This window comes from Paracoccus aeridis (assembly GCF_004923205.2).
Lineage (GTDB): Bacteria > Pseudomonadota > Alphaproteobacteria > Rhodobacterales > Rhodobacteraceae > Paracoccus > Paracoccus aeridis.
Genome location: NZ_SELD02000001.1, coordinates 54,217 through 109,781, shown reverse-complemented (window position 1 = coordinate 109,781; position 55,565 = coordinate 54,217). Strand labels below are relative to the sequence as shown.

Sequence of the window (55,565 nt, the reverse complement as noted above, 5' to 3'; positions counted from 1 at the left end):
CCGGAACGGACCGAGCGCCTGCTCGCCGCCGTCCGCGGCCGCGGCATCGGGGTGTCGGCGCCCGAACCCTGCGGGCTGGACCCGATCCACGCGGTCCACGCGCCGCACTTCGTCGCGTTCCTGCAATCGGCCTGGGACGAATGGCAGGCCCTGCCCGCCGAGCGCGGCCCCGAGGCATGGCCCTCGACCTTCCCCTACTGGAGCGGCCGCCCCGACGAGGACGCCCGCCCGCCCTGCCCGTCCACCGGGTTCCTGGGCAGGCTGGGCTGGTACCTGGGCGACCTGTCGGTCCCGGTCGGCCCGAACTGCTGGACCTCGACCCTCCGCTCGGCCGAGACGGCGGTCGCGGGGGCTGACGCGCTGATCCGGGGCGAGCGGCTGGCCTATGCGCTTTGCCGCCCGTCGGGCCACCACGCCCGGGCCGATCGCGCGTCGGGCTTCTGCTATCTCAACAACAGCGCCATCGCCGCGCAGCGGATCGCGGCAACGGGCGCGCGGGTGGCGATCCTCGACGTGGACGCCCACCACGGCGACGGCACGCAGCAGATCTTCTATCGCCGCGGCGACGTTCTGACGGTCTCGATTCACGCGGATCCGGACAGCTACTATCCGTTCTACACCGGCTACGCGCATGAAACCGGCCACGGTCCGGGCACGGGCGCGAACCTGAACCTGCCCCTGCCCCACGGCAGCGGGATCGAGGCGATGGAACGGGCGCTGGACATCGCCCTGGCCCGCATCCGCGATTTCGGCGCCGAGGTGCTGGTGGTGGCGCTCGGCTTCGACGCCCACGAGGAAGACCCCATCGGCGTGCTGAAGCTGACCTCGGCCGACTTCGCCCGCGTCGGCGCCGCCATCGCGGCGATCGGCCTGCCGACGCTGGCAGTGCAGGAGGGCGGCTACGCGGTCGACGCAATCGGCAGCAGCCTGGATGCGTTCCTGCAGGGCATGGGCGCCTGACGAACCGCGCGGCAGGGCGCCGCCCGCGCAGCCATGTCCGTCATTTCGGAAGGGAAGTGGTGGAGCCGAGGGGAATCGAACCCCTGACCTCATCATTGCGAACGATGCGCTCTACCAACTGAGCTACGGCCCCACTGGCGGCGGTTTTCCATCGGCGCGCGGGTATTGTCAAGCGCCGGCGGCGCGCGGCGCGATCGGACGCGATGCGCCTCAGGAAACAGCCTGCCGCACCCAGTCCGCGAGCTGCGCGGCGGGGCGGGCTCCGGCTAACCGGGCGACCTCGCGGCCGTTCCGGAACACCACGAATGCCGGGATGCCGCGGATGTTCCAGCGCGCGGACGCCTCGGGCGAGCGTTCGGTGTCGATCTTGGCAAGCCGCGCCTCGCCCTGCAGCAGCGCGGCCGCCTTTTCGAACTCGGGCGCCATCGCGCGGCAGGGCCCGCACCACGGCGCCCAGAAGTCCACCAGCAGCGGCAGCTGGTCGGTGGTGCTGGCCTTGCGAAGCGTGGAAAGGTCAACCTCGACGGGCTTCAAAGGCAAGAGGGCGGCGCCACAGGTGCCGCACTTGGGCCGCTGCGCCAGCCGGTCGGCGGGAACCCGGTTGGCCTGCGCGCAGGCGAGGCAGGTGATGACGCTCGTCTCAGCCATGTCGGACCCGCCGGGCCGCCTTCTCGGTCAGAAGATCCCGGTCACGTAAAGAAGGATGATGACGACGATCGGCACGCCCAGAAACCAAGCGACAAGGCCCTTCATGACGGAAACTCCTGCATTTTCTTTCCTCACGCCGAACGCGCGGCCGGGGCCGGGGTTCCGCTGCTCGCAGGCGACGCCATGATTGTCGCGACCGAGCCTGGGCCACGGCCGGGGTCGCCATTGCACAGAGGGGCGCCGCCTCACGGTGCGGTGTGATCCCGGACAGGAAGCGCATCGACAAGGAAGATGGGCTGCGCCGCCGGGCCAGCCACCCGGGCCGGTAGCGGTATTATCGCAGCGCCTACGGTTGCCATGGCAACCGCTCGCGTCGAGCCCGCGGGTGTGCGCCGCCGCCGTTTCCGGCAGCGGCGCGGGCGCGGCCAGGGAAGCCGCGAGAACTGATCTGTTGACCCGAGACCTCGTTAACGATCCCTAACAGAAGGTTAACGCGGCACGCGGCGCTGGTGAAGCCCTATTCGGCGGCTTCCGCGTAGGCTTCGACCGGCGGGCAGGTGCAGATCAGGTTGCGGTCGCCGTGGACGTTGTCCACTCGGCCCACCGGCGGCCAGTACTTGTCCACCCGGAACGACCCCGGCGGGAAGCAGCCCTGCTCGCGCGAATAGCTGCGGTCCCAGTCGGCGACCAGATCCTCGACCGTGTGAGGCGCGTGGCGCAGCGGGCTTTCCCCGGCCGTGATGCGACCCTCGGCCACGTCGCCGATCTCGGCCCGGATCGACAGCATCGCGGTGATGAAGCGGTCGAGCTCGGCCTTGGTTTCCGACTCCGTCGGCTCCACCATCAGCGTGCCGGCGACCGGCCAGCTCATCGTGGGGGCGTGGAAGCCGTTGTCGATCAGGCGCTTGGCGATGTCGTCCACGGTCACGCCGTGTTCCGCGAAGACGCGGGTGTCCACGATGCATTCATGCGCGACCCGGCCGCGGTTTCCCATGAACAGGATCGGATAGGCGCCGGCCAGCCTGCTCGCGATGTAGTTCGCGTTCAGGATCGCGACGCGGGTCGCCTGCGTCAGCCCCTCGCCGCCCATCATGCGGATATAGGCCCACGAGATCAGCAGGATCGAGGCCGACCCCCACGGCGCCGCGCTGACCGCGCCGCCGACGAAGCCCTGCCCGGTCCGCGGGTCCGCTGGCAGGTGCGGCGCAAGATGCGCCTTGACCCCGATCGGCCCCATGCCCGGTCCGCCGCCGCCATGCGGGATGGCGAAGGTCTTGTGCAGGTTCAGGTGGCTCACGTCGCCGCCGATCTCGCCCGGCTTCACGAGGCCGACCAGCGCGTTCATGTTCGCGCCGTCGATATAGACCTGCCCGCCATGTTCGTGGGTGATGCGGCAGACGTCGCGGACGGTATCCTCGAAGACGCCATGGGTGGACGGATAGGTGATCATCACCGCCGCCAGCCTGTCCCCCGCCTTCGCCGCCTTGTCGGTGAAATCCTCGAGGTCGATGTCGCCGTTCGGGGCCGACTTCACGACCACGACCTTCATCCCGCACATCTGCGCGCTTGCCGGGTTGGTCCCGTGCGCCGACACCGGGATCAGGCAGACGTCGCGGTCCTCGCCGCGCGACTTGTGATAGGCGGCGATGGTCAGGAGGCCGGCATATTCGCCCTGCGCGCCGCTGTTGGGCTGCAGCGAAAAGGCGTCGTAGCCGGTGATCTCGCACAGGCGCGCGGTCAGGTCGTCGAAGACGTGGTGATAGCCCGCGGCCTGGTTTTCCGGCGCGAAGGGGTGCAGCGCGCCGAACTCGGGCCAGGTGATCGGCATCATCTCGGCCGCGGCGTTCAGCTTCATCGTGCAGGACCCCAGCGGGATCATCGCGCGGTCGAGCGCGAGGTCGCGGTCCGACAGCCGGCGCATGTAGCGCATCATCTCGGATTCGGCCCGGTTCATGTGGAACACCGGGTGGGTCAGGTAGTCGCTGCCGCGCAGCAGGTCGTCGGGTATCGCGGGCAGGGTCGCGGGCGTGACCGGGTCCGAGATCCCGAACGCGTCGAGCACCCGCGCGATCACCCCGGCGTCGGTCGTCTCGTCCACGCTGATGCCCACGCGGTCGCGGCCCACGCGGCGCAGGTTGATGCCACGGTGGCGGGCGGCGGCCATGATGCCCTGCTGGCCCACCCCCACGCGGACGGTCACGGTGTCGAAGAACGCGTCGGGCTGGACGTCCGCCCCCGCCTCGCGCAGCGCCGCGGCAAGGGTGGCCGCGTGCAGGTGCACCCGCTGAGCGATCGCGCGCAGGCCCATCGGCCCGTGGAAGACGGCATAGAACGACGCCATCACCGCCAGCAGCGCCTGCGCGGTGCAGACGTTCGAGGTCGCCTTCTCGCGCCGGATATGCTGCTCGCGCGTCTGCAGCGACAGCCGGTAGGCCTGCCGTCCGGCGGCGTCGATGCTGACGCCGACGATCCGGCCGGGCATGGACCGCTTGAGGTCGTCGCGGCAGGACATGAAGCCCGCATGCGGCCCGCCATAGCCCATCGGCACGCCGAACCGCTGCGCGGAGCCCACGCAGATGTCGGCCCCCATCGCGCCGGGTTCCTTGAGCAGGCACAGCGCCAGCAGGTCGGTCGCGACGACGGCGACGCCGCCCGCCGCGTGCAGCGCCTCGCACTCGGCCGACAGGTCGCGGACATGGCCGAAGGTGCCGGGATACTGGAAGATCGCGCCGAAGACGCTGGCCGGGTCGCACTCACCGGCCGCACCCCTGACGATCTCGATCCCCAGCGGCGCGGCGCGGGTCTCGATCACGGCGATGGTCTGCGGGTGCAGGTCGTCGCTGACGAAGAACGCGCGCGCTTTGGATTTCGCCGACCGCTGCGCCATCGCCATCGCCTCGGCGGCGGCTGTCGCCTCGTCCAGAAGGCTCGCGTTCGCGACCGGCAGCCCGGTCAGGTCCGCGACCATGGTCTGGAAGTTCAGCAGCGCCTCGAGCCGCCCCTGCGCGATCTCGGGCTGGTAGGGGGTGTAGGCGGTGTACCACGCCGGGTTTTCCAGGATGTTCCGCTGGATCGCGGGCGGCGTCACGGTGCCGTAATAGCCCTGCCCGATCAGGCTGGTCATGACCGTGTTCTGGCTCGCCACGTCACGCATGAGGCTCAGAAGCTCATGCTCCGACAGCGCCGGCCAGTCGAGCGCGCGGTCCTGGCGGATCGAGCCGGGGATGGTCTGCCCGATCAGCTCGTCGAGGCTGTCGCAGCCGACGACCTTCAGCATCTCGGCCATCTCCGACGGGGACGGGCCGATATGGCGGCGGTTGGCGAAGTCGTCGGGGTTGTAGTCGGTGGGGGTCCAGCGGGTCATGGGCTCACTCGCGCGGTTCGATCACCGCGGGCGCGCGTGATTGCCGCGCCCGCCTCGTCTTCTGTCCGAAATATCCCGGGGTCCGGGGCAGCGCCCCGGTCCGGCCGGGCCGATGGATCAGCCGATCAGCTCGTTATACGCGGCCTCGTCCATGAAGCCGTCAAGGCTCACGCCGTCCGCGGGCCTGATGCGGAAGAACCAGGCGGCCATGGGATCGTCGTTGACGCCGCCCGGCGCGTCGGCCAGCGCCGCGTTCACCGCCGTCACCGTCCCCGAAACCGGGGCCACGATGTCGGAGGCGGCCTTGACGGACTCGATCACCACGATCTCCTCGCCCGCCTCGACCTCCCGGCCCTCCTCGGGCAGTTCGACGAACACGACATCGCCCAGCTGCTCGCTGGCGTGGCGGGTGATGCCGACGACGATCTCGTCACCCTCGGCGCGCAGCCATTCGTGGTCTTCGGTGTATTTCAGCATGGGCTGGCCTCAGCGTTTGTAGGTTGGCTTGACGAAGGGGGTGGGCACGACCGTCACGGGGATGCGGCGGCCGCGAAGTTCGGCATGGACGGTGGCGCCGTCGGGGATTTCGGCGGGGATGATCGCCATCGCCATCGGCCCGCCCAGCGAGGGGCCGAACCCGCCCGAGGTGACGGTGCCGATCTCGTTGCCGCCTTCGGCTGCGTCGAACAGCGCCACGCCCTCGCGGATCGGGGCGCGGCCGGTGGGGCGCAGGCCGCGGCGGGTGCGGGTCGCGGCGCCGAGTTCGGGCAGGATCCGGTCCGCGCCCGGAAAACCGCCCTCGCGCGCGCCGCCGGTCCGGCGGACCTTCTGGATCGACCAGCCGAGGCCGGCCTGCGCGGGGGTCACGTCCGCGCTCATGTCGTGGCCGTAAAGCGGCAGCCCGGCTTCCAGCCGCAGGCTGTCGCGGGCGCCAAGGCCGATCGGGGCCACGCCGTCCTGTGCCAGCAGCGCGCGGGCGAGGTCCTCGGCGCGGGCGGCGGGGACCGAGATCTCGAACCCGTCCTCGCCGGTATAGCCAGAGCGGCTGACCCACAGGGTGGTGCCTTCCCAGTCGAGGTCGGCCACGTCCATGAACCGCATGCCGGCCCCGCCGGGAACCAGCGCCGCCAGCGCCGTCTCGGCCCCCGGCCCCTGCAGCGCCAGCAGCGCGCGGTCGGTCACGGGCTCGACGGAAATCCCCAGCGCCTCCAGCTTGCGCAGATGTTCGATGTCCTGGTCGGCGCAGGCGGCGTTCACGACCAGGAACAGGTGGTCGCCGCCCGCGCCCGTCTTGCTGGCGATCATCAGGTCGTCGAGGATCCCGCCCTGCTCGTTCGTGAACAGCCCGTAGCGCTGGCGCCCGGGCGAAAGCCCCTCGATGTCGGCGGGAACCAGCGTCTCCAGCGCCCGCGCCGCGTTCTCGCCGCGCAGGATCACCTGCCCCATGTGGCTCACGTCGAAGAGCCCGGCCGCGGCGCGGGTGTGCAGGTGCTCGTTCAGCACGCCCATCGGGTATTGCACCGGCATGTCCCAGCCGGCAAAGGGCACCATCTTCGCGCCAAGCGAAGCGTGCAGGTCGTGAAGCGGCGTGCGGCGCAGGTCTTCCATCGGCATCCCCCTTGGCAGCGCGGCGCGCTGCGAACCAGATGCCCCCTCTGTCCCTGCCCCGCCTTGCGGCAAGGGGCGCCTGAGATCGTTATCCTTCGGCGGGCGGCCCCGAAAGGCAACCTCTCTTCAGAGTGTCGTGCGGACCCGGTCCTTTTGCCTGAGAGTTTGCCGGGGCGGCTGCTCCTTCGGCCCTGGGAAGCGCCAGCGTCTCCCGGTATCCGGCTTCCCGATAGCCGGGCCGGGGGTTCGCTGGCAAGGGTTTTGTCTCGCCCGGACCCGGCGCGCCGCGCCTTTTCAGGCGGCCATCCGGCGGCATTCCCGGGCGCAGGCGCGGCAGGCGCTGACGCAATCCTCCATCCCGTCCAGCCGCTCGCAGTCGGCCGCGCAGGCCTCGCAGATCTCGGCGCAGGCGCGGCAGCTGTGGCGGTGAAGGTCCGATCCGGTCAGCATGACATGGGCGGCGGCCCGGCACATTTCCGCGCAGGCGGCCATGGTGCGGACATGGTCAGGCGCGACATGGTCGCCGCCCGTCTCGACGCAATGGCCCATCAGCATGGAATGGCAGGTGCGGTAGCAGGTCAGGCAGGCGTCGATGCAGGCCTGCATGTCGTGGCTCTGGTGCTGCATCGGCGTTTCCTCCGGCGCTCAGGCGTTCCCGTTCCTGCGTCGCGTTTCCCAGCCCTTCTTCGCCGCCGCGGACTTTTCCGCGGCGGATCGTCCGGCGCTGGCCTTGCCGCCGCGCGCGCCGCCTATCCTTGCCGATTCGTGGTTGTCGGGCTTGCCGCGGCCCGAGCCCGACCTGTTTCCGCCGCCGTCTTCCTTGTTCACCGTGGCCCAGGCGATCTGCTCGGCGCGCTCCTCGCCCATGCCGCGCTCCTCGTAGCCCTCGGCGATGTGCCGGGCCTTGCGCTTCTGCTTGTCGGTATAGGCATCCTTGTCGCCGCGCGGCATGGCAGACCTCCTCCGGAGCGGTTGCCTGTGTCCAACACGCCGCCCGCGAAGGGGTTCCGGGCTTGCGTCAGATCGACGAGTTCCACGCGCCGCCGTCCAGCAGCACGTTCTGGCCGACGATGAAGCGCGCGTGCTGGGAACACAGGAACGCGCAGGCGGCGCCGAAGTCCTCGGGCAGGCCATAGCAGCCGGCGGGAATGCCGGCCTGGCGGCGGGCGCGCGCCTCGTCGATGCTGATGCCCTGCGCCTTCGAGATGCCGGTATCCAGCGCTACCGCACGGTCGGTCGCGTGCAGCCCCGGCAGCAGGTTGTTGACGCAGACCCCCCTGGCCGCGACCTGCCGCGACATGCCCGCGACGAACCCGGTCAGCCCCGACCGGGCGCTGTTCGACAGCCCCAGCTCGGCGATGGGCGACCGGACCGCGGCGGACGTGATGTTGACGACCCGGCCCCAGCCCCGGTCCATCATGCCGGGCACCAGCGCCTGCATCAGCGCGATCGCGCTCAGCATGTTGCCGTCGAGCGCGCGGATGAAGTCGTCGCGGTTCCAGTCGGTCCAGACGCCGGGCGGCGGGCCGCCCGCGTTGTTGACGAGGATGTCGGCCTGCCCGCCCAGCGCGTCGAGCACCCTGGCGCGGCCGTCCCCTGTGGTGATGTCGGCGGCGACCGGGGTCACGGTCACGCCGTGCCTGTCCGCGATCTCGGTCGCGGTACGCTCCAGCGTCTCGGGCGTGCGGGCGTTGATGACGAGGTCCACCCCTTCGGCCGCCAGCGCCTCGGCGCAGCCGCGCCCCAGACCCTTCGACGAGGCGCAGACGAGCGCCTTCTTGCCCCTGATCCCCAGATCCATGCCGTTCCCCCTTGCGTTGGTGTCAGCGGAAGGGACCTGCCCGTGCGCGCGAAGTCAATGGCAGCGCGGACAGCGCAGAGGTCAGCCCCAGCCGGGACGTCCGGGCCGGGGCCGATGGCGAGGGGCTTACCAGTGATAGCCGCTCAGCGTCGGATCGGGCCGGTCGTTGACCACGAAGGTGCGGCCGCCGTTGACGAAGCGCGCGGCGGGCAGGCCTTCGTCCAGCCCCACGTCGCGGCGCAGATGCGGGGGCAGTTCCCTCAACCGGCGGCGGACCGCGGCCTGCGCCCGGCGGCAGCGGGCACGGGCGCTGCGGTCCGCGTACCAGCGGCGCAGGACGGTGGCGAGACTGTCGGCGCGCGCGCAATCCATGTCGCGAAGGAAGACGGGCGCGGCGCCGGAAAGCTGGACGACGGTCGGTGACATAGCGAAGCTCCTTTCAGGGCAGGCTTGCGGGATGGGTCCACATTGCTACCTTCGGGCCCGCACGACCAATCAACCGCCGGCACGCCGGCATAAGGACGACTTGTGGAAGCGATCCCTCCCCTCGCCGCCATCCGCGTGTTCGAGGCGGTGGCGCGGCACCTGTCCTTCACCGCCGCCGCGGCGGAACTGGGGATGACGCAGGCCGGCGTCAGCTACCAGATCCGCCTGCTGGAGGAACGGCTGGGCGGGGCGCTGTTCCTGCGCCAGCCGCGGGGCGTCGCGCTGACCGAAGCCGGGCACCGCCTTGCCGCGCCCACGCGGGCGGCGTTCGGCCAGCTTCGCACGGCCTGGGCGCAGGCCCCCGCGCAGCAGACGCTGTCGATCACGACGCTGCCGACCTTCGCGACCAACTGGCTGGTCCAGCGGCTGGGGCTGTTCCAGCTGGACAACCCCGAGGTCGCGGTGCGGCTGGACAGCTCGGAACGCGTGGTGGACTTCGCTCGCGAGGATTTCGACGTGGCGATCCGCTACGGCGACGGCAACTGGCCGGGGACCGACGCGCACCACCTGTTCGACATCACGCTGACGCCCATGCTGTCGCCGTCGCTGCTGGGCAAGTGGGGGCCGCTCCGGTCGCCCGCCGACGTCGTCCCGCTGCCGTGGCTTGACCCGATGGACCCGTGCTGGGCCGAATGGCTGGCCGCGGCCGGGATCGACCATCCCCCCTGCCTTCCCCGCCCGGGCCTTTCGCTCGGCAACCAGGTGCACGAGGCGAAGGCCGCGATCGCGGGCGCGGGGGTCGTCCTGCTGACGCCGCGCTTCTTCCGGGCCGAACTCGCCAGCGGCGCGCTGGTCCAGCCCTTCGACATCGAGGCGCGCAACGGCAAGGCCTACTGGCTGGTCTACCCGACGGCCCGCCGCAACCGCCCCGTCATCAGGCGTCTGCGCCGGTTCCTGACCGATCAGGCGGCGGCGGACAACTGAGCCGCCGCAGGGTCGTCAGAGCGCGGTCCAGCCACCGTCCACGCTGATCGTCGTCCCGGTGATCTGGTCGGCCGCGGGCGAGCACAGGAACACCGCCGTGCCGCCGATCTGGTCCACCGTCGCGAACGCGCCCGACGGCTGGCGTTGCAGCATGACCTTCGCGATCACGTCCTCGCGGCTCATGCCGTGGGTCTTCATCTGGTCGGGGATCTGCGCCTCGATGATCGGCGTGAGCACGTAGCCGGGGCAGATGGCGTTGCAGGTGATCGGGTCGGTCGCGGTTTCCAGCGCCGTGACCTTGGACAGCCCGACGACCCCGTGCTTGGCCGCGACATAGGCCGACTTGAAGGGCGAGGCGGTCAGCCCGTGGGCTGAGGCGATGTTGACGACCCTGCCCCAGCCCGCCGCCCGCATCACGGGCAGCGCCGCGGCCGTGGTGTGGAACGCCGAGGACAGGTTGATCGCGATGATCTGGTCCCATTTCTCGGCCGGGAAGTCGGGAATGGGCGCGACGTGCTGGATGCCCGCGTTGTTCACGAGAATGTCGCAGCGCCCCGCCTTCTCGATCAGCGCGCGGCAGTCGGCAGCGCGGGACATGTCGGCCTGGATGTAGCGGGCCGTGACGCCATGCTCGGCGGCAAGCCGTTCGGCCAGCGCGTGATCCTCGGCCGCGTCGGTGAAGCTGTTGATGACCAGGTCCGCGCCCGCCTGCGCCAGCGCGGCGGCGACCCCCAGCCCGATGCCGCTGTTCGATCCGGTGACGACCGCCGTCTTGCCGGCAAGGATCCGTTCAGTCATCTGCCACCCCGCTGCGCGCTTGTCCTGCCCGGACCATAGACGCCGGCGGCCCGGATCCGCCAGTCCCCGCGTCATGGGCGGCGTGCGACCGGAACCGTCCCGCAGCCGCCAAGGTTGGGATGAACGACAAACCGGCGGAGTTTGACGATCATGGCACATCGCGGCAGCGACGATGACGATTACAATGACAATGAGGACGATTTCGGCGGCGCCCTTCTGAAGGGCGCCGTCGGGGCGGTCGCGGCCACGGTCGCGCTGGACCGGCTGGACTGGTACATGTGGAACCATCTCGATCCCGAAACGCGCGAACGGACCCGCAGCGTCAGGCCCGGCAGGCTGGACCCCGGCCATGTGATCGCGCGCAAGATCGCGCGCGCGATGGGGACCGACATCGAACCGAAGGGGCCCGACAATCAGCACCCGGCGGGCGTCGCGGTCCACCTGGCGCTTGGCATGGGACCGGCGCTCGCCTATGCGGCGATGCGGGACCGGGCGCCGGCACTGACCGCGGGCGGCGGCACGCTGTTCGGCCTGGGGCTGTTCCTCGTTCACGACGAAGGGCTGAACACGATCACCGGCGCGGGTGCGAAGCCGCAGGACTATCCGTGGCAGGCCCACGCGCGCGGGCTGATCGCGCACTTGGTCTATGGCCTGGTGCTGGAAGGAACGATGCGGATGATCGACGGCCCGCCTGGCCGCCGCCGCCCCCGCCGTAGGCGCTGAGCCGCGCGATCGGCGCCCTTCGCGCAAGGCCCGCCAGCCAGGCGGGCCTTTTCCGTGCCGGACACGCCTGCCGTCACGGGCCGCGACCAGCGGACAACGGCCAAAAAAAAGACGCCCGCACAAGGCGGGCGTCAAGTCATGAGGCAGGTTTCATACAGGCAAGAAACCTATCGAGCAGTGAGTTCGATATACGCCCTCCGGCCCGTGAGTCCAAGGCTCAAGTTTGCCAGCCCGCCGCCGGTTCGTTACGGTTGTCTGCAAAGAACCGGGACGCACCGGACGGCGAGCGAGCAGGCGATGACGCGAATCTTCAAAATTGCTGACGAATCCGCGATCCTGCGTGTGCTTCGCGTGATGGTTCTCGCCTGTGCGACTGTTGCAGCGATGCCGCTGGCAAGCGTCGCCGAGCCCCGACATGCCATTGCAATGGTTGGAGAACCTGCCCTGCCTGACGGCTTCACCGCGCTGCCTTATGTTAACCCGGACGCGCCGAAGGGCGGGACGATTCGCCTCGCCGAGCCGGGCAGCTTCGATTCGCTGAAGCCGTGGGTGCTCAAGGGAAACGCCGTCTGGGCGGTGGGCAACCTCGTCGCCGAGACGCTGATGTTCCGGTCCATCGACGAGCCGTTCAGCCTGTACGGCCTTCTTGCCGAGAGCGTGGAAACCGACCCCGATCGCACCTGGGTCGAGTTCACGCTGCGCCCGGAGGCGACGTTCTCGGACGGCTCGCCCGTCACGGTCGAGGACGTGATGTGGTCCTACGAGACGCTGGGGACCAGGGGCCACCCCCGCTACGCCGGCACCTGGGGCAAGGTCGGGAAGATGGAGCAGACCGGCCCCCGCAGCGTGCGCTTCACCTTCGACACCCCCGACCGCGAGCTTGCGATGCTGATGGGGATGCGGCCGGTGCTGAAGAAGGCGCAGTGGGAGGGGAAGGATTTTGCTGACTCGTCGCTCGAGCCGCCGATCGGGTCCGGCCCCTACGTCATCGGCCGGGTCGATCCGGGCCGGTCCGTGACCTTCACGCGCGATCCCGACTGGTGGGGGCGCGACCTGCCCGTGAACCGCGGGCTGCACAACCTCGACACGATCCGCTACGACTACTTCGCCGACACCAACGCCATGTTCCAGGCCTTCAAGGCCGGAGAGATCGACGCCTGGCGCGAGCTGGACCCGGCCAAATGGGCCGGCGAATACAACTTCCCGCTGCTGGCCGCGGGGCGCGTGCTGCAGGCCGAGATCCCGCACAAGCGCCCGTCCGGGATCATGGGGCTGGTCATGAACACCCGCAATCCGGTCTTCGCCGACTGGCGGGTGCGGCAGGCGATGATCGAGGCGTTCAACTACCAGTTCATCAATATGACCCTGACCGGCGGCACCGACCCGCGGATCACGAGCTACTTCGCGAACTCGGACCTCGCCATGCGCCCCGGCGCGGCGGGTCCCGATGTCGCGGCGCTGCTGTCCCCCTTTGCGGCGGACCTGCCGCCGGGGGCGATGGACGGCTACGTCCTGCCGCCCGGGGCCGCGCAGGCGCTGGACCGCAAGGGGCTGCGGGCGGCGCTGACGCTGCTGAAGGACGCCGGCTGGACCATCCACGACGACGGCGCGCTGCGGCGCGAGGACGGCACCCCCTTCGCCTTCGACATCGTGCTGAACCAGTCCGGCACCGCCATGCGGTCCGGGTCCGAGGTGCAGCGCATCGTCGATGTCTACACCGAGGCGCTGAAGCACATCGGCATCCGCCCGCGCGTGACGCTGCTGGACAGCGCCCAGTTCATCGAGCGCACCAACCGCTTCGACTTCGGCATGGCCTGGTACGAGCGCGGCCTGTCACTGTCGCCGGGGAACGAGCAGGCGCTCTACTGGGGATCGGCCAGCGCCACGCAGGACGGCAGCAAGAACTGGATGGGCGTGGCTTCGCCCGCCGTCGACGCGATGATCGACCGGATGGTGAACGCGACCTCCGCCGAGGACTACGCCGCCGCCGTCCAGGCGCTGGACCGGCTGCTGACGACGGGGCGCTACGTGATCCCGGTTTCCTACTCGCCGGTCAGCCGGATCGCCTACTCATCGGCCCTGCACTACCCCGAGCGGCTGCCGGTCTACGGCGACTGGCCGGGCTTCATGCCCGACACCTGGTGGTCGGACGCGGGCCGGGCGCCCGCGAACTGACGAAAGCCGGGAACCGGCGCCCCGTTTCATGGTTCGGTGACGACAGCGGCGAGCATCGCCCAAGAAAAGGATCACGCCATGAAATGGTCGCATGTTCAGGAAAACTGGCCCGCCTTCTACGAGGCGATCCTGGAGAAATGGCCCGACGCCGACGAGTCCGACCTGGACGAGATCGACGGCGACCAGCGCGCCTTCGTAGCCTATGTCGCCCGCATCACGGAATCCGAGCCGTCCGAGGCGCGCGACGAGATCCGCGACTGGATCGCGGGCGAGCTGCCGGCCGACGTGGTCATGGACCCGCTCCACGACAACCATTCGATCCGGCTGTCGGCCAAGTACGTGGGCGAAGGCGAGGACGAGCTGTCGGACGACGCCCGCTTCGGTGACGACGACGACTACCCCGACGACGGCGACAACGACGACCGCCGCTAAGCGCCGGCGGGGACGTGCGAGAGGGGCGCCGCGTGGGCGCCCCTTTCATCACTGCCCCCGCGGTTCACTTCTGACCGCTGTCCGTCGCGGCAGGGGCGCTTGGGTTGCCAACAGTACACCGGCTTGTTTGCGGGCGCCCCTCCGCCGGCCCTTCGCTTGCGCTTCGGGCGTTCGGGGCTGCAAACAGTCCAATAAAATGTTTGCGGGCGCCCCTCTTCCGGCCCTTCGCTTGCGCTACGGGCGTTCGGGGCTGCAAACAGTCCACTGGACTGTTTGCGGGCGCCCCTCACCCTTCTATCTTCGTGAGGTCCGCGATCAGCCGCCCGGCCTCGCGGATGCGCGAGAGCAGGTTCAGCCGGTTGCGGCGCACCACCTGGTTGTCGGTGTTGACCTGCACCGCCTCGAAGAACGCGTCGATCGGCCCGCGCAGGGCGGCGATGGCGGACATGGCGGCGGGGAAGTCCTCGGCCTTCATGGCGGCGGCGATCCTTGGCTCGGCCGCGTCGAGGGCGGCGAAGAGCCTGCGCTCCTCGTCCGTCTCGGCGAACTTCGGGTCGGCGCCGAGGGAATACTCGACCCCGTCCTTCTCCTCGGCCTGCGAAAGGATGTTCGCCGCCCGCTTGATCCCCTGCAGGAGGTTCGTCCCGTCCTCGGTTTTCAACATGTCGTTGAGCGCGGTGGCCCGCGCCACGACAAGGGTAAGGTCGTCGCTGCCCGGCATCGCCAGCACCGCGTCGATCACGTCGTGGCGGATGCCCTGCTCGCGCAGGTGGACCTTGAGGCGGTCGTGGAGGAAGGCGAGAAGGTCCGGAGCCTCGGCCTCGGCCGCTTCTGCGAGGCGGATGCGGGCACTTTCGTTTGCAAGCCGTGTCCGATGCAGCCCTCTTGCAAACTGCATCCCATGCCCCAGCTCATCTGCAATTTTTGCTCGTTCCTCGTCGCTCGTTGCAGCACCTTGCAATACTTCCAATTGCGCTTGCCGTTCAGCTAGCTCGTTGAAGCGAGACTGATTTTCTACACGTTCTTGATCAAGGATCGAATACTCCGGCGTATTCTCCATTGCAAACTTGACGAGAGGTTGGAGTGCTAGATTGCACCTATTCTCGAGGATCAGTCTTATTGTTCCAATCGCAGACCGACGGAGAGCGAACGGATCCTTACTTCCCGTCGGCTTCTCGGACAGAAGCCAGAACCAAGCAAGAGTTCCTAGCTTGTCGGCCAGCGCCACCGCCACCGAAATCGGCTCCGACGGCACGCCGTCGCTTTCGCCCCTGGGCCGCCAGTGGTCGCGCGCAGCGTCGGCCACCCGCTCGGGCAGGCCCGCGGCCTGCGCGTAGTAGCGGCCCATCGTGCCCTGCAGTTCCGGGAACTCGCCCACCATGGCCGAGCGCAGGTCCAGCTTCGCGACCCGCGCGGCCTTCTCGGCCATGCCCGCGTCCGCGCCGACATGCGGGGCGATCTCGCGGGCCAGCGCCGCGATCCGCTCCACCCGGTCCCACTGGGTCCCGAGCCGGGCGTGGAACGTCACCGACTTCAGCCCCTCGGCCCACTCGGCCATGCCCGCCTTCGCGACCCGCAGGTCGTTGTCCCAGAAGAACGCCGCGTCCGACAGGCGGGCGGCCAGCACGCGCTGGTTGCCCTTCAGGATCGTCGCGCCGTCGTCGGGGGCCTCGATGTTGGCGACGGTGACGAAGCCCTCGATCCGGCCCGTCGCCGGGTTCCGGGCGGACAGGAACTTCTGGTGTTCCTTCATCGAGGTCTGCAGCACCTCGGGCGGCAGCGACAGGAACCGGTCCTCGATCACCCCCATCAGCGGCACCGGCCATTCGACGAGGCCCGCGATCTCGGCCAGCAGCGCGTCGTCCGGCACGATCTCCCACCCCCGCGCGAAGGCGAGGTTCGCCGCGTCCTGCCGGATCGCCGCCTCGCGTTCGTCGTGGTCCAGCATCACCCGCGCGCGGCGCAGCTTGGCGGCATAGTCGTCAAAGCCCGTCACGCGGAACGCGTCCGGGGCCATGAAGCGGTGGCCGCGGGTGGTGTCGCCCGCCGTGATCCCCTCGACCGTCAGCGGCACGACCTGCGTCCCGCCCTCGTCCGACAGGATCGCGGCGATGGAATGGAGCGGCCGCACCCAGCGCAGGTTCCCCGACCCCCAGCGCATCGACTTCGGCCAGGGGAAATCGCGGATCGCGGCCTCCAGCACCTCGGCCACGATCTCGGGCGCGCGGCGGCCGGGCTTCTCGATGACGGCGAAGAACACCTCGGCCTTCTTGTCGGCGCGGCGTTCAAGCTGGTCCAGCGTCAGGCCGGTGGACCGCAGGAAGCCCTCGATCGCCTTTTCCGGCGCGTCGGTGCGGGGGCCCTTGCGTTCCTCGCGCACCGGCTTCGATTCCGCCGTCAGCCCCTCGATCGCGAGCGCGAGCCGCCGCGGGGTCGAGAACGCGCCGGCCGAGGCGTAGGTCAGCCCCGCCTCGACCAGCCCGCCGGTGATCAGGCGCTTGAGGTCCTCGCGCGCGCGGGCCTGCATCCGGGCGGGGATTTCCTCGCTGAGAAGCTCGATCAGCAGGTCCATCAGTCCATCACTCCGCGTTCCGGGGTCTTGTCGTTGATCTGTTGCCAGCCGAAGGCGCGCCCGTCGGGATAGACCGCGATCACCCGGTCCACGTCGGGGCGGATCTCGGGCTGGACCAGCCGCGCGGTGGCACGCCCGGCGGCGAGGTCGTCGGTCAGTCGGCCGGGGTCGAAGCAGTCGAACCAGTTCGGCGGGTTCAAGGGCGTCGCGCCCGCGAACGGCGCGAGGCGGCCGGCCTCGGCCGGATCGACGGTCATGCAGCCGCGCCACCTGATGGGGGACGAGGTGCCGTCGATCCCCTCGAAGTCGCGCACGGCCAGCGTCATCGGCGCGCCGGACGCATCCACCGCCGCCAGTTCCGTGATCGGGGGCAGCGCGTCGTAGTACAGGTATTCCTGCGTGTACCAGACGCCCGCGCCCGCCGCGATCCCGGACAGGACCAGCACGGATGCCGCCAGCTTCCCGGCGGTGACGCTCACGCCCCGGCCCCCGGGGCGGTCCCGGCTGCCGCGTTGGCACCCGTCGCGGCCTCGGTGGTGACGAACAGGTCGGCGCAGCGCTTCGCCAGCGCCCGGACCCGGCCGATATAGGCCTGCCGTTCGGTGACCGAGATGACGCCGCGCGCGTCCAGCAGGTTGAACAGGTGGCTTGCCTTGATCGCCTGGTCATAGGCCGGGTGCGCCATCGGGATCCGCCGCCCGGCCCCGTCCCGGTCTGGCGCATCGAGGATCCGGGCGCATTCGGCCTCGGCATCCTTGAAGTGCTGGAGCAGCATCGCGGTGTCCGCCGTTTCGAAGTTCCAGCGGCTGTATTCGCGTTCCGTCTGCAGGAAGATGTCGCCGTAGGTCAGCGCGATGGGCGAGCCCGGTGCGTTGAACGGCATGTCCATCACGTGCTCGACGCCCAGCACGTACATGGCCAGCCGCTCCAGCCCGTAGGTCAGCTCGCCCGACACCGGGCGGCAGTCGTGGCCGCCGACCTGCTGGAAGTAGGTGAACTGGCTCACCTCCATCCCGTCGCACCAGACCTCCCAGCCAAGGCCCCACGCGCCGAGCGTCGGGGATTCCCAGTCGTCCTCGACGAAGCGGACGTCGTGGACCATCGGGTCCAGCCCGATCGCCCGCAGGCTGCCCAGATACAGGTCCTGAAGGTTCGGCGGCGAGGGTTTGATGATGACCTGGTACTGGTAGTAGTGCTGGAGCCGGTTCGGGTTCTCGCCGTAGCGCCCGTCGGTCGGGCGGCGCGAGGGCTGGACATAGGCCGCGGCCCACGGGCGGGTGCCCAGGCTGCGGAGCGTGGTGGCCGGGTGGAACGTGCCCGCCCCCACCTCCATGTCATAGGGTTGCAGGATCGCGCAGCCGGTCGCGGCCCAGTAGGTCTGCAGGCGCAGGATCACGTCCTGGAAGCAGGTCGGCCGGTCCGGCGCGGGTCGGGGAACCGCGACGGCCGGGGGCCGGGCCTGCGGGTCGGTCCCGGGTGTGACGTGGGGCTGGGGGCTGGTCATCCCGGCGTCCTTTTGCATAACTGGCGCGATGTCGGGGCCGCGCGGGCAGCCTGCGAGGTCGGGGCCTTCTTTGGGGGCACCTTCTATTCAGCGGACCTGACAGGGTCAATGAAGGGCGGCAAGGCGGCCCTCGAACAAGAAGAAACGGACGGGGCATCATGCGCAACAAGGTGCAGGGCGGGCTGAAGATCATCGTGCTGGCGCTGGCGGGCATGGCCGCGCCGCTGACCGCGCTCGCCGAGTCGGTGACGATCCGGGTCGAGGCGCGCCGCGGGGCCGAGGCGCAGGCCGCCGCGCAGGCCTGGGCCGCGCAGTTCCCCGAGGTCGTGACCTTCCCTCTTCCCGGCGGCTGGACCGGGATCGCGCTGGGACCGATGGAGCGGGACGCGGCAGACGACCTCATGGCGCAGCTGAAGGCCGAGCGCCGCATTCCGCCCGACAGCTTCATCGCCGTTCCCGAAGCCGCGCTGACGCCGGTTGCGCCGGGCGGCGCGGCCCCAGCGGGCGCGGACGCGGCTGGCGGGGATGCGGCAATCGCCGGGGCCGCCGATGCTGCCGCGACCGATCCGGCCACCCCCGCGCCTGTCCCCGGGACTTCCCCCGAGACTACCTCCCCGACTGCCGACGTGGCCCCCGACACCGCGCCCACGGGTCCAGCCGCCGAGCCCGCGCCCGCGCCGGAACACTTCATCCGCCTCCAGTCCCTCCGCACGCGCGAGGAGGCCGACGCCGCCCTCGCCGACTGGCGCGAGACCTTCCCCGAGGCGGGTCTGTCCCGGCGTTCCGACGACTGGTTCGCCGTGACGCTGGGCCCGATGGAGGAACCCGTCGCCGCAGCCTGGCTGACCGCGTTCCGCAACGCGGGCCGCGTGCCGAAGGACGCCTTCGTGACCACGGCCGCGGAGCTGGGCACCGTCGTCGATGCGGGCACCGCGCCCGACCTGCCCGGCCCGGGCACCGCCGAGATGCCGCCCCTGGACGATGTCCAGCGGGCGCTCCGCTGGGCGGGCCGCTACGACGGAGAGATCGACGGCAAGGACGGCCCCAAAACGCGCGAGGCGATCGCCGCGCAGGTGGTGGCCGACCGCGCCGCGCCCGACGCGGGCACCGCGATGCGGCGGCTGATGGAACGGCGCGAAGCGTGGCGGGTGCAGATGGGCCTGTCGGAACTGCGCGACGACCACACCGGGCTGCAGGCCATCGCGCCGATGGACCGGCTGGAATTCGACCGCACCCAGCGGGCGCTGTCGATCTATCGCCCCAAGGGCGATTCCGGCGCGGCGCTGATCCTGTTCTCGCAGCCGGGCGGCCAGCAGGAGATGCTGGACCTCGCCGGCCTCGTCACCGCGCTGGGCTGGGTGCCGCGCCCCGAACGCGACGTGAGCCAGGGGCGGATCACGCTCGACGGCCGCAACGCCACCCATATCGGCCATGCCGAGGGCCGGGTCGCGGACGGCCGGGCTGAGGGGTTCGTCCTGATCTGGCCGGTCGAGGACGGCGAGAACCAGCCCCGCGTCGCGGCCGAGATCGCGGACAGCCTGACCCGCTTCGCGCCCGGCGCGACCGACGCCGGCGAGGACGCGGCGGCGCTGCCGGGGACGGAAGCCGACACCGGCGAGACGCCCGGCCCTGCCCCCGCGAACTGACGACCTGCTGCCGCCCTACTGCCGCCAGAACCGCGGCAGGAACAGGACGTAGACGGCCAGAAGCTCCAGCCGGCCGACATACATCCCCGCGATCATCAGCCACTTGGCGCTGGCCGGAAACTCGGCCACCGACCCATTGGCGGTGACCTCCGGCCCCCAGGCGGGGCCGACGTTCGTGATGGCGGTCCAGGCGGCGGTCAGCGCGGTCCGGGCGTGCAGGCCCGTGAGCGCGAGCGCCACGATCAGCACGCCGAAGGTCAGCATGAACAGCGTGAAGAACGCCGTTACGGACGTCACCACGTCGGGGTCGAGCCTGCGGCCTTCCAGCCGCGGGTGCGCGACGCGGTGGGGCGACTGCATCCGCACGATCTGCGCCTCGACCGACCGGACCAGCACCTGGTAGCGGAAGATCTTGACCGAGCACGCGGTCGATCCCGTGCAGCCGCCGATCAGCCCGCCCACGATCAGGAGCGCCAGCGCCAGTTCCCCCCAGCGCTGCGGATCGGCCGAGAAGTAGCCGGTGCCCGACACCGTGGTCACGACGTTGAAGGTCGTCTCGCGCAGCAGCTGGCCCAGATCGGTCTCGCCCAAAAACAGCAGCCGGTAAAGGACGATCAGCCCGGTGATCGCCGCCAGCACCATCAGGTAGGCGTGGATCTGGCTGTCGCGCCACAAGGGGCGGATGTCGCCATAGACCGCCTGCACGATCCGCACGAACGGGATCGTGGCGAGGATCATGAAGACGCAGGACGCGATTTCCAGGGGGCCGATGAAGGCGCCGAAGCTCGCGTCGCGGCTGGAGAAGCCCCCGCTCGAGGCGGTGGTCATCGCGTGGAAGATGGCGTCGAAGCCCGACATGCCGAGCGCGGCATAGGTAACCGCGCAGGCGATCGTCAACAGGATGTAGATGCGCGTGATCTCGGCCGCAATCTGCCCCGCGCGCGGCATGATCTTGCCCATTGTGTCGAACCCTTCCGAGCGGAAGAACTGCATCCCCCCGATCCGCATGACCGGCAGGAACAGCATCGCCACGACGATGATCCCGAGGCCGCCGGTCCATTGCAGCATCGCCCGCCACAGATGCGTGCCGAGCGGCAGGTCGTCGAGCTGCGGGAAGGCGGTGGCGCCGGTAGTGGTCATGCCCGACATCGCCTCGAACAGGGCATCGACGAAGCTCGCGTGCGGCTCGCCCATCACGAAGGGCAGCGCGCCGACGATCGGCAGCACCAGCCACACGCCCGAGGTCAGCAGGAACGCCTGTTCCAGCATCAGCTCGCCCCCCCGCCCGGCGGTGGCGATGGCGACCAGCCCGCCCAGGAGCGCGCAGATGAGCCCGGTTTCCGCGAACACCTGCCAGTGCGGGTCGCCCGCCCACCAGTCCACCACGCCGGGCGCCGCCATCAGCGCGCCGAAGACGGCGGTGAGGCGGCCGATGGAATGGGCAACGGGACGGATGTCGATCATGGCCACTGACTGCCCGCGCCCCGGCGACAAATCAAGCGGCGACGGGGCTGCAGGCCGCGGCAGCCACGGGGCCGCAGGTCGCGGCTGCTGCGCGCCGCCGCACGCGGCGCTTGCACCCGCCGCCCGCCCCGGCCTATACGGAAAGCCGCCGCGGGTGTAGCTCAATGGTAGAGCAGCAGCCTTCCAAGCTGAATACGTGGGTTCGATTCCCATCACCCGCTCCACCCCCTTCCACCCCGCAGGATCATTCGCCCGTCGGACAGATCCTCCTCGCGCTGCCGCCGTGGCTTTCGCCAAGATGCCGGCGCTTACCCGGGCCGGTTCGGCGGGTGCCTGACGGGGCGGCGCTGGCCCATGTGCCGTCGTTCCGCGGCGTCTCGGCCTGCCGTCGTGTCTGAACCCACCGGCCGCAGCGGTGCTGCCGGGCCGGGTCGTCCGGGGCCACCGCCTGTCCTCCTTGCAGGTCGCGGCGCGCCTCTCGCGCCCGCCGCTGCGCGGACCTGACCGCGAGGCTGGCCTTCGCCGCGAAACGGCGGCACCTTCGGGACGGGCGACAGGAAAGGAAGCGGGCGATGGAACGGACATGGATGCAGTCGGCGCCCGCGCTGGTCGATGTCGCCACGGGCCGCCGCCCGGCCGATCTGGTCATCCGCGGCGGCAGGTGGGTCAACGTCTACTCGGGCGAGATCATCCCCGGCACCGACATCGCCGTGGCGGATGGCCGCTTCGCCTTCGCAGGCCCCGACGCGAGCCACGCGATCGGCCCGCAGACGCAGGTGATCGACGCCGACGGCCGCTACCTCGTGCCCGGCCTCGTCGACGCGCACATGCATGTCGAAAGCGGCCTCGTGACCGTGACGGAATTCGCCCGCGCCGTGATCCCGCACGGCACCACCTCGATGTTCATCGACCCGCACGAGATCGCGAACGTGCTGGGCCTGCGCGGCGTCCGGCTGATGCACGACGAGGCGCAGGGCCTGCCCATCAACGTCTACGTGCAGGTGCCGAGCTGCGTCCCCAGCGCGCCGGGGCTGGAACACGCAGGCGCCGAACTCACCCCCGCGGACGTGGCCACGGCCCTGGCCTGGCCCGGGATGATCGGGCTGGGCGAGGTCATGAACTTTCCCGGCGTGATCGCCAACGACCCGAAGATGGTCGCGGAAATCGCGGCGACCGCGGCGGCGGGGCTGACGGTCGGCGGGCACTACGCCTCGCCCGATCTCGGCCGGGCGTTCCACGCCTATGCGGCGGGCGGGCCGGCCGACGATCACGAGGGCACGACCGCCGACGACGCGGTGGCCCGCGTCAGGCAGGGGATGCGGGCGATGCTGCGGCTGGGGTCGGCGTGGCACGACGTGGCCGAGCAGGTGAAGGCGGTCACCGAGCGCGGGCTGGACCCCCGCAACTTCGTCCTGTGCACCGACGACAGCCATTCGGGCACGCTGGTCCGGGACGGCCACATGAACCGCGTCGTGCGCCACGCCATCGCGCAGGGGCTGCGGCCCGTGACCGCGATCCAGATGGCGACGCTGAACGCGGCCCAGCATTTCGGGCTGGAGCGGGAGCTGGGCTCGATCGCGCCGGGCAGGCGGGCGGACCTGATCGTGACCTCCGACCTCGTGACGCTGCCGGTCGAGCTGGTGTTCGCGCGCGGCTGCCTGATGGCGCGGGACGGGGCGCTGGCGGCCGACCTGCCGCAGTTCGACTATCCCGCGAGCGCCCGCGGCACGGTGAAGCTGGGCCGCAGCCTCGGGGCGGAGGACTTCGACATCCGCGCGCCGGATGCGGCGGGGGTGACCGCGCGCGTGATTGGCGTGGTCGAGAATCAGGCGCCGACCCGGGCGCTGGAACGCCGGCTTCCCGTCGTGGACGGCGTCGTGCAGACGGACCCGGCGAACGACGTCTGCAAGATCGCGCTGGTGGAACGGCACCGCGCCACCGGCGGGGTCGTCAACGGCTTCGTGTCGGGCTTCGGCTACGATCGCCCCTGCGCCGTCGCCTCGACCGTCGCCCATGACAGCCACCACATGATCGTCGTCGGCACCGACACGGCCGACATGGCCCGCGCCGCGAACCGCCTGCACGAGATCGGGGGCGGCATCGTCGTGATCGCGGGCGGCGAGGAGCTTGCGCTGGTCGAGCTGCCCATCGCCGGCCTGATGTCGGACGAGCGGGCCGAGGTCGTGGCCGCGAAGGCCGACCGGCTCGTCGCCGCGATGCGGGACTGCGGCTGCACGCTGAACAACGCCTACATGCAGCATTCCCTTCTGGCGCTGGTGGTGATCCCCGAGCTGCGGATTTCCGACATGGGGCTGGTCGACGTCACCCGGTTCCAGGTCACGGACGTGATCGCCGAAACCCATGCCGACCGGCCCCGCGCGGCAAAGGCGCCGTAAATCATCGCCGGTTTCGGGTTGATCGGGCCGCCCGCCGGCCCGATATGTGGCCGGACGACCGCGCGCCCGCGAACCCCCCGGGCGGCAGACGAAAGGAACGCCATGTCCCGCCCCGCGATGCATCGCCTGACCTTCTACCTGCTGATGGGGGTGACGCTCTATGCCTCGATCGTGGGCGCGGGCTGAGGGACGTCACATGGCACGACGCTTCGGAGGCAAGTATTCCCCCGTTCCCGGCCAGCGCGGGGTGGACGACCCGCCCCTGCCGGTCCCGCCCGCGGAGGTCCGCCACAGGTTCGAAAGCCGGACCAAGTGGATCACCATCATGGCGACGCCGCTTCTGCTGACGGCGTTCTTCCAGGGCACCCCGTTCGAGGTCGCAACGCAGCTGGGCGGCTTCGGCCTGATCGCGTCGGGGATGATCCTGACGCGCGAGGGCCTGCAGGCGGAAGCGGCCTACGACGCGCGCCGCGTCGCGCGGAAACCGGCGGTGCCGCGCAAGCTGTTTGGCGGGATCATGGCGGGGCTGGGGCTCGCGGTCGGCTCGTTCGAGCCGGGGGCGGCGGTCGCGGGCGCGGGGCTTCTGGGCTTCACGGGCTCCATCCTCCACTGGCTGTCGTTCGGGCCGGACCCCACGAAGGACAAGGGGATGGAGGGCATCGACAGCTTCCAGCAGGACCGCGTCGCCCGCGTCATCTCGGATGCCGAGGGCTATCTGTCGGGCATGACCGACGCGATCCGGCGCACCGGCGACCGGCAGATGGAAGCGCGCGTCAACCTGTTCGCGGCGACCGCGCGGATGCTGTTCGAGCAGGTGGAACAGGACCCGGTGTCGCTGTCCTCGGCCCGCCGCTATCTCGGCGTCTACCTGATGGGCGCGCGCGACGCGACGGTGAAGTTCTCGGACCTCTATGCCCAGACGCGCGACCGGACGGCGCGCGACGAATACGAGGCGCTGCTGACCGACCTGGAACGCAACTTCCGCGCGCTGGCCGACCGGCTGCGGCAGGGCGACCGCACCGACATGGACATCGAGATCAGCGTGCTGCGTGACCGCCTTGCGCGTGAAGGCGTGCGGGTGCCGGCCGAACAGCCGCTGATCGGGCGCCAGCCCGCCTCGCAGACGCTGGACGACCTGCTCCGGCTCCCGGACGAGGCGACGGCCGCCCCGGCGGAACGGAAGGGCGGGCGCTGACCGCCCCATGCCCCGCTTTGCGCTGCTGATCGAATACGCGGGCGGCCCGTTCGCGGGCTGGCAGGCGCAGGCCGGCCAGCCGTCGGTGCAGGGCGCCATCGAGGCCGCGCTGGCACGGCTCGATCCCGCCTTTGCCGGCGCGGGCCGGCGGATCGCCGGCGCCGGGCGCACCGACGCGGGCGTCCATGCCACCGGACAGGTCGCGCACGCGGACCTTGCCCGCGACTGGGACCCGTTCCGCCTGTCCGAGGCGCTGAACTGGCACCTGAAGCCGCAGCCGGTCGCGGTGCTGGACGCGGCCCGCGTGGATGACGGGTTCCACGCCCGCTTCAGCGCCGTCGAACGCCGCTACAGCTTCCGCCTGCTCGCCCGCCGCGCGCCTGCGACGCATGATCGCGGGCTGGTCTGGCAGGTGCGCCAGCCGCTCGACACGGCCGCGATGCGCGCGGGCGCGGCGCAGCTGGTCGGGCGGCACGACTTCACCACCTTCCGGTCCACGATGTGCCAGTCGGCCAGCCCGGTGAAGACGCTGGACGAGATCGCGATCGAGGAGATGCCGGTGCCCGGCGGCACCGAGTACCGTTTCCACCTGCGCGCGCGGTCGTTCCTGCACAACCAGGTGCGGTCGATCGTCGGAACGCTGGAACGGGTGGGCGCGGGGGCGTGGGACCCGGGCCGGGTGGCGGACGCGCTTTCCGCCCGCGACCGGGCCGCCTGCGGGCCGGTCTGCCCGCCGCACGGGCTTTACCTGACCGGCGTCGGCTACCCGGACGACCCGTTCGCCGCGCAGTCGTGAGGTCCGCTTGCGCCGCGTCCAGCGCGCGGTTGTCGGGCGTTACCCTGACCGGCGCGGGCTACCCGGACGATCCGTTCGCCGCGCCGTCGTGATCCCCGCCAGAGCCCCGCTCAGCGCGCGATCGTGAGGCCGCGCCGCGGTCGGGTCAGCCGTCCGCCTGCCGGGTGGACGCGCGGTCCAGCAGGCGCTTCGGCTTCCATCCCGGGATGATGACCGTCATCGAGGTGTTCCAGATGATCCACAGGTCCAGCAGCATCGTGCGCCGGCGCTGGTAGATCATGTCGAGCCGCAGCTTGGTCGGGATGCAGCGGCGGTAATAGGCGGCCTCTGTCGCCTCGGCCGTGTCGCAGGACGCCATGATCCGGTCCTCCTGCGCGTGGTAGATCAGCGTGGCGAGGCCGGTGACGCCGGGGCGGGTCCGCAAGACCTGCCCGTAGGCGCCGGGGAAGCGCTCGACATATTCGCGCAGGGGCGGGCGCGGGCCCACGAAGCTCATGTCGCCGCGCAGAATGTTGAACAGCTGCGGCAGCTCGTCGATCCGGGTGCGGCGCAGGATGCGGCCGACGGCGGTGATCCGCCAGCTCTTGTGCGCGCCGGTGGCGCCGGAATCTTCGTCCACGCGGTGCATGGTGCGGAACTTCAGCAGGTGGAAACTGTCCTCGGCCGACTTCATGCGCGGCGCGACGTACAGGATCGGGCGTCCCTGCGACAGCAGAAGCAGGCCGGCCACGGTCAGCATCACGACCGACAGCGGGATCAGCAGCAGAAGCGAGAAGACGACGTCGAAGGCCCGCTTGCGGAAGGTCATGCGGAAAACGGCATCCTGAGCCGACGCGTTGACCGCCGGCGAGCGCTCCCTCGCGGCCGGGTGCAGCCCGTCCCAGTCGTCGGTGATCGCCACGCGTAACCTTTCACAAGCCCAACAGAACCTTCTGGTCCCGTAGCACCAAGATCCGGTGAAGAAAATCCATGCAAGGGCGAAAAGGCGCGATCTTGCGCGGGGGCGGCGGATTTGACACGCTGCGCTGTTGCCCGCCCCACGCGAGGCAGGAAAGGACATTCCGTGCGCAAGTTCCTGGTCGTTCTCGACGACACCCGCGAATGCCTGAACGCGATCCGCTATGCCGCGCTCCGCGCCGCCGCGACCGGGGGGTCGGTGCAGGTGCTGGCGGTGATCCCCGCCGACGAGATCCAGCACGGCATGGGCGTGGCCGACGTGATGCGCGCCGAGGCGCAGGAACGGCTCGAGGCGCATTACGGCGTCTTCGCCAAGTGGATGCGAGACAAGGCCGCGATCGAGCCGGAGCTGGTCATCCGCGAAGGCGAGCCGGCGGCCGAGCTGCTGGCCCAGATCGGCGCCGACCCCGAGATCGGCGTCTGCGTGCTGGGGGCGTCCACCGAAACGCAGGGGCCGGGGCCTCTGGTCTCGCGGCTTCTGCGCGACGTGGCGTCGCTGCCCTGCCCGCTCACGATCGTGCCCGGCGACATCTCGGCCGAGCGGCTGCAGCAGATCACCTGAGGGTAGGGGCCAAGGACAGGCGTTAGGGACGACGACCTCGCCGATCCGGTCAAGCGGCCCGGCAAGGGCATCCGGGCACATCGCGACAGCACGGGGCATCATCCCTGCCGGCGCCTCCGGCTGCTGCCGGACCGGGCCGCCCTTGCCGCAGCTCCGGCGCCTGCGCCGGGCTCGCCCGGCATGCGCCGGACGCCGGTGCCGGCGATGGCGGCAGACTGGGCACGGGTCCCCGCCGGTTGACTTCAGGGGGGTGCGTGACCATATCCGGCGGCATAACAGGAGCGAGCCCATGTTCATCCAGACCGAGACGACCCCGAACCCCGCCACGCTGAAGTTCCTTCCGGGCGAGACGGTGCTCGCATCCGGCACGGCCGACTTCCCGTCGCAGGACAGCGCCGGAACCAGCCCGCTGGCGCAGCGGCTGTTCGGCGTGCAGGGCGTCGCAGGCGTGTTCCTCGGCAACGACTTCGTCACTGTGACCAAGACCGACGCGGCCGTGTGGGACCAGATCAAGCCCTCGGTCCTCGGCGCGATCATGGAGCACTACCAGTCCGGCCAGCCCGCGCTGGCCGAGGCCGCGCCCGCGGATGACGGCCACACCGCCCATACCGGCCCCGACGGCGACATCGTGGTGCAGATCAAGGAACTGCTCGACACCCGCGTCCGCCCGGCGGTGGCGCAGGACGGCGGCGACATCACCTTCCACGGCTTCGACCGGGGCGTCGTCTACCTGCACATGAAGGGCGCCTGCGCGGGCTGCCCGTCCTCGACCCTGACGCTGAAGATGGGGATCGAGAACCTGCTGCGCCACTACATTCCCGAAGTCACCGAGGTCCGCCCGGTTGCCTGACACGGGATCTGGCCGGGGGCCCGGCACGGACGAGCTGTTCCTGGGCTTCGACACGTCGGCCGCGCATTGCGCGGCCGCTGTCGTGTCGGGCGACCGCGTGCTCGCCCGGCGGTTCGAGCCGATGGCCAGGGGCCAGGCCGAGCGGCTGATGGTCCTGCTGGAGGAGACGCTGGCAGAGGCCGGGGTGGCATGGCCCGGCCTGTCGGGCATCGGCGTCGGCGTCGGCCCGGGCAACTTCACGGGCATCCGCATCAGCGTCGCGGCCGCGCGCGGCCTTGCGCTGGCGCTGGGCGTGCCCGCCGTAGGGGTGACGGTGACGGAAGCCGCCGCGCTGGGCGCGCCGCGCCCCTGCCGCGCGGTGGTCCAGGGCCGCGCGGGCGAGGTGTTCTGGCAGGACTTCGACGCAAGCGGCCCCTTGGGCCGGCCCGCGCAGGCGCAGGCAGACGCGCTGCCCCCCGGCCCCGCCCCTGCCCCCGGCCCCGCCCCTGCCCTCGACGCGCCCCCGCTGGCCGTCGCGATCGCCCGCATCGCCGCCGCCCGCGTCGCCGCCGCGCGCCTGGGTGAGGGCACGATCCCCCGCCCCGCGCCCCTGTACCTGCGCCCGGCCGACGCCGCCCCGCCACGCGACCCCGCGCCCGTCCTGCTGCCGTGAGCCCTGCCGACCTGGCTGCGCTGCACGCGCGCTGCTTCACCCATCCCCGCCCGTGGTCGGCCGATGAGATCGCGGCAATAGCGTCCCTTCCCGGCGCGTTCCTGCTGGTGCGGCCCCGCGCGTTCCTGATCGGCCGCACCGCCGCCGACGAGGCCGAACTGCTGACGCTCGCCGTAGATCCCGGCGCGCGCAGGCAGGGCCTCGGCCGGGCGCTGGTCCAGGAATTCGACGCGGTGGCGGCGATGCGCGGTGCGGCGCGCGGCTTCCTCGAGGTCGCGTCCGACAACGCCGCGGCGCAGGCGCTGTACGCGGCCGCCGGCTGGGCGCGGACGGGTCGGCGACGGGGCTACTACGCGCCCGGGATCGACGCGCTGACGATGGGCAAGGCGATCCCGCAGGACGCGGGCGGCGCCCCGGCGACGTGACGGCGCGGCACGAATCCCGTTGACGCCAAAGGCTTCGATTGCACTAATCTGCGCAATCTGGCAGTCGCCGGGCAATCCGCCCGGACAGCCCTACGGGCCGCCTGCCCCGCTCACGCCCACGCACGAGGTGCCCTCATGACCTTCCTGAAATCCCTTCTGGCCGGCGGCGCCACGCTCGCGCTGACCGCGACCGGCGCGCTGGCCGAGCCCGCGCTGATCTTCGACCTGGGCGGCAAGTTCGACAAGTCGTTCAACGAGGCGGCCTATGCCGGCGCGCAGCGCTGGGCCGACGAAACCGGCGGCACCTACAAGGAACTTGAGATGCAGTCCGAGGCCCAGCGCGAACAGGCGCTGCGCCGGCTGGCCGAAACGGGCGCGAACCCGATCGTGACCACCGGCTTCGCCTTCGCCGACGTGCTGAACCAGGTCGCGCCTGACTATCCCGACACCCGCTTCGTCATCATCGACACCGTGGTCGAGCAGCCGAACGTGCAGTCGGTCGTGTACAACGAACCCGAAGGCTCCTACCTCGCAGGCATCCTGGCCGGGATGGCGTCGAAATCCGGCACGGCAGGCTTCATCGGCGGCATGGACATCCCGCTGATCCACAAGTTCCGGTGCGGCTTCGCGCAGGGCTTCATGGCCGCGCGGCCCGACGGCAAGGTGGTGACGAACTTCACCGGCACCACGCCCGCCGCGTGGAACGACCCGGTGAAGGGCGCGGAACTCGCCCGCGCGCAGATCGCGCAGGGCGCCGACGTGATCTATGCCGCGGCCGGCGGCACCGGCATCGGCGTGCTTCAGGCGGCGGCCGACGAAGGCATCCTGTCGGTCGGCGTCGACAGCAACCAGAACCACCTGCACCCCGGCAAGGTCCTGACCTCGGTCCTCAAGCGCGTGGACAACTCGGTCTACGACGCGTTCAAGGCGGGCACCGCGGTCGAGCCGGGGGTCAAGGTCATGGACCTGAAGTCCGACGGCGTGGGGCTGGCGATGGACGACAACAACAAGCCGCTGATCACGGCCGAGATGACGGCGGCGGTCGATGACGCCAAGGCGAAGATCATCGCGGGCGAGACCAAGGTCCACGACTACATGACCGACAACGCCTGCCCGGTGGAATGATCCCCAGCGGCGAACATGAACCGGGGCCCGCGCAAGGCCCCGGCTTCGGCGCGGCCGCCGCACCGGCAGGCGCATGGGCTGGTGCACCGGCTGGCGCATCGGCTGGCGGCGCGCCGGCGGCGATCGAGCTGCGCGGCATCTCGAAGTCGTTCGGCCCCGTGCAGGCCAACAAGGACATCGACCTGACGGTCGCGCGCGGGTCGATCCACGGCATCGTGGGCGAGAACGGCGCGGGCAAGTCCACGCTGATGTCGATCCTCTACGGCTTCTACCGCCCCGACGCGGGCACGATCCGCATCGGCGGGCGCGAGATCGCGATCACCGACAGCCAGACCGCCATCCGGGCAGGCATCGGCATGGTGTTCCAGCACTTCAAGCTGGTCCCGAACTTCACCGTCCTCGAGAACGTCATCCTCGGCGCCGAGGACGGCCCCTGGCTGCGCGGCTCGCTGGCCCGCGCGCGGGGGGAACTGCAGCGCCTCGCCGCCGACTACGACCTGCAGGTCGATCCCGACCGCACCGTCGAGACGCTGTCGGTGGGCCACCAGCAGCGGGTCGAGATCCTCAAGGCGCTGTACCGCCGGGCCGAGATCCTGATCCTCGACGAACCCACCGGCGTCCTGACGCCTGCCGAGGCGGACCACCTGTTCCGCATCCTCGGGGGCCTGCGCGACCAGGGCAAGACCATCGTCCTGATTACCCACAAGCTGCGCGAGATCATGGACATCACCGACACCGTCAGCGTCATGCGGCGCGGCGAGATCGTTACGACCATGCCCACGCGCGACACCTCGCCGGAACGGCTGGCCGAGGCGATGGTGGGGCGCAAGGTGCTTCTGGACAGCGGCAGGACGCCCGCCGTGCCCGGCCCCGCCGTCCTCGACCTCAAGGGCCTGCGGATGGTCGACAAGGACGGGGTCGAGCGCCTGCGCGGCATCGACCTGAGCTTGCGGGCGGGCGAGATCCTGGGCCTCGCCGGGGTCAGCGGCAACGGGCAGAGCGCGCTGATGGAGATCCTGGGCGGCTATCCCGAGCCGGGCGCGAAGGTCGAGGGCCGGCTGACCCTGAACGGCCGCCCCCTGCCGCTCACCCGCACCGACGCGGGCGCGCGGCGCGATGCGGGCATCGGCCACATCCCCGAGGACCGGCAGGCCGAGGGCCTGATCATGGACTTCGCCGCCTGGGAAAACACCGCCTTCGGCTATCACGACCGGGCCCGCTATGGCCGCGGGTGGCTGATGGACACGGCCGCGATGCGCGCCGAGGCGGCGGCGTGGATGGATCAGTTCGACGTCCGCCCGCGCGACCCGGACCTCGCCTCGCGCAACTTCTCGGGCGGGAACCAGCAGAAGCTGGTCGTCGCGCGCGAGATCGAGAACGACCCGACCGTCCTTCTGATCGGCCAGCCGACGCGCGGCGTCGACATCGGCGCGATCGAGTTCATCCACCGCCGCATCATCGGCTTGCGCGACGCGGGCCGCGCGATCCTGCTGGTCAGCGTCGAGTTGGACGAGATCATGCAGCTGTCCGACCGCATCGCGGTGATGTTCGACGGCCGGATCATGGGCGAACGCCTGCCCGGCCAGACCGACGCGGGCGAACTCGGCCTGCTGATGGCGGGCCTCGACCCGGCCACGACTGCGCCCGAAGACGGCATCCCGCCCGAGGTCGGCGGCCCCGCGCCGCCGTTCGATCCGGGCCGCGACCGCCCGTCCGATGCCGGCCCCGCCTCGCCCTCGCCCTCCAAGGGGATCATCTGAATGACCCGCCTGCCCCGCTGGGCCGACATCGTCCTGACGCCGCTGCTGTCGCTGGTCCTCGCCTTCGCCATCTCGGCGCTGGTGATCCTCGCGATTGGCGAGAACCCGTGGACGGCGCTGACCACCATGGTCACGGGCGCGCTGGGGTCGAGCTACGGCTGGGGCTTCACCCTCTACTACGCGACGAACTTCATCTTCACCGCGCTGGCCGTCGCGGTCGCGAGCCATGCGGGGCTGTTCAACATCGGGGCCGAGGGGCAGGCCACGCTGGGCGGCCTGGGCGTCGCGCTGGTGGCGCTGGCGCTGCCGTGGCCGCACTGGGGGCTGGCGCTGCCCGCCGCGATGATCGGCGCGGCGCTGTTCGGCGCGGCCTGGGCCTTCGTGCCCGCGATCCTGCAGGCCAGGCGCGGCAGCCACATCGTCATCACGACGATCATGTTCAACTTCATCGCCGCGGCGCTTCTGAACTACGTCCTCGTGAACCTGATGCGGCCCGTGGGCAGCATGGACCCGGCCTCGGCCCGGTTCCCGGACGGGACGCACCTGCCCAAGCTCACCGACCTCGCCGCAAGCGCGGGGATCGAGTGGGGCAAGAATACTCCCGCCAACATCACCTTCCTGATCGCGGTCGCGGCCTGCGCCCTCGTCTGGCTGCTGATCTGGCGCACCCGGCTCGGCTACGAGATCCGTTCCTTCGGCCGGTCCGAGCGTGCGGCCCGCTACGCCGGCATCTCGCCGGTGCGGATCACCGTGGTCGCGATGCTGATTTCCGGCGCGCTCGCCGGGCTCATGGCCGTCAACAACGTCATGGGCGAGGCGGAACGCCTGCTTCTGAACAGCGTCGAGGGCGCGGGCTTCATCGGGATCGCGGTCGCGCTGATGGGGCGCAACCACCCGTTCGGGATCCTGCTGGCGGCGATCCTCTTCGGCTTCCTCTACCAGGGCGGGGCGGAGCTGGCGCTCTGGACCTCTATCCCGCGCGAGCTGATCACCGTGATTCAGGCGCTGGTGATCCTGTTCACGGGGGCGCTGGACAACATGGTGCGGATGCCGCTGGAACGGCTGTGGGGACGGCGCTGACATGGATTTCGCGACCGTCATCCAGATCCTCGACAGCGCCGTGCGGCTGATGACGCCGCTGCTGCTGGCGTGCCTCGCGGGGCTGTTCTCGGAACGCTCGGGCATCTTCGACATCGGGCTGGAAGGCAAGATGCTGATGGCGGCCTTCGCATCCGCCGCGGCGGCCGCTGTCACCGGCAACGTCTGGATCGGCCTGGCCGCCGGGGTCGCGGGATCGGCGGCGCTGTCGCTGGTCCACGGGGCCGCGTCGATCACCTTCCGCGGCAACCAGCTGATTTCCGGGGTGGCGATCAACTTCCTCGCCTCGGGCCTCACCGTGCTGCTGGGGCAGACGTGGTTCGGCCTCGGCGGGCGCACCCCGGCGCTGGACGGGGCGGCGCGGTTCGCCGAATGGCAGCTGCCCTTCGCGGCGCAGATCGCGCCGGTCCCGGTGATCGGGCCGCTTTACGCCGACGTCCTGTCCGGGCACACGCCGCTGGTCTATGTCGCGCTTCTCGCGGTGCCCGCGACCTGGTGGCTGCTCTACCGCACCCGCTTCGGGCTGCGGCTGCGGGCGGTGGGCGAAAACCCGGCCTCGGTCGACACGGCGGGCGTGTCGGTGACGCGGCTGCGCTGGACCGCCATCGCCATCACCGGCCTGCTGACGGGGCTTGCGGGCGCCTATCTCGCGACCGGCCTGTCGGCGGGGTTCGTCAAGGAGATGTCGGCGGGGCGCGGCTACATCGCGCTGGCCGCGCTGATCTTCGCCAACTGGCGCCCCTGGCGCGCACTGGGCGCCACCTTCCTGTTCGGGCTGATGGAGGCGGTGGCAAACCGCTTTCCCGGCATCGACCTCGGCCCCTTCACGGTGCCGTCGATGTTCATGAACGCGCTTCCCTACATCCTGACGGTCATCATCCTGGCCGGTTTCATCGGCCGCGCCACGCCCCCGCGCGCGGGCGGCGAGCCTTACGTCAAGGAAAGCTAGGCAAGGCCCCGCCCACCCCGTCGCGCATGGCGGAAACCCGCAAAATATTGTGTGTTTCTCGTGACATTCGGGGTGGTGATCGCTATATCATGCTGGTCAACGGCAGGATAGAAGACGCATGAGCGCAGCCACCGCGCAGCCGAACGCATACGGCGCCGAATCCATCAAGGTTCTCAAGGGACTGGAAGCCGTTCGCAAGCGGCCGGGCATGTATATCGGCGACACCGACGACGGGTCGGGTCTGCACCACATGGTCTACGAGGTCGTGGACAACGGCATCGACGAGGCGCTGGCCGGTCATGCCGACTATGTCCGCGTCAAGATTCACGCCGACAGCAGCGTGTCGGTGCGCGACAACGGTCGCGGCATCCCCGTCGGCATGCACCCCACCGAAGGCGTCAGCGCGGCCGAGGTCATCATGACCCAGCTGCACGCGGGCGGGAAGTTCGACCAGAACAGCTACAAGGTTTCCGGCGGGCTTCACGGCGTCGGCGTGTCGGTCGTGAACGCGCTGTCGGAATGGCTGGAGCTGCGGATCTGGCGGGACGGCAAGGAACATTTCGCCCGCTTCGAGAACGGCGATACGGTCGAACACCTGCGCGTCGTGGGCGATGCGCCCGGCGAGACCGGGACCGAGGTGCGCTTCCTCGCCTCCACCCGCGAGGACGGCAAGGGGGGCACGTTCCTCAACCTCGACTACCACGTCAAGACGCTGGAAAACCGCCTGCGGGAGCTTGCGTTCCTGAACTCCGGCGTTCGCATCATCCTGGAGGACGACCGCCCGGCCGAGCCGATCCGCATCGAGCTGTTCTACGAAGGCGGCGTGCGCGAGTTCGTGAAATACCTCGACCGCAGCAAGTCCGCCGTCACGTCCGAGCCGATCTTCATCACCGGCGAGCGCGGGGGGATCGGCATCGAGGTCGCGATGTGGTGGAACGACAGCTACCACGAGACGGTGCTGCCCTTCACCAACAACATCCCGCAGCGCGACGGCGGCACCCACCTTGCCGGCTTCCGCGGCGCGCTGACGCGGGTGGTCAACACCTACGCGCAGCAAAGCGGGATCGCGAAGAAGGAAAAGGTGGATTTCACCGGCGACGACGCCCGCGAGGGGCTGACCTGCGTCCTGTCGGTGAAGGTGCCGGACCCCAAGTTTTCCAGCCAGACCAAGGACAAGCTGGTCAGTTCCGAGGTGCGGCCGGCGGTCGAGAACCTCGTGAACGAAAAGCTCGCCGAATGGTTCGAGGAACACCCGGCCGAGGCGAAGTCGATCCTCGGCAAGATCGTCGAGGCGGCGCTGGCCCGCGAGGCGGCGCGCAAGGCGCGCGAGCTGACCCGGCGCAAGACCGCGATGGACGTGGCGTCGCTGCCCGGCAAGCTGGCCGACTGCCAGGAAAAGGACCCCGCGCTTAGCGAGCTGTTCATCGTCGAGGGCGACTCGGCCGGCGGATCGGCCAAGCAGGGGCGGTCGCGCCAGAACCAGGCCGTGCTGCCGCTGCGGGGCAAGATCCTGAACGTGGAACGCGCGCGGTTCGACCGGATGCTGTCGTCGGACATGATCGGGACGCTCATCACCGCGCTCGGCACCGGGATCGGGCGCGACGAGTTCAACCTGGCCAAGCTGCGCTACCACAAGATCGTCATCATGACCGATGCCGACGTGGACGGCGCGCATATCCGCACGCTCCTGCTCACGTTCTTCTTCCGCCAGATGCCCGACCTGATCGAGGCGGGGCACCTGTATATCGCCCAGCCGCCGCTCTACAAGGTGGCGCGGGGCCGGTCCGAGGTCTACCTCAAGGACGAGGCCGCGCTGGAGGACTACCTGATCCAGCAGGGGGTCGAGGGCGCGGCCCTGCGGCTGGGATCGGGCGAGGAAATCGTGGGCCAGGACCTCGCCCGCGTGGTCGACGAGGCGCGGACCGCGCGCCGCGTGCTGCGCGCCTATCCGACCCACTATCCACCCCACATCACCGAACAGGCCGCCATCGCCGGCGCGCTGGTCCCCGGCCGCGTCGATCAGGACGCGCAGGGCGTCGCCTCGGCCGTGGCCGAGCGGCTGGACATGATCGCCGCCGAATACGAGCGCGGCTGGTCGGGGCGTCCGACCCAGGACGCGGGCATCCGCCTGTCGCGGATGCTGCGCGGGGTGGAAGAGGCGCGGACGCTGGAAGGGCCGATGCTGCGGTCGGGCGAAAGCCGCCGCCTGGGCGCGATGACGCAGGCGCTTCAGGACGTCTATTCGGGGCCCGCGCGGCTTGTCCGCAAGGACCGCGACACCGTCATCAACGGCCCGCTGTCGCTTCTGCAGGCGATCTTCCTCGAGGGAGAGAAGGGCCTGAGCCTGCAGCGCTACAAGGGCCTGGGCGAGATGAACCCGGAACAGCTGTGGGAAACCACGCTCGACCCCGTCGCGCGCACCATGCTGCAGGTGCGGATCGAGGACGTGGCCGAGGCCGAGGACATCTTTTCCAAGCTGATGGGCGACGTGGTGGAACCGCGCCGCGACTTCATCCAGACGAACGCGCTCAGCGTGGAAAACCTGGACACCTGACGGATCAACCGCCAAGCGAGCTATGGCCGAAATGCGACACCCCGCAGGAAATCGCGCGGCGCAGGTTGTCCCGCGAACCGCGAAGCCCCTATTACGTTGTGCGGGGGAAGGCTCAAGCCCGTCGGGTCTATTGAAGTATGTCTAGGAGACTGTTGATGCGTTATACCTCCCTCTCGCTGGCCGCCGCGATCGCGCTCGGATTCACCGCTTCGGCACAGGCTGGCGGCTATGTCGCCCCGGTCGTCGAGCCCGAGCCCGTCACCCCGGTCGTTACGGCGCCCGTCGCCGGCGCATGGCAGGGCGGCTACGCCGGCCTGACGCTCGGCTACGCCTTCGGCGGCGATGACGATGTCGGCAGGTTCTCGCCCGGCGGCAGCTTCCTCGGCGATGTCGGCAAGGCCGAAATCTCGGGCCTCAACCTCGACGCGCATATCGGCTATCGCTGGCAGCGCGACCGCTGGGTCTTCGGGCCGGAACTGTCCTACATGGCCAGCAACATCGACGACAAGTTCGACTACGCCGGCCCGCTCGGCAGCGGCACCGTCGAAAGCGAAGTGGACAACGTCCTCGCGCTCAAGCTGAAGACCGGCTACCTGGTCCAGCCCGAGACGATGGTCTACGGGATCGCCGGCTGGCAGCGCGGCAACTTCACCTACACCGTCAGCGGTGTCGAGGAAGAATACGATGCCGACGGCTATGTCGTGGGTCTGGGCGTGGAAAAGATGTTCAGCGACCGCATGTCGGTGACCGGCGAATACGAATACAGCGATTTCGGCACCACCGACGTGGGTGTGGGCGGCGGCTTCACTACCAACGCCTCGCCGAGCTTCTCGAACGTCAAGGTCGGCGTGAACTTCAAGTTCTGATCCGCCGACCCGAAGATTGCGAAAGGCCGCGCCCGGTGCGCGGCCTTTTCCGTTCGGCTTCGCCGTTGCAGGGTCCCGTCCTCGGCGCCGCAGGCGGAGTCCCCGTCAGCGCCGCAGCCGGATCCCCGGCTGCACCCTGCCGCGCCCCGCGCCCGAAGGCGCCAGCGGCACCGGCAGCGCCCGGTGGACGCAAGCCACGGCAAAGCCCGGCCCGATCAGCCCGGCAAGCGCCGGATCGTCGGCGGACAGCCCGCCGGTGTAGCTGCCGAACGCCGGCAGGATCAGGTGCCGCGCGCCGACCAGCGCCGCCCGCCTGCGCGCACCCGCCAGGGGCACGACGGGGTGGTAGTGGCCGCTGATGTCCGGCCCCTGCCCCGGACGCGCGATGTGGCGCAGCGTGACCGCGCCCATCCGCGTCTCCCCCGCGTGACGCCCCGGCAGACGGGCCGCGGGGACCGCCGGATCGTGGTTGCCGGCGATCCACAGCCAGTCGCGCCCGGCGGCCAGCGCAGCCAGCCGATCCGCCACGTCGCCCGCCAGCGCGTCCGCCGCCGCGTCGTCGTCGAACCCGTCGCCAAGGCTGACGACGCGGGCGGGCCCTAGCGCCTCGATCTCCTCGGCCAGCCGCCGCAGCGTTTCCAGCCCGTCATAGGGCGGCAACAGCGCCCCGCCGCGCCGGGCCATCCGCTCGGATTTCCCCAGATGCAGGTCGGACACGATCAGCCAACGCCGCTCGGGCCACCACAGCGCGCCGGAACAGCGCGCCTCGACCGCGAGCCCCTGCCACTGGAACGCGAACCCCGTGCTCACCCGACCCTCACCGCGCCAGCGGCACCGTGCGGGAGCGCGACCGGCCGCGCGCCTGCCGCCTGGGCTCGGGCGCCGGCGCCACGGGGCGCACCCCGTCCAGTCCCGCCGCCTGCGCGGCGCCGGCCGGATCGTCGGTGAGCGTCAGTCCCGCGTCGCGCATCATCGCCTCTGCCTCTGCCTCGGCGAGCCGCATCCGGCCCTGCCCCTCGATCCTGACGCGCCCCATTTCCAGCATCAGGGGCGCGGCCAGCGGGGATACGCGGTCCAGCATCCGGTGGTCAAGGGCGGCGGATCGGTCCAGCATCTCCTCGATCCGGCCGAAGTCCACCAGCCCCCGCCCCGCCTCGATCGCCGTGATCCGCATCAGCAGGTGGTCCGGGTCATAGCGCCTGAGCGTGTCGTAGAGGATGTCGCTGGAAAACGTCGCCTGCTTCCCCGTCCGCCGCCCGCCCGGCATGTTGCGCTGGATCAGCCCCGACACGATCGCGACGTTGCGGAAGGTCCGCTTCATCACCGCGTTGTCGCCAAGCCAGGCGCCAAGACCCTCGCGCAGGGCCTCGCGGTCCAGAAGCGGCGCGGGATCGGTCACCGGATCGACCGACCAGATCAGCAGCGCGTAGTCGGTGGACAGGAAGCCGAGCGGCCCCAGCCCCGCCACCTCCATCGTCCGTGTAAGCAGCAGCCCCAGCGTCTGCAGCGCGTTCCGCCCGGCAAAGCCATACAGCGCGAAGTGCCAGCGCCCGTCGTAGCGGAAGCTTTCCGTCACCAGCGTTCCGGGCCGCGGCAGCGCCGACATCCCGTCCTGCAGCGCGAGCCAGTCGCGGGTGTCGGGCGGCAGCGCGTCCCAGTGCGCGGGATCCCCGATCAGCGCGAGGACCCGGTGGCTGAGTTCCGTCGACGTCGCGAGCTTCAATCCGCTGAAGACCGCGATCTTCGGCTGCTTGTGCGGGTTCGGCGTGACCTCCAGCGTCAGCTCGCGCAAGCCTTCGTAGCGGACGGTCTGGCCGCCGGTCAGGAAAGTGTCGCCGGGGACCAGCGTCGCGGCGAAGGATTCCTCGACCTCGCCCAGCAGCCCGCCGCCGCGCTTCCAGCGGACCTTCAGCATCTCCGCCTCGACGATGGTGCCGACGTTCATCCGCAGGTCGCGCGCGGCGCGCGGGTCGCGCAGGCCCCACAGCCCGCCCCGCTCGACCAGCCGCTGCCAGCGGTCATAGGCTTTCAGCGCATAGCCCCCCGTAGCGCAGAACTGCACGCAATCGTCGAAGTCGGCGCGCGAAAGATCGCGGTACGGCCCCGCCGTCCGAACTTCGGCGAACAGCGCGTCCGCCGCGAACGGCCCCGCGCAGGCCGTCAGCAGGATGTGCTGGCACAGCACGTCGAGCGGCCCCGGCCCGCGGTCGTCGCCGTCCAGGTCATGCTCGCGCACGGCCTCCAGCGCGGCCACGCACTCGATCACCTCGAACCGGTTCGCGGGCACGATCCGGGCGCGCGAGGGCGCGTTGTAGCGGTGGTTCGCGCGCCCGATCCGCTGCACGAGCCGCTTGACGTTCCGCGGCGCGCCCACCTGGATCACCAGGTCCACGTTGCCCCAGTCGATCCCCAGGTCGAGGCTTCCCGTCGCGATCACGGCCCGCAGCTCGCCCGCCGCCATCGCGGCCTCGACCCGCCCCCGCGCCTCGCGGGAAAGCGATCCGTGGTGCAGGCCGATCGGCAGGTTGTCGTCGTTCGCGGCCCAGACGGCCTGGAAGAACAGCTCCGCCTGCGCGCGGGTGTTGATGAACACGATGGTCGTGTTCGCGCCCCGGATCGCGTCCAGCACGTCCGGCACGGCGTAGTGCCCGCCACCGCCGGCCCACGGCGCTGGACGCGACGTGGCCAGCATCGCGATGTCGGGATCGGGGCCGGGATCGGCATGGATCACCCGCGCCCCGCCCATGAAGGCGGCCAGCGCCTCCGGATCCTCGACCGTCGCCGACAGCCCGGTCGCGGTCAGGCCCGGCGACAGCGTCCTCAGCCGCGCCAGCCCCAGCATCAGCTGGTCGCCGCGCTTGTTCTCGGCCAGCGCGTGCAGTTCGTCCAGCACGACGCGGCGCAGGTTGCCGAAGATGCGTGGCGCCTCGGGGTAGCTCAGCATCAGCGCGAGGCTTTCGGGCGTCGTCAGCAGGATCTGCGGCGGATCGGTGCGCTGGCGCTGCCGCGCGGCGCTGCGGGTGTCGCCGGTCCGGTCCTCGACCCGGATCGGCAGGGCGAGATCGGCGACGGGGCGCGCGAGGTTCCGCCCGATATCCGCCGTGAGCGCCTTCAGGGGCGACACATACAGCGTGTGCAGCCCCTGGTGCCCGCGCGAGAGATCGACCAGCGACGGCAGGAACCCCGCGAGCGTCTTGCCCCCGCCGGTGGGCGCGATCAGCAGCGTGTCGCCCTGCGCCTCCAGCAGCGCGAGCTGGTGCGGGTGCGGCGCCCAGCCCTGCCGCGCGAACCAGTCCTGGAACTCGGGCGGCAGCGTCATCGCCCGCCCTCCGGCGGCTCCCCGGCGCCATCTTCTGTCGGCAAGTATCCCGCGGGGATGGATGGGGTTCCGACCCCATCCAGGGGGCGCGCAGCCCCCGCGACCTCGCCGCCCGCCCGCCGGGTCCGCCCGTGCCGCGTCCCCGCTCGCGTGGCGTCTGCGGCAAAGACGTTGGGCGCGTCGATCATCGCCTCCAGCGTCTCCAGCCGGTCGGCCTCGGCCACCGGCTTGTCCCAGCGGATCCGCGCGACGCGGGGAAAGCGCATCGCCACCCCCGACTTGTGCCGGGTGGACCGGTTCACCCCCTCGAACGCGACCTCGACCACCAGCTTCGGCGCGACCGCGCGGACCGGGCCGAACCGCTCGGTGGTGTTGTTGCGGACGAAGCGGTCCAGTTCGCGCAGCTCCTCGTCGGTGAAGCCGAAATACGCCTTGCCGACCGGGACCAGCTCCGCCCCCGACCACAGTCCGAAGGTGAAGTCGGAATAGAACCCCGACCGCTTCCCGTGGCCGCGCTGCGCGTACATCATCACCGCGTCCACGACGCGCGGGTCGCGCTTCCACTTGAACCACGGGCCGCGCGGGCGGCCGCCGACATAAGGCGCGTCGCGGCGCTTGATCATCACCCCCTCGATCACCGCGTCGGGCGGGTCCGCGCGCAGCGCCGCAAGGTCGTCCCACGTCTCGAACGGCAGCAGAGCCGAGATGTCGATCCGGTCGCTGCCGAAATCCGCGGCCTCCAGCACCGCGCGGCGTTCCATCAGCGGGCGCGGGCGCAGGTCCTCGCCATTCCAGACCAGCAGGTCATAGACCCGCAGGCCCGCGGGGTGGCTTTGCAGCAGCGCGCGGCTGACCGTCTTTCGGTTCAGCCGCTGCTGCAGCTCGTTGAAGCTCGCGACCTCGCCGTCGCGGCGGACCAGCAGCTCGCCGTCGACCGCGCCTTCCCAGGTCATCTCGTCGATGAGGTCGGGAAAGGCGCCCGACACGTCCTCGCCGGTGCGGGAATAGAGCCGTCGCACCCCGCCCTCGCTGACCGCCTGCACGCGGATCCCGTCCCATTTCCATTCGGCCACATGCTCGGCGGGGTCGAGCGCGCGTAGCTCCTGAAGGTCGATGGGCGTCGCCAGCATCACCGGCCGGAACGGGGCCAGCGCGGCGCGATCGGGTCGCGGGCCGCCGGTGACCCAGGCGAACACCTCGGGGTATGGCGGCTTCAGCCCGTGCCAGACCTCCTCGATCTCGTCGAGCGTCGGGCCACCCATCTGCGCCAGCGCGGTCCGCGCGAGCCGTCCCGACAGGCCGATCCGCAGGTTGCCGGTGGCGAGCTTGAGGAACGCGAGCCGCTCGGACGGGCCCAGCCGGTCCAGCACCCCGGCGATGGCGGCGGGCAGCCCGGCCTTGCCGGTGGTTTCCAGCAGGTGAACCGCGTCGGTCAGGGGCAGGTCGCCCGCGGGTTCGCCGTCCCAGATGAGCGCGATGGTTTCCGCAAGGTCGCCCACGAAATCGTAGGACAGCGCGAACAGCTGCTCGTCGAACCGCTCAGCCACCAGCCCGCGCAGAAGGCCGGGCGTGACGGCGCGCAGCTTCAGGTCGCCGGTCAGCGCGGCGAAGGCGTAGCCCCGGTCGGGGTCGGGCGTGCGTTCCAGATAGTGCTGCAGGATCTGCAGCTTGGCGTTGCGCGCAGGCGTGAAGGCCAGCCGTTCGAGGAGAAGCGCGAAGTCCTTCATTCCTCGTCCTCGTCGTAGCCCACCAGCCGCAGCGGCCGCGCGCGCAGCTGGTTGAGCGCGCACCAGCGGACCAGCGCCTCCTCGGCCCCGTGCGTCACCCACACCTCGTCGGGCCGCAGCTCGGTCAGCGTCTGCGTCAGCTGCGGCCAGTCCACGTGGTCCGAGATCACCAGCGGCAGTTCCACCCCGCGCTGGCGGGCGCGGGCGCGCACCGCCATCCAGCCCGACGCGAACGAGATCACCGGGTCGCGGAACCGCTGGACCCAGGGCGAGGCGAAGGCCGAAGGCGGCGCGATCACCACCTGCCCCTCGATCTCCTTCGGCGTGGTGGCGGGCAGCAGCTCGCCCAGCTCCACCCCCTCCTCGACGTGATAGTCCGTCAGCCGCTGGATCGCGCCGTGCAGGTGGATCGGCCGGTCGTAGCCCGCAGCCCGCAGCAGCGCCATGACCCGCTGCGCCTTGCCCAGCGCGTAGGCGCCGATCAGGTGGGCGCGGCCGGGAAACTCGGCCATGCTCGCCAGGAGCTTCGCCATTTCGGCGGCGGGGTCCGGGTGCTTGAACACGGGCAGGCCGAAGGTCGCCTCGGTCACGAAGATGTCGCAGGCGACCGGCTCCCACGGGGCGCAGACGGGGTTCGGGGTGCGGCAGTAGTCGCCCGAGACGACGATGACCGGCCCCCCGTCGCAGGCCAGCCGGATCTGCGCCGAGCCGAGGACATGCCCCGCCGGGTGGAAGCTGACCTCGACCCCGTCCACGCGGGTCGGGCCGTCCGCCACCTGCCGCGTCTCGCAGAAATCCTCGCCATAGCGGATCGCCATGATGTCGAGCGTCTGGCGCGTCGCCATGACCGCGCCGTGGCCGGAACGGGCGTGGTCGCCGTGGCCGTGGGTGATCAGCGCGCGGGGCACGGGGCGCACCGGGTCGATGAAGAAATCGCCCGCCGGGCAGTAAAGCCCGGCGTCGGTCGGATACAGGAAATCGTCGGCGCGCATCAGCCCTGAACGCGCGGGCGCGGGTACAAGTTGCGGGCACACGGGCGCGGGCGCGGGCACGAGCACGAGCACGGGCATGGGCACGGGCATGGCACGGACATATGCACGGGCACGGGCCGGCGCGGCTCAGGCATCGCCGCAAGACCCGGCGCGCCGCCGCCGTTCCTCGACATAGGCGCGCACCAGCGCGACCCGGCGCGGGCGGAAGCTTTCGGTCCCCGCCTCGACCCGCATCATCCGCGGGATGTGGAAGACGCGGTAATCGCCCCGCATCCGGCACATGGCAAGCAGCATGAGCGTCTGTTCGGAATAGCTGATCCCCAGCGGCCAGATCTCGCGCTGCGTCACCGCCTCCTTCAGGTCGTGATAGGTGATCCGCAGCGAAGATTCGTTCCAGCAGGCGCGGCGGATCAGGTCCATGTCCACGTGGTCCGGCACGGCAGGCCCCTTCTGCGCGGAAAAGCTTCGCATGACCGCGTGCATCGCCTGCTGCGCCTGCCGTTCCGGCAGCGTCGCGATCACCCGGGTCAGCGCGGCCCGGCCCGCCTCGGCAAGGTCCGCGTCGCCCATCCGCGGCAGCTGGGCGACGGCGAGCAGCAGCGCCTCGATCTCGATGCGGGAAAAGCTTTGCGGCGGCAGCGCCGGATCCTCGATCAGGCGGTAGCCCACGCCCGCCTCGCCGTCGATCAGCGCGCCGCCCGCGCGCAGGGTGGCGATGTCGCGGTAAAGCTGACGGGCCGAAACGCCCGTTTCCTCTGCCAGCCGCGCGGCGGTGACAGGCCCGCCGTGCCGGCGCATCGCATCCATCAGCCGCATCAGTCTGTCGGTCCGCGCCATGCTGCCGCTTCCTGTCAGGATCCCCGTGCCACTCTGTCGCCATCCAACACGGGAGCTTCACATGCCGACCTTCTACCACGCGCCGCACAGCCGCTCGACCGCGATCCTGACGCTGGTCCACGAACTGGGCGACCCCGCCGACCTCGACATCGTGCGCGTCGGCATCAGGCGCGGCGACGGATCGGGCGCGCCCGATCCCAGGAACCCCCACCCCGAAGGCAAGGTCCCCTTCATCGCCGACGGCGACGACATGATCCGCGAACGCGCGGCGATCATCGCGTGGCTGACGGAACGCTATCCCTCCGACCTCGCGCCGCTTGCCGGGCAGACGGGCCGCGGTCCGTTCCTGTCGTGGCTCGCCTGGTACGCGGGCGTGATGGAGCCGGTGGCGATCCTCGACTATTTCGGGATCGAGAACGACGGCCTGAAGGAAACCTTCCGCGACCTGCCGACCGCGATCCGGCAGGTGGAAGCGGCGCTGAAGGACCGCTCCTACCTGCTGGGCGACAGCTACACCGCGGCGGACCTGCTGATCGCCGGGGCGTTCGCGTTCTTCCGCCAGATGATTCCCGGAACCGGGCCGATCGAGGCGTGGGTGGGCCGCTGTCAGGACCGCGATTCGGTGCGCCGCGCGGCCGCCGAGGACGCGGAGTGGATGGAGCGGATGTCGTCCCCCGCCGCCTGAGCCGGCCCGGCCGTGGCGGGCACCCGCGACAGCTGCACCATCAGGATGCCCGCCGCGACGATCACCGAGCCGATGACGTCGGTGGCCCCGAACCGCTCGCCCAGAAGCGCGGCCGCGATCGCCACCCCGAAGGGCGGCGACAGGAAATGGAACGTGGCGGCCCGGACCGCCCCGATCCGCTGCACCAGCTGGAACCAGATGAACGTGGCCGCGATCCCCGGCACGAGGATGGTGTAGAGAAAGGCGAGCACCAGCGGCCCGCTCCACGCGCTCGGGCGTCCGTGTTCGAGGATCAGCGCGGGCACGAGCAGCGCGGCGGCGCCGACCGCCATCTGCGCGCCGACCGCCATCAGCACGTTGGCGCCCCCGCCGGTGCCGCGCACGGCCAGCGTGGCGACCGCCAGCGCCACCACGGCGATGATGCAGAGGATCGTGCCGTAGAGGTCCAGCCCGTGCGTCAGCCGCACCCCCATGATGAGCGCAACCCCGACGAGGCCGGTGACGAGCCCCACGATGGCGGTGCCCCGCAGCCGCTCGCCCAGGAACAGCCAGCCGATCAGCGCCACCAGCAGCGGCATCATCGAGGCGATGATGGCGGCGGCCGACGCCTCGACCGTCTGCATGCCGACCCAGTTGAGGCCGAGATACAGCGCGTTCTGGCAAAGGCCGAAGATCACGAGCGCCCGCCACTCGCGGGCGGAAAAGCGCATCCGCTGGCCCAGCGCGCGCGCAAGGGCGATGGCGATGACGGCCGAGATCGCGAACCGGATCACCAGCGCGGTCAGCGGCGGCGCGGCGGTGACGATCAGCCGCGTCGAGGTGAAGGCCGAGGCCCAGATCACGGCAAAGGACATGCCCATTGCCAGCGCCCTGATGTCCATGCCTCTCGCCTCCGCGCGCTGTCTCGGCGCCACTAGATGCAGCGGCGGGCGGAATGTCCACAGGAGTTCAGGCGGTCCCCCGCGCGCGGCGTTCGGCCAGCGCCATGTCCCGGGGCGTGTTGACGTTGAAGAACGGGTCGTCCCCGGCGAAGTCCACGCGGCGGGCGCCCACGGCTTCGGCGAAGACCAGGGGCCGCCGCATCCCTTCGGCAAGCGCGGCCCTCAGCGTCTCGCGCAGGTCCACGTCCCACGCGGCCATCGTCGGATGATCGCGGCCCTCGTGGGTCGCAAGCGCAACCGGGCCGCCCGCCGCCAGCAGCGCCGCCGCCATGTCACGGGGCGCGAAGGGCGTGTCGGCGGCGGCGGTCACGATGCGCGCGAAGCCGTGGGCGGCGGCCCAGTCCATGCCCGCCAGCACCCCCGCGAGCGGGCCGGGCCGGTCGGGCGCCGCATCGGCCAGCACCGGCAGGCCGAACGCCGCAAAGCGCGCCGGATCGCCGTTCGCGCTGATCGCCCGGGCGCAGCCCAGCCGCTCGATCGCGTGCGCGATCATCGGCCGCCCGCCCAGCGGCAGCAGCGCCTTGTCGATCGGCGCGCCGCCCGCCTGCATCCGCCGCGACGCGCCGCCCGCCAGGATGATCCCCGCAACGTCCATCCGCGCATCCTGCCTGCGGACGCAGCCCGGGCGCAACCATTGCCGGGCGCCCGCTGCGGCCTTATGATCCACCCATGCTGGCTCACGTCACCCTTTCCGATGCGCCCGGCGCGGCCGACCTGCTGCTGGGGGACATCGCCGCCACGCTCGCCGCCGAGGGCCTTCGCCTCGCGGGTGCGGTGCAGACCAACCACGAACGCGGCGCGGATTGCAGCTGCGACATGGACCTGACGGTGCTGGGCTGCGACGGCGCGCCCGTCCGCATCTCGCAATCGCTCGGGTCCGGCTCGCAGGGCTGCCGGCTCGACAGCGGCGCGCTGGCCGTCGCCGCGGGCCGCGCGGCGAAGGTCCTGGACCGCGGCGCCGACCTCGTCATCGTCAACAAGTTCGGCCGGGTCGAGGCAGAGGGCGGCGGCTTCCGCGACCTGATCGCGCAGGCGCTGGACAGCGGCATCCCCGTGTTGGTCGCGGTCCCGCCCAAGTTCCAGGGCGCGTTTACCGAGTTCGCGGGCGACCTCTCGCAGGCGGTCGAACCCGGCGCCGCGCTGGATTGGTGTCGCGGCGCCGTCCGTCCGCGCGCCGCCTGACCCATGACGGGGGCCGGAACAGACGGCGAGACTGCCGACGTGGATACTGCGACCGTTGATACTTGCACCTTGGAAATCGACGCGCGACACCTGCTGTGCCCGCTTCCCGTGCTGCGGCTGCGCAAGGCGCTGCAGCCGCTGCCCGCGGGCGCGACCGTGCGGCTGGTCGCGACCGATCCCGCGGCGGTGATCGACGTGCCGCATTTCTGCACCCAGGGCGGGCACGAGCTGGTCTCGGTCGAGCCGGTCGAACCCGGCGCCCGCGCCTTCACCGTCCGCCGCGGCTGACAGCAGGCGCTTGCGGGCCGCCGGGCAATTTGGTTCTGTGCCGCCGAAGGCACGGCAGGGAGGGCTGGCGAGTGCTGGCGATCTTCCTGCAGACGCTGCCGTTCTTCGCGCTGATCGGCCTGGGCTGGCTGGCCGGCAGGCTCCGCGTCTTCCCGGCCGAGGCGACGCGCTGGCTCACCCATTTCGTGTTCTGGTTCGCGCTGTCGGCGATGCTGTTCCGCTTTGCCGCGACCCTGGACCTGCGGGCACTGTTCGACGCGCGCTTCGTCGCGGCCTATCTCGTGGGCTCGGGCGCGCTGTGGGCCCTTGGCTTCGCCGTGTCGCGCCGGATGGGGCAGCCGCTCGCCGATTCGGCGATGCAGGCGCATGTGGGCATGACCGGGAACACCGGGTTCCTCGGCGTGCCGATGCTGGTCGCGCTGCTGGGGGAACGCGCGGTCGGGCCGGTGCTGATGGTGCTGACGCTCGACATGATCGTCTTTTCCACGCTCATCACGCTCATCATCGCGGCGGCGCGGCACGGGCGGGTCGGGATCGGGGCGCTGGCGGCCGCGCTGAAGGGCGTGGTCACCAACCCGATGATCGTGTCGATGGCGGCGGGGCTTTCGTGGGCCGCGCTGCGCCTGCCGCTGCCGCCGCCCGCGCACGACTTCCTGACGCTCCTGGGCGCCGCCGCCACGCCCGGCGCGCTGTTCGCGATCGGCGCCTCGCTCACCACCCGGCCCGTGGGCCGGGTCGGCCCCGCGGTGTGGCTCAGCGCGGCCAAGCTGATCCTGCACCCCGCCGCCGTCGCTGCCGCCGCCTGGGCCTTCGGCGTCCCGCCGAGCCCGGCCGGGATCATGGTGGCCGCCGCCGCCCTGCCCGTCGCGGGCAACGTCTACATGCTCGCCCACCACTTCCGCGTGGCCGAGCAGCGCGCCTCGGCCGCGATCCTGATTTCCACGGCGGTCAGCATCCTGACCGTCCCCGCCGTCATCCACGCCATCACGAAAGGCTGATCCCATGCGCCAGTTGTCCGACCTGAACCTTGAGAACCTGACCGTGACGGTCGACGCCGACGGCATCGCGGTCGTCACGCTCAACCGCGCGGCCAAGCGCAACGCGCTGGACGAGGCCACGGTCGAGGAACTGATCGACGTCTTCTCCACGATGCCCCGATCGGGCGTCCGCGCCTGCGTCCTGCGCGCCGAGGGCACCCATTTCTGCGCCGGGCTGGACCTGGTGGAGCACTGGAAGGCGGATCGGTCGGCCTCGGACTTCATGCATGTCTGCCTGCGCTGGCACGAGGCGTTCAACAAGATGGAATACGGCGGCGTCCCGGTGATCGCGGCGCTCAAGGGGGCGGTCGTGGGCGGGGGGCTGGAACTCGCCTCGGCGGCCCATATCCGGGTCGCGGACCAGTCGACCTATTTCGGCCTGCCCGAAGGGCAGCGCGGCCTTTTCACCGGCGGCGGCGCGACGATCCGGGTCGCGGACCTGATCGGCAAGGCGCGGATGATCGACATGATGCTGGCCGGGCGCCTGTATCGCGGGCAGGAGGCGGTGGACGTGGGCCTTGCCCAGTATCTGGTGGACGACAGCGAGGCGAAGGCGATGGAGCTTGCCCGCGCCGCCGCCCAGAACCCGCCGCTGTCGAACTTCGCGATCTGCTCGGCGATCTCGCACATGCAGAACATGTCGGCGCTGGACGCGGCCTATGCGGAATCGGTCGTGGCGGGCGTGGTCAACACGCAAGAGGCGGCAAAGGAACGGCTGCGCGCCTTCGCCGACGGCAGCGCGGCGCGGATCAAGCCGGTCGAGGCCTGAGGGTCCGGGGCTGACGGTTGGGGGCTGACGGCCGGGGGCTGACAATCGGCGCGTGGCAGTCGGCGCCTGAAGGTCAGGCCTGACGGTCAGACGGCGCGGATCAGCTTGGCGTCGAACACGCGGAGCACGGTCTTCAGGTCGTGCCCCCGCTTCAGGATCCGCCCGTCCATGCCGATCACCGCGTACTGTCCCTGCGCGCCCCGCAGCCTGGGGCGCTTCTCGATCCGGTAGATCGGCGTCTCGGCCGCGCGGCGGAAGATGCTGAACACCGCCACCTCGCGCAGGAACGACATGGCGTAGTCGCGCCATTCGCCCGCGGCGACCATGCGGCCGTAGATCGACAGGATGATCGAAAGCTCGGCCCGGTCGAAGGCGATCTGTTCTGGAACCGGCGGCTGGCCGGAGGGAGGAACGGACATCAGCATGACGCCAAGGTGGCATCAGCCACCGCGCCGTTCAATGGCAAAGGGGCCGCGTCGCGGCCCCCTGCGCATCACGTGATCGCCGGGCGGGCATCGGCCGCGCCCGGCGGAAATCAGTAGCAGCCGACCTTCGAGATGCGGCCGTCGGTGCCGATCTCGACGTTCAGGCGGTCGGCGCGGTAGTCCATCGTGACGGCCTGGCCCGGCTCGATCACGCGCGAGCCCGCGGGCAGCATCATCGTGCTGAGCACGGTGCGCGGCTGCCCGACAAGCCCTTGCAGCGCCGCGGCGCGGCAGAGGTCCTGGTCAGGCTCCTCGACGGGGACCGGGACCGGCTGCACGCAGCCGGCGAGCGCCAGCAGGGGAAGTGCAAGAAGCAGCTGTTTCATCGTCTTTCCCTTCAACCGCAGTCGATGTTGTAGATGTTGCCGGCCTGGTCCAGCCGGAACACGATGCGCAGCGAGTCGTATTCCTGCGGCTCGATGCCGCGATACTCGACCACGCGGTACTTGCGGGTGACCCCGAGCGACGGGATGACCGAACCGGGCTGGCCCAGCGCCGCGATGTAGTCCTGCGCGTGGCAGGCGTCGGGCTGGCGTTCCTCGAGCCCGGCGATGCCGCTGACCGGGGCGACCGGGGCGACCGGCGCGGCGACGGGAACGGCCGGGACCGGAGCCGGTGCGGGCGCGCAGGCGGCGAGAGGCGCGGCGGCGAGCGCCAGGGCGATCAGTCTGGGGAACATGTCATCCTTCGTTGGCTTGGTGGTTTTCGTCTGGTCTCTGGCGGCGCCGCAGGCGCGGGTTCCGGCCGATCATCAGGCTTATAGCCCGGTCGCCCCCACGTTGAGAACCCGCCCGCGGAACGGCGCGATCAAGTTGTTGCGGGCGCGCCGCGATCACCCCGGCGGGCCGGGCGCCGCATCGCGCCGACCTGACCTTTCGCCCGCGCCGCCCTGCTTATTGCCCGCGCCAGATGCTTCCGGGATGGGCAGAGTTGTGCCAGCCTGCGGCCACCACCTTCACCTCTGCAAGGATACGTCATGACTACCTCAGCCGGATCGTTCCGCGATTCTGTCGATGCCATGTTCTCGCAAGCCGTCGCGCTCATGGACCTGCCTCCGGGACTTGCCGAGAAGATCCGCGTCTGCAACTCGACCTACACGGTCCGGTTCGGCGTGCGCCTGCGCGGGGAAATCCAGACGTTCGTCGGCTACCGCTCGGTCCATTCCGAACACAACGAGCCCGTGAAGGGCGGCATCCGCTACGCCATGAACGTCGACCAGGACGAGGTCGAGGCGCTGGCGGCGCTGATGACCTACAAGTGCGCGCTGGTCGAACTGCCGTTCGGCGGTTCCAAGGGCGGGCTTCGGATCGACCCGCTCGCGTGGGAGCCGGCGGAGCTGGAACAGATCACCCGCCGCTTCACCTACGAACTGTCGCGCCGCCGCCTGATCTCGCCCAGCCAGAACGTCCCCGCCCCCGACATGGGCACGGGCGAGCGCGAGATGGCGTGGATGGCCGACGCCTACAAGCGCCTGCACCCCGAGGACATCGACGCGCGCGGCTGCGTCACCGGCAAGCCCCTGGGCATGGGCGGGATCGCCGGCCGGGTCGAGGCGACGGGCCGGGGCGTCCAGTACGCGCTGCGCGAGGTGTTCCGCACGCCCACCCTCCTGAAGCGCGCGAACCTGTCGGGCTCGCTCGAAGGGCAGCGGATCATCGTGCAGGGTCTGGGCAACGTGGGCTTCCACGCGGCGCAGTTCCTGTCGCAGGAGGACGGGGCGAAGATCGTCGCCGTGGCCGAGCGGGACGGGATGGTCGTGAACCCGGACGGGCTGAACATCGCCGACCTGCAGGCGCACATGCGCGCGACCGGCGGGGTCAGGGGCTTCCCCGGCGCGACCTACGACGCGGACGGATCCAAGGCGCTGGAAATGGACTGCGACGTCCTGATCCCCGCCGCGATGGAGGCGGCGATCCACGCCGGCAACGCGGCGAACGTCAAGGCGTCGCTGATCGTGGAGGCCGCGAACGGTCCGGTCACGGCGGAAGCGGACGCGATCCTGCGCGAACGCGGCGTCGTCATCGTGCCCGACATGTACGCCAACGCGGGCGGCGTGACGGTGAGCTATTTCGAATGGGTCAAGAACCTCAGCCACATCTCGTTCGGGCGGCTGGAACGACGGCAGGAGGAAGACCGCCACCGCCTGCTGGTCGAGGAGCTTGAGCGCCTCTCGGCGGACCGGGGCCTCGGCTGGACGCTGTCGACGGGGTTCAAGCAGCGTTACCTGACCGGCGCGAACGAACTGGAACTGGTGCGCTCGGGTCTGGACGACACGATGCGCGGCGCGTTCCAGCAGATGCACCAGCAGATGGAAAGCGACCCGCGCGTCCCCGACCTGCGGACCGCGGGCTTCATGGTGTCGATCCGCCGGATCGCGGAAAGCTATCACTCGCTGGGGCTCTGACCGCGAAGGCGCTATGGGTCCGGGCGGCGGGCGATGATCCCGCCGCCCTTCTTCGTTCCGGCCCGCTCAGCGATAGCTGGCGATGGCGGCCCAGATCTCGTCCATGTCGGCCTCGCTCACGCAATAGGGCGGCATGACGTAGACCGTGTTCCCGAGCGGGCGCAGCAGGACGCCGCGGTCCATGAAATGCGCCCGCATCACCGGCCCGTCCTCGGCGAGATAGCCCGCCTGCCCGACCGACAGGTCGATCGCCACGATGGTCCCCTGCTGGCGCGGGTTTTCCCATCCCGGGCGCGCCGCCAGCGCCGCGAGCCGTTCCGCCTGCATCGCGGCGACCCGGTCCAGCACCGGCTGCATCCCGCCCGCCTCCCAGATCCGCACGTTCGCCAGCCCCGCCGCGCAGGCGATCGGATTGGCGGTGTAGCTGGAGGAATGGAAGAACGTCCGGGCCCGGTCGGTCGAGTAATGCGCTTGGTAGACCTTCTCGCAGGCGAGCGTCGCGGCCAGGGGCACCGCGCCCCCGGTCAGCCCCTTCGAGGTGCACAGGATGTCCGGCGCGATCCCCGCATGGTCGCAGGCCCACAGCCGACCGGTGCGCCCCCAGCCGGTCATCACCTCGTCGGCGATCATCAGGACGCCGTGTTCGTCGCAGATGCGCCGCAGCCCGGCGAGCACGGCGGCGTCGTACATCAGCATCCCGCCGGACCCGAGGATCAGCGGCTCGACGACCAGGGCCGCGATCTCTCCGCCCCGGGCCAGCGCGCGGAACGCGTCCAGCGTCGCCGCCCCGTCGGCGCGGGGGACGGGGATCCTGTCCACGTCGAACATCAGGGGACCGTAGGCCGCGTTGAAGACCCCACGCGCGCCCACGCTCATCGTGCCGATGGTGTCGCCGTGATAGGAACGGTCCATCACCACGATGCGGTGGTGCGCGTCGGTCCCGTCCGCGGCGCGCCAGTAGCCGAGCGCCATCTTCAGCGCGACCTCGACGGCGGTCGAGCCGCTGTCGGAATAGAACACGCGGGTCAGCCCCTCGGGCGCGAGCCGGACCAGCGCGGCGGCAAGCTGTTCCGCCGGGTCGTGGGTCAGCCCGGCGAAGATCACCTGGTCAAGCCGGGTGGCCGCATCGCGGATCGCGTCCATGATCGGCGGGTGGCGGTGGCCGTGGGTGATGACCCACCAACTGGACACCGCGTCGATCAGGCGGCCGCGGTCGGTGTGGATGTAGGCGCCTTCGGTGCGGCGGACGACGGGCGGCGCGGGCTCCGTCGCGTGCTGGGTGAAGGGGTGCCAGACGGGTCCGTCGATCATGCCGCGAAGTCCTTCGGGTCGAAGTTGTCGCGCATCGCCGCGGCAAGCGTGGCGGGGGTGAGACGGGGCAGCCGCGGCAGCCGCCCCAGCACCCGGACGCGGCCGATCTGGCCGATGGTCGCCATGTTGTCGGGGTTGTCGTCGCCGATGAAGGCGACCCCGTGCAGCGGGCAGCCCCGCGCGCGCAGGGATTCGATCGCGGTCAGCGTGTGGCTGATCGTGCCGAGCCCCGTCGCGGCGCAGACGATCACCGGCACGCCCCAGCGCGCAAAGAGGTCCGCCGACAGCAGGTCGCGCGTGACGGGGACGAGGACGCCGCCCGCGCCTTCGATCACCAGCGGGTCCACGTCGGGCGGATCGATGGCGGCGGGGTCGATGGTGACGCCTGCGAGTTCGGCGGCGCGGTGGGGCGACAGCGGCTCGGGCAGGACCACCGTCTCAGGGTGAATGCGGGCGCCGGTCATGCGGGCGACGAAGCCCGCGTCGCGCGGCGCGTCGGGATCGCCGGGCGTCACGCCGGTCTGGATCGGCTTCCAGTAATCGGCGCCGATCAGGCCGGCCAGCCCGGCGGCGAACACCGTCTTGCCGATGTCGGTCCCGGTGCCGGAAATCACGAAGCGGGCCACAGTTCCTCCAGCGCCTGCGCAAGGGCCACGATGTCGCCCTCGGACGCGTTCAGCGTCAGCGACAGCCTGAGCCGCGAGGTGCCGTGCGGCACCGTGGGCGGGCGGATGCCGCGCAGGTCGAACCCCCGCGCCTGCAGCGCCGCCGCGAGCGCCATCGTTTCCGCCGCGCCGCCCACGATCAGCGGCACGATCTGGCTGCCGCTCGGGGGCAGGTGCGGCAGGCGGGCGGCAAGCTCGTGCCCGAACAGGCCCACGCGGGCATGCAGCGCGTCGCGGCGCCACGGCTCGTCCTCGACCATCGCGAGCGCCTCGATCGCGGCCGCGCAGACAAGCGGCGACGGCGCGGTCGCGAAGATGAAGGGGCGGGCGCGGTTCACCATGAAGTCGCGAAGCGCCGGCGCCATGCACAGGATCGCCCCGGACCCGCCCAGCGCCTTGCCGAGCGTGTGCAGCGAGACGACGTTGTCGCGCCCTTCCAGATGCGCGGCGAGCCCGCGCCCGCCTGCGCCCCAGACGCCGGTCGCGTGCGCCTCGTCAACGACCAGGAAGCCGTGCTCGTCCGCGAGCGCGGCAAGATCGTCCAGCGCCGCCCGGTCGCCGTCCATGCTGTAGAGGCTTTCGACCGCGATCCAGACCGACCCCGTCCCACCCCGCCGCCGCCAGTCCGCGATCACCTCGCTTGCGTGACCCGGATCGTTGTGGCGGAAGACGGCCACGACCGCGCGGGTCAGGCGCGCGCCCTCGCGCGTGCTGGCGTGCGACAGGTCGTCCATCAGCAAGAGGTCGCCCGTCTGCGGCAGCGTGCCGAACAGCGCGACGTTGGCGACGTAGCCGCCCCCGAACATCAGGGCCGCGCCGGCCCCGAAGAACCCGGCCGCCCGCGCCTCCAGCGCCTCGTGCCAGTCGTCGTTGCCGCGCAGCAGCCGCGATCCGGTGGCCCCCACCGGCGCGCCCTCATCCAGCGCCCGACGCACGGCGCAGGACAGCCGCGGCGATCCCGCAAGCCCCAGGTAGTCGTTCGACGCGAAATCGACCCCCGTCCGGCCCGCCAGCGCGCGCCGCCGCCCCTTCGACGCGAGCGCGTCGAGATCATCGCGGAACGGCGCCAGCCGGTCGGGCGACGGAAGGCGGGGTGGCCCGGCGTTCACGGCTCAGCGCAGGATCGGGACCGGCATCCGCTCGCGCGCGGCGGGCGCGGAGGCGGCGTCCTGCGGCACATGCTCGTGCGCGACCATCGGCTGCATGCCGAGCTTGGCCAGCAGCTGCATGTCCTTGTCCTCGTCCGGATTGCCCGCGGTCAGGAGCGTGTCGCCCACGAAGATCGAGTTCGCCCCGGCCAGGAAGCACAGCGCCTGCATCTCGTCCGTCATCGCGGTGCGGCCCGCGGACAGGCGCACATGCGCGGACGGCATCATGATGCGGGCGGTAGCGATGGTGCGGATGAAGTCGATCGGATCGACCGGGTCCGCGTCCGCGAGCGGCGTTCCGGGGATAGGGATCAGCATGTTGATCGGCACGCTGTCCGGCGGCTCGGGCAGGTTCGCCAGCGTCACGAGCATGTCCACGCGGTCCTGGCTCCCCTCGCCCAGGCCGAGGATCCCGCCGGAGCAGACCTTGATCCCGCTGTCGCGCACCACCGCCAGCGTATCCAGCCGGTCCGCGAAGCTGCGGG

53 protein-coding genes, 2 tRNA genes and 1 riboswitch (2 of these 56 only partly in view) are annotated in these 55,565 nt (G+C 71.0%); of the genes, 26 read left to right on the top strand and 29 right to left on the bottom strand.

Features of this window, described 5'->3' with window-relative positions; translation table 11 throughout:
- Positions 1 to 960, top strand: the 3' portion of a protein-coding gene (locus tag ELI80_RS00570) for a histone deacetylase family protein (protein ID WP_136648729.1). Its footprint begins 90 nt before the window's first position; only the last 960 of its 1,050 coding nucleotides appear in the window; the start codon falls outside the window, past its left edge; the stop codon is at positions 958 to 960.
- Between the two features lie 57 nt (positions 961 to 1,017).
- Here the strand turns inward: ELI80_RS00570 and ELI80_RS00565 are convergent.
- The 9 genes from ELI80_RS00565 to ELI80_RS00525 all read right to left on the bottom strand — a co-directional run bounded on the left by ELI80_RS00565 (position 1,018) and on the right by ELI80_RS00525 (position 8,807).
- Positions 1,018 to 1,093, bottom strand: a tRNA-Ala gene (locus tag ELI80_RS00565).
- Between the two features lie 77 nt (positions 1,094 to 1,170).
- Positions 1,171 to 1,608, bottom strand: a complete 438-nt coding sequence (gene trxC / locus ELI80_RS00560) for a thioredoxin TrxC (RefSeq protein ID WP_136648728.1) — start codon at positions 1,606 to 1,608, stop codon at positions 1,171 to 1,173.
- A 517-nt stretch (positions 1,609 to 2,125) separates the two neighbouring features.
- Positions 2,126 to 4,972 (bottom strand): aminomethyl-transferring glycine dehydrogenase, encoded by a 2,847-nt coding sequence (gene gcvP, locus ELI80_RS00555; protein WP_136648727.1) that lies wholly within the window; start codon positions 4,970 to 4,972, stop codon positions 2,126 to 2,128.
- Between the two features lie 117 nt (positions 4,973 to 5,089).
- On the bottom strand, positions 5,090 to 5,446 hold the full coding sequence (gene gcvH, locus ELI80_RS00550) for a glycine cleavage system protein GcvH (protein WP_201740504.1): 357 nt from the start codon (positions 5,444 to 5,446) through the stop codon (positions 5,090 to 5,092).
- Between the two features lie 12 nt (positions 5,447 to 5,458).
- Entirely contained in the window at positions 5,459 to 6,580 is a 1,122-nt protein-coding gene (gene gcvT / locus ELI80_RS00545) for a glycine cleavage system aminomethyltransferase GcvT (protein WP_136648725.1), read from the bottom strand.
- A gap of 135 nt (positions 6,581 to 6,715) precedes the next feature.
- Positions 6,716 to 6,804, bottom strand: a riboswitch (glycine riboswitch).
- 70 nt (positions 6,805 to 6,874) lie between these two features.
- On the bottom strand, positions 6,875 to 7,207 hold the full coding sequence (locus ELI80_RS00540; protein ID WP_136648724.1) for a four-helix bundle copper-binding protein: 333 nt from the start codon (positions 7,205 to 7,207) through the stop codon (positions 6,875 to 6,877).
- 18 nt (positions 7,208 to 7,225) lie between these two features.
- The gene (locus tag ELI80_RS00535; RefSeq protein ID WP_136648723.1) at positions 7,226 to 7,531 is read right to left on the bottom strand and encodes a plasmid stabilization protein; all 306 of its coding nucleotides are present in this window, start codon (positions 7,529 to 7,531) and stop codon (positions 7,226 to 7,228) included.
- A gap of 67 nt (positions 7,532 to 7,598) precedes the next feature.
- The gene (locus ELI80_RS00530; RefSeq protein WP_136648722.1) at positions 7,599 to 8,381 is read right to left on the bottom strand and encodes an SDR family oxidoreductase; all 783 of its coding nucleotides are present in this window, start codon (positions 8,379 to 8,381) and stop codon (positions 7,599 to 7,601) included.
- A gap of 126 nt (positions 8,382 to 8,507) precedes the next feature.
- A complete protein-coding gene (locus ELI80_RS00525; RefSeq protein ID WP_136648721.1) occupies positions 8,508 to 8,807 on the bottom strand; it encodes a hypothetical protein in 300 nt (99 codons plus the stop codon).
- Positions 8,808 to 8,909: 102 nt separating this feature from the next.
- Here ELI80_RS00525 and ELI80_RS00520 point away from each other — a divergent pair, with 102 nt between their 5' ends.
- Complete coding sequence (locus ELI80_RS00520) at positions 8,910 to 9,791, top strand: LysR substrate-binding domain-containing protein (RefSeq protein WP_236641253.1); 882 nt, start codon at positions 8,910 to 8,912, stop codon at positions 9,789 to 9,791.
- 15 nt (positions 9,792 to 9,806) lie between these two features.
- Here ELI80_RS00520 and ELI80_RS00515 read toward each other — a convergent pair whose 3' ends face one another.
- The gene (locus ELI80_RS00515; RefSeq protein WP_136648720.1) at positions 9,807 to 10,589 is read right to left on the bottom strand and encodes a 3-hydroxybutyrate dehydrogenase; all 783 of its coding nucleotides are present in this window, start codon (positions 10,587 to 10,589) and stop codon (positions 9,807 to 9,809) included.
- 150 nt (positions 10,590 to 10,739) lie between these two features.
- Between ELI80_RS00515 and ELI80_RS00510 the strand changes: the two genes are divergently transcribed.
- The 3 genes from ELI80_RS00510 (at position 10,740) to ELI80_RS00500 (ending at position 13,919) form a co-directional block, all read left to right on the top strand.
- Entirely contained in the window at positions 10,740 to 11,312 is a 573-nt protein-coding gene (locus ELI80_RS00510; protein WP_136648719.1) for a DUF1440 domain-containing protein, read from the top strand.
- A 297-nt stretch (positions 11,313 to 11,609) separates the two neighbouring features.
- On the top strand, positions 11,610 to 13,487 hold the full coding sequence (locus tag ELI80_RS00505) for an extracellular solute-binding protein (protein ID WP_136648718.1): 1,878 nt from the start codon (positions 11,610 to 11,612) through the stop codon (positions 13,485 to 13,487).
- A 78-nt stretch (positions 13,488 to 13,565) separates the two neighbouring features.
- Positions 13,566 to 13,919 carry a hypothetical protein gene (locus ELI80_RS00500; RefSeq protein WP_136648717.1) on the top strand — a complete coding sequence of 118 codons (354 nt, stop codon included), beginning with the start codon at positions 13,566 to 13,568 and terminating at the stop codon, positions 13,917 to 13,919.
- Between the two features lie 286 nt (positions 13,920 to 14,205).
- Here the strand turns inward: ELI80_RS00500 and glyS are convergent, their stop codons facing one another.
- Genes glyS through ELI80_RS00485 form a run of 3 tightly spaced genes read right to left on the bottom strand, consistent with a single transcriptional unit; the run spans position 14,206 to position 17,995 of the window.
- Complete coding sequence (gene glyS, locus ELI80_RS00495) at positions 14,206 to 16,494, bottom strand: glycine--tRNA ligase subunit beta (protein WP_201740503.1); 2,289 nt, start codon at positions 16,492 to 16,494, stop codon at positions 14,206 to 14,208.
- Positions 16,491 to 16,970 carry a DUF6446 family protein gene (locus ELI80_RS00490; protein WP_136648715.1) on the bottom strand — a complete coding sequence of 160 codons (480 nt, stop codon included), beginning with the start codon at positions 16,968 to 16,970 and terminating at the stop codon, positions 16,491 to 16,493. Before ELI80_RS00490 ends, glyS begins: the two co-directional genes overlap by 4 nt.
- A complete protein-coding gene (locus ELI80_RS00485) occupies positions 16,967 to 17,995 on the bottom strand; it encodes a glycine--tRNA ligase subunit alpha (protein WP_236641252.1) in 1,029 nt (342 codons plus the stop codon). The genes ELI80_RS00490 and ELI80_RS00485 overlap by 4 nt, the downstream gene beginning before the upstream one ends.
- A 158-nt stretch (positions 17,996 to 18,153) precedes the next feature.
- Between ELI80_RS00485 and ELI80_RS00480 the strand changes: the two genes are divergently transcribed.
- Entirely contained in the window at positions 18,154 to 19,641 is a 1,488-nt protein-coding gene (locus tag ELI80_RS00480; protein ID WP_236641251.1) for a peptidoglycan-binding domain-containing protein, read from the top strand.
- A 15-nt stretch (positions 19,642 to 19,656) separates the two neighbouring features.
- On the opposite strand, the gene ELI80_RS00475 is transcribed toward ELI80_RS00480, so the two are convergent.
- Positions 19,657 to 21,105: a TrkH family potassium uptake protein gene (locus tag ELI80_RS00475; protein ID WP_136648714.1), complete on the bottom strand. Its 1,449-nt coding sequence runs from the start codon at positions 21,103 to 21,105 to the stop codon at positions 19,657 to 19,659.
- A 150-nt stretch (positions 21,106 to 21,255) separates the two neighbouring features.
- Here ELI80_RS00475 and ELI80_RS00470 point away from each other — a divergent pair.
- The 4 genes from ELI80_RS00470 to truA all read left to right on the top strand — a co-directional run bounded on the left by ELI80_RS00470 (position 21,256) and on the right by truA (position 25,492).
- Positions 21,256 to 21,329, top strand: a tRNA-Gly gene (locus ELI80_RS00470).
- 348 nt (positions 21,330 to 21,677) lie between these two features.
- The gene (gene ade, locus ELI80_RS00465; RefSeq protein WP_136648713.1) at positions 21,678 to 23,501 is read left to right on the top strand and encodes an adenine deaminase; all 1,824 of its coding nucleotides are present in this window, start codon (positions 21,678 to 21,680) and stop codon (positions 23,499 to 23,501) included.
- A gap of 196 nt (positions 23,502 to 23,697) precedes the next feature.
- A complete protein-coding gene (locus ELI80_RS00460; protein WP_136648712.1) occupies positions 23,698 to 24,696 on the top strand; it encodes a 5-bromo-4-chloroindolyl phosphate hydrolysis family protein in 999 nt (332 codons plus the stop codon).
- A gap of 7 nt (positions 24,697 to 24,703) precedes the next feature.
- The gene (truA, locus tag ELI80_RS00455; protein WP_136648711.1) at positions 24,704 to 25,492 is read left to right on the top strand and encodes a tRNA pseudouridine(38-40) synthase TruA; all 789 of its coding nucleotides are present in this window, start codon (positions 24,704 to 24,706) and stop codon (positions 25,490 to 25,492) included.
- A gap of 145 nt (positions 25,493 to 25,637) precedes the next feature.
- Here the strand turns inward: truA and ELI80_RS00450 are convergent, their stop codons facing one another.
- Positions 25,638 to 26,393, bottom strand: coding sequence for a sugar transferase (locus tag ELI80_RS00450; protein WP_328592226.1), 756 nt, complete (start codon positions 26,391 to 26,393; stop codon positions 25,638 to 25,640).
- Positions 26,394 to 26,555: 162 nt separating this feature from the next.
- Here ELI80_RS00450 and ELI80_RS00445 point away from each other — a divergent pair, with 162 nt between their 5' ends.
- The 10 genes from ELI80_RS00445 to ELI80_RS00400 all read left to right on the top strand — a co-directional run bounded on the left by ELI80_RS00445 (position 26,556) and on the right by ELI80_RS00400 (position 37,290).
- On the top strand, positions 26,556 to 27,011 hold the full coding sequence (locus ELI80_RS00445; protein WP_136648710.1) for a universal stress protein: 456 nt from the start codon (positions 26,556 to 26,558) through the stop codon (positions 27,009 to 27,011).
- Between the two features lie 289 nt (positions 27,012 to 27,300).
- The gene (locus tag ELI80_RS00440; protein WP_136648709.1) at positions 27,301 to 27,861 is read left to right on the top strand and encodes a NifU family protein; all 561 of its coding nucleotides are present in this window, start codon (positions 27,301 to 27,303) and stop codon (positions 27,859 to 27,861) included.
- Positions 27,854 to 28,513 (top strand): tRNA (adenosine(37)-N6)-threonylcarbamoyltransferase complex dimerization subunit type 1 TsaB, encoded by a 660-nt coding sequence (gene tsaB / locus ELI80_RS00435; RefSeq protein WP_136648708.1) that lies wholly within the window; start codon positions 27,854 to 27,856, stop codon positions 28,511 to 28,513. The genes ELI80_RS00440 and tsaB overlap by 8 nt, the downstream gene beginning before the upstream one ends.
- Complete coding sequence (locus ELI80_RS00430) at positions 28,510 to 28,938, top strand: GNAT family N-acetyltransferase (RefSeq protein ID WP_136648707.1); 429 nt, start codon at positions 28,510 to 28,512, stop codon at positions 28,936 to 28,938. Before tsaB ends, ELI80_RS00430 begins: the two co-directional genes overlap by 4 nt.
- Before the next feature lie 135 nt (positions 28,939 to 29,073).
- Positions 29,074 to 30,063, top strand: coding sequence for a BMP family lipoprotein (locus ELI80_RS00425; protein ID WP_136648706.1), 990 nt, complete (start codon positions 29,074 to 29,076; stop codon positions 30,061 to 30,063).
- Positions 30,060 to 31,823 carry an ABC transporter ATP-binding protein gene (locus ELI80_RS00420; protein WP_136648705.1) on the top strand — a complete coding sequence of 588 codons (1,764 nt, stop codon included), beginning with the start codon at positions 30,060 to 30,062 and terminating at the stop codon, positions 31,821 to 31,823. The genes ELI80_RS00425 and ELI80_RS00420 overlap by 4 nt, the downstream gene beginning before the upstream one ends.
- Positions 31,824 to 32,903, top strand: coding sequence for an ABC transporter permease (locus ELI80_RS00415; protein ID WP_136648704.1), 1,080 nt, complete (start codon positions 31,824 to 31,826; stop codon positions 32,901 to 32,903).
- Position 32,904: 1 nt separating this feature from the next.
- Entirely contained in the window at positions 32,905 to 33,870 is a 966-nt protein-coding gene (locus tag ELI80_RS00410; protein WP_136648703.1) for an ABC transporter permease, read from the top strand.
- A 118-nt stretch (positions 33,871 to 33,988) separates the two neighbouring features.
- Positions 33,989 to 36,424 (top strand): DNA topoisomerase (ATP-hydrolyzing) subunit B, encoded by a 2,436-nt coding sequence (gyrB, locus tag ELI80_RS00405; RefSeq protein WP_136648702.1) that lies wholly within the window; start codon positions 33,989 to 33,991, stop codon positions 36,422 to 36,424.
- Between the two features lie 155 nt (positions 36,425 to 36,579).
- The gene (locus tag ELI80_RS00400) at positions 36,580 to 37,290 is read left to right on the top strand and encodes an outer membrane protein (RefSeq protein WP_136648701.1); all 711 of its coding nucleotides are present in this window, start codon (positions 36,580 to 36,582) and stop codon (positions 37,288 to 37,290) included.
- A gap of 105 nt (positions 37,291 to 37,395) precedes the next feature.
- Here ELI80_RS00400 and pdeM read toward each other — a convergent pair whose 3' ends face one another.
- The 5 genes from pdeM to ELI80_RS00375 form a co-directional block, all read right to left on the bottom strand.
- Entirely contained in the window at positions 37,396 to 38,100 is a 705-nt protein-coding gene (gene pdeM / locus ELI80_RS00395; protein ID WP_136648700.1) for a ligase-associated DNA damage response endonuclease PdeM, read from the bottom strand.
- A gap of 7 nt (positions 38,101 to 38,107) precedes the next feature.
- Positions 38,108 to 40,609 (bottom strand): ligase-associated DNA damage response DEXH box helicase, encoded by a 2,502-nt coding sequence (locus ELI80_RS00390; RefSeq protein ID WP_136648699.1) that lies wholly within the window; start codon positions 40,607 to 40,609, stop codon positions 38,108 to 38,110.
- Positions 40,606 to 42,336 (bottom strand): cisplatin damage response ATP-dependent DNA ligase, encoded by a 1,731-nt coding sequence (locus tag ELI80_RS00385; RefSeq protein WP_136648698.1) that lies wholly within the window; start codon positions 42,334 to 42,336, stop codon positions 40,606 to 40,608. Before ELI80_RS00385 ends, ELI80_RS00390 begins: the two co-directional genes overlap by 4 nt.
- Entirely contained in the window at positions 42,333 to 43,328 is a 996-nt protein-coding gene (locus tag ELI80_RS00380) for a ligase-associated DNA damage response exonuclease (RefSeq protein WP_136648794.1), read from the bottom strand. The genes ELI80_RS00385 and ELI80_RS00380 overlap by 4 nt, the downstream gene beginning before the upstream one ends.
- A gap of 126 nt (positions 43,329 to 43,454) precedes the next feature.
- On the bottom strand, positions 43,455 to 44,165 hold the full coding sequence (locus tag ELI80_RS00375) for a helix-turn-helix transcriptional regulator (RefSeq protein WP_136648697.1): 711 nt from the start codon (positions 44,163 to 44,165) through the stop codon (positions 43,455 to 43,457).
- A 61-nt stretch (positions 44,166 to 44,226) separates the two neighbouring features.
- Here ELI80_RS00375 and ELI80_RS00370 point away from each other — a divergent pair, with 61 nt between their 5' ends.
- Positions 44,227 to 44,850 carry a glutathione S-transferase family protein gene (locus ELI80_RS00370; protein WP_136648696.1) on the top strand — a complete coding sequence of 208 codons (624 nt, stop codon included), beginning with the start codon at positions 44,227 to 44,229 and terminating at the stop codon, positions 44,848 to 44,850.
- Here the strand turns inward: ELI80_RS00370 and ELI80_RS00365 are convergent.
- Both ELI80_RS00365 and mobA read right to left on the bottom strand, forming a co-directional pair.
- Complete coding sequence (locus tag ELI80_RS00365) at positions 44,772 to 45,731, bottom strand: DMT family transporter (RefSeq protein WP_136648695.1); 960 nt, start codon at positions 45,729 to 45,731, stop codon at positions 44,772 to 44,774. The genes ELI80_RS00370 and ELI80_RS00365 overlap by 79 nt on opposite strands.
- Positions 45,732 to 45,798: 67 nt before the next feature.
- On the bottom strand, positions 45,799 to 46,386 hold the full coding sequence (gene mobA, locus ELI80_RS00360) for a molybdenum cofactor guanylyltransferase MobA (RefSeq protein ID WP_136648693.1): 588 nt from the start codon (positions 46,384 to 46,386) through the stop codon (positions 45,799 to 45,801).
- 74 nt (positions 46,387 to 46,460) lie between these two features.
- On the opposite strand from mobA, the gene ELI80_RS00355 reads away from it, so the two are divergent.
- The 4 genes from ELI80_RS00355 to ELI80_RS00340 all read left to right on the top strand — a co-directional run bounded on the left by ELI80_RS00355 (position 46,461) and on the right by ELI80_RS00340 (position 49,067).
- Complete coding sequence (locus tag ELI80_RS00355; RefSeq protein WP_136648691.1) at positions 46,461 to 46,973, top strand: DUF2478 domain-containing protein; 513 nt, start codon at positions 46,461 to 46,463, stop codon at positions 46,971 to 46,973.
- Positions 46,974 to 47,012: 39 nt separating this feature from the next.
- On the top strand, positions 47,013 to 47,261 hold the full coding sequence (locus ELI80_RS00350) for a sulfurtransferase TusA family protein (protein ID WP_236641250.1): 249 nt from the start codon (positions 47,013 to 47,015) through the stop codon (positions 47,259 to 47,261).
- 71 nt (positions 47,262 to 47,332) lie between these two features.
- On the top strand, positions 47,333 to 48,259 hold the full coding sequence (locus tag ELI80_RS00345) for an AEC family transporter (RefSeq protein WP_136648687.1): 927 nt from the start codon (positions 47,333 to 47,335) through the stop codon (positions 48,257 to 48,259).
- A 4-nt stretch (positions 48,260 to 48,263) separates the two neighbouring features.
- On the top strand, positions 48,264 to 49,067 hold the full coding sequence (locus tag ELI80_RS00340; RefSeq protein ID WP_136648685.1) for a crotonase/enoyl-CoA hydratase family protein: 804 nt from the start codon (positions 48,264 to 48,266) through the stop codon (positions 49,065 to 49,067).
- An 86-nt stretch (positions 49,068 to 49,153) separates the two neighbouring features.
- Here the strand turns inward: ELI80_RS00340 and ELI80_RS00335 are convergent, their stop codons facing one another.
- The 3 genes from ELI80_RS00335 to ELI80_RS00325 form a co-directional block, all read right to left on the bottom strand.
- Positions 49,154 to 49,486: a DUF2794 domain-containing protein gene (locus tag ELI80_RS00335; protein WP_438943043.1), complete on the bottom strand. Its 333-nt coding sequence runs from the start codon at positions 49,484 to 49,486 to the stop codon at positions 49,154 to 49,156.
- A gap of 116 nt (positions 49,487 to 49,602) precedes the next feature.
- Positions 49,603 to 49,878, bottom strand: a complete 276-nt coding sequence (locus ELI80_RS00330; RefSeq protein WP_136648682.1) for an I78 family peptidase inhibitor — start codon at positions 49,876 to 49,878, stop codon at positions 49,603 to 49,605.
- An 11-nt stretch (positions 49,879 to 49,889) separates the two neighbouring features.
- Positions 49,890 to 50,231, bottom strand: coding sequence for a hypothetical protein (locus tag ELI80_RS00325; RefSeq protein WP_136648680.1), 342 nt, complete (start codon positions 50,229 to 50,231; stop codon positions 49,890 to 49,892).
- A gap of 297 nt (positions 50,232 to 50,528) precedes the next feature.
- Between ELI80_RS00325 and ELI80_RS00320 the strand changes: the two genes are divergently transcribed.
- Positions 50,529 to 51,956 (top strand): Glu/Leu/Phe/Val family dehydrogenase, encoded by a 1,428-nt coding sequence (locus ELI80_RS00320; RefSeq protein ID WP_236641249.1) that lies wholly within the window; start codon positions 50,529 to 50,531, stop codon positions 51,954 to 51,956.
- Positions 51,957 to 52,022: 66 nt separating this feature from the next.
- On the opposite strand, the gene ELI80_RS00315 is transcribed toward ELI80_RS00320, so the two are convergent.
- The 4 genes in view from ELI80_RS00315 to bioB are tightly spaced (at most 3 nt apart) and all read right to left on the bottom strand, a layout consistent with a single transcriptional unit that may run on beyond the window.
- A complete protein-coding gene (locus ELI80_RS00315) occupies positions 52,023 to 53,267 on the bottom strand; it encodes an adenosylmethionine--8-amino-7-oxononanoate transaminase (protein ID WP_136648679.1) in 1,245 nt (414 codons plus the stop codon).
- Positions 53,264 to 53,893, bottom strand: coding sequence for a dethiobiotin synthase (gene bioD / locus ELI80_RS00310; protein ID WP_136648678.1), 630 nt, complete (start codon positions 53,891 to 53,893; stop codon positions 53,264 to 53,266). The genes ELI80_RS00315 and bioD overlap by 4 nt, the downstream gene beginning before the upstream one ends.
- Positions 53,878 to 55,041 (bottom strand): 8-amino-7-oxononanoate synthase, encoded by a 1,164-nt coding sequence (locus ELI80_RS00305; protein WP_236641248.1) that lies wholly within the window; start codon positions 55,039 to 55,041, stop codon positions 53,878 to 53,880. Before ELI80_RS00305 ends, bioD begins: the two co-directional genes overlap by 16 nt.
- A 3-nt stretch (positions 55,042 to 55,044) precedes the next feature.
- A protein-coding gene (bioB, locus tag ELI80_RS00300) for a biotin synthase BioB (protein ID WP_136648677.1) crosses the window boundary here: on the bottom strand, positions 55,045 to 55,565 show its end. 526 nt of this gene lie beyond the right edge of the window; 521 of the gene's 1,047 nt are visible here — the last part of the coding sequence; the start codon falls outside the window, past its right edge; the stop codon is at positions 55,045 to 55,047.

Excerpts from the sequence above, each read along its gene's own strand:
- trxC (WP_136648728.1), bottom strand. The coding sequence starts at position 1,608 with ATGGCTGAGACGAGCGTCATCACCTGCCTCGCCTGCGCGCAGGCCAAC.
- gcvP (WP_136648727.1), bottom strand. The coding sequence starts at position 4,972 with ATGACCCGCTGGACCCCCACCGACTACAACCCCGACGACTTCGCCAAC.
- gcvT (WP_136648725.1), bottom strand. The coding sequence starts at position 6,580 with ATGGAAGACCTGCGCCGCACGCCGCTTCACGACCTGCACGCTTCGCTT.
- ELI80_RS00540 (WP_136648724.1), bottom strand. The coding sequence starts at position 7,207 with ATGCAGCACCAGAGCCACGACATGCAGGCCTGCATCGACGCCTGCCTG.
- ELI80_RS00535 (WP_136648723.1), bottom strand. The coding sequence starts at position 7,531 with ATGCCGCGCGGCGACAAGGATGCCTATACCGACAAGCAGAAGCGCAAG.
- ELI80_RS00530 (WP_136648722.1), bottom strand. The coding sequence starts at position 8,381 with ATGGATCTGGGGATCAGGGGCAAGAAGGCGCTCGTCTGCGCCTCGTCG.
- ELI80_RS00525 (WP_136648721.1), bottom strand. The coding sequence starts at position 8,807 with ATGTCACCGACCGTCGTCCAGCTTTCCGGCGCCGCGCCCGTCTTCCTT.
- ELI80_RS00515 (WP_136648720.1), bottom strand. The coding sequence starts at position 10,589 with ATGACTGAACGGATCCTTGCCGGCAAGACGGCGGTCGTCACCGGATCG.
- ELI80_RS00510 (WP_136648719.1), top strand. The coding sequence starts at position 10,740 with ATGGCACATCGCGGCAGCGACGATGACGATTACAATGACAATGAGGAC.
- ELI80_RS00505 (WP_136648718.1), top strand. The coding sequence starts at position 11,610 with ATGACGCGAATCTTCAAAATTGCTGACGAATCCGCGATCCTGCGTGTG.
- ELI80_RS00500 (WP_136648717.1), top strand. The coding sequence starts at position 13,566 with ATGAAATGGTCGCATGTTCAGGAAAACTGGCCCGCCTTCTACGAGGCG.
- ELI80_RS00485 (WP_236641252.1), bottom strand. The coding sequence starts at position 17,995 with ATGACCAGCCCCCAGCCCCACGTCACACCCGGGACCGACCCGCAGGCC.
- ELI80_RS00480 (WP_236641251.1), top strand. The coding sequence starts at position 18,154 with ATGCGCAACAAGGTGCAGGGCGGGCTGAAGATCATCGTGCTGGCGCTG.
- ELI80_RS00475 (WP_136648714.1), bottom strand. The coding sequence starts at position 21,105 with ATGATCGACATCCGTCCCGTTGCCCATTCCATCGGCCGCCTCACCGCC.
- ade (WP_136648713.1), top strand. The coding sequence starts at position 21,678 with ATGGAACGGACATGGATGCAGTCGGCGCCCGCGCTGGTCGATGTCGCC.
- ELI80_RS00460 (WP_136648712.1), top strand. The coding sequence starts at position 23,698 with ATGGCACGACGCTTCGGAGGCAAGTATTCCCCCGTTCCCGGCCAGCGC.
- truA (WP_136648711.1), top strand. The coding sequence starts at position 24,704 with ATGCCCCGCTTTGCGCTGCTGATCGAATACGCGGGCGGCCCGTTCGCG.
- ELI80_RS00440 (WP_136648709.1), top strand. The coding sequence starts at position 27,301 with ATGTTCATCCAGACCGAGACGACCCCGAACCCCGCCACGCTGAAGTTC.
- ELI80_RS00425 (WP_136648706.1), top strand. The coding sequence starts at position 29,074 with ATGACCTTCCTGAAATCCCTTCTGGCCGGCGGCGCCACGCTCGCGCTG.
- ELI80_RS00420 (WP_136648705.1), top strand. The coding sequence starts at position 30,060 with ATGATCCCCAGCGGCGAACATGAACCGGGGCCCGCGCAAGGCCCCGGC.
- ELI80_RS00415 (WP_136648704.1), top strand. The coding sequence starts at position 31,824 with ATGACCCGCCTGCCCCGCTGGGCCGACATCGTCCTGACGCCGCTGCTG.
- ELI80_RS00410 (WP_136648703.1), top strand. The coding sequence starts at position 32,905 with ATGGATTTCGCGACCGTCATCCAGATCCTCGACAGCGCCGTGCGGCTG.
- gyrB (WP_136648702.1), top strand. The coding sequence starts at position 33,989 with ATGAGCGCAGCCACCGCGCAGCCGAACGCATACGGCGCCGAATCCATC.
- ELI80_RS00400 (WP_136648701.1), top strand. The coding sequence starts at position 36,580 with ATGCGTTATACCTCCCTCTCGCTGGCCGCCGCGATCGCGCTCGGATTC.
- ELI80_RS00390 (WP_136648699.1), bottom strand. The coding sequence starts at position 40,609 with ATGACGCTGCCGCCCGAGTTCCAGGACTGGTTCGCGCGGCAGGGCTGG.
- ELI80_RS00385 (WP_136648698.1), bottom strand. The coding sequence starts at position 42,336 with ATGAAGGACTTCGCGCTTCTCCTCGAACGGCTGGCCTTCACGCCTGCG.
- ELI80_RS00380 (WP_136648794.1), bottom strand. The coding sequence starts at position 43,328 with ATGCGCGCCGACGATTTCCTGTATCCGACCGACGCCGGGCTTTACTGC.
- ELI80_RS00375 (WP_136648697.1), bottom strand. The coding sequence starts at position 44,165 with ATGGCGCGGACCGACAGACTGATGCGGCTGATGGATGCGATGCGCCGG.
- ELI80_RS00370 (WP_136648696.1), top strand. The coding sequence starts at position 44,227 with ATGCCGACCTTCTACCACGCGCCGCACAGCCGCTCGACCGCGATCCTG.
- ELI80_RS00365 (WP_136648695.1), bottom strand. The coding sequence starts at position 45,731 with ATGGACATCAGGGCGCTGGCAATGGGCATGTCCTTTGCCGTGATCTGG.
- mobA (WP_136648693.1), bottom strand. The coding sequence starts at position 46,386 with ATGGACGTTGCGGGGATCATCCTGGCGGGCGGCGCGTCGCGGCGGATG.
- ELI80_RS00355 (WP_136648691.1), top strand. The coding sequence starts at position 46,461 with ATGCTGGCTCACGTCACCCTTTCCGATGCGCCCGGCGCGGCCGACCTG.
- ELI80_RS00340 (WP_136648685.1), top strand. The coding sequence starts at position 48,264 with ATGCGCCAGTTGTCCGACCTGAACCTTGAGAACCTGACCGTGACGGTC.
- ELI80_RS00335 (WP_438943043.1), bottom strand. The coding sequence starts at position 49,486 with ATGTCCGTTCCTCCCTCCGGCCAGCCGCCGGTTCCAGAACAGATCGCC.
- ELI80_RS00330 (WP_136648682.1), bottom strand. The coding sequence starts at position 49,878 with ATGAAACAGCTGCTTCTTGCACTTCCCCTGCTGGCGCTCGCCGGCTGC.
- ELI80_RS00325 (WP_136648680.1), bottom strand. The coding sequence starts at position 50,231 with ATGTTCCCCAGACTGATCGCCCTGGCGCTCGCCGCCGCGCCTCTCGCC.
- ELI80_RS00320 (WP_236641249.1), top strand. The coding sequence starts at position 50,529 with ATGACTACCTCAGCCGGATCGTTCCGCGATTCTGTCGATGCCATGTTC.
- ELI80_RS00315 (WP_136648679.1), bottom strand. The coding sequence starts at position 53,267 with ATGATCGACGGACCCGTCTGGCACCCCTTCACCCAGCACGCGACGGAG.